Genomic DNA, 57,671 nt, shown 5'->3' with positions numbered 1-57,671 from the left:
GGTCTAATAATTACACTCATCCAAATGCCTTTTCCTTGTGTAGATGTCCATACACGTGCCAACCGTCCTTTTCCTGCAGTCTGTTCTTCACAAACGACGATTGAGCCGTCTGGCGCACCAGATTGCGCCATTTGATGTGCAATTGGCTGTGTTGAAGGGCATGACACTTCATAATGAATCTGGTGTCCGAATCGTTTTGTTGTTAAATGCTGATTTATTTTGGCTGCTTGCAAAGAATCTGGAGACGAGCTCAATACATAGCCTTTTTTCTTAATGGTCTCTATTACATATCCTTCTTCTTCAAGTTCCTTGATATGTTTCCAGATTGCTGTTCGAGACAATCCAAAGTCATCAGCCAATTGCTGACCGGACACAGGCTGTCCGTTTGCAGTTAATAACCGTTTTGTAATTTCATATTTCACTGTTGGATTCATTCATTATCCATTCCTTTATTTTGGTAGCATCATTCACTACTTTTTGGTGAAGCACAGCCATTTCAATCCCTGTCAATGCTTCTTTTAACCAAGGGCCACCTCGCTTGCTGAACCACTCCATCAAGTCTTTCCCTGTAATTACAAGATCGCTTTTTGACTGGATTGGTAAAGAACGCTTGTTTTTAATAATGGTTTCATTTGATATTGGAGAAATTCCAATATGCAATACGTGTACGAGACTTTCTGCATGTACAAGAATCTCTTCATCGAAAAGGTAAAAATCATCAACTGTAAACATTCGCTCAGATCGAATAGTAGTAGCTTTAACGAGCTGTTTGATTAGACCTTTCGATTCATTTGATAATCTAAACATTCTCGTCAGTTCAGAAACTGATGGCTCGTCCTGCAATAAACATAGGAATGCCCAGCAAACCAAGGTGTTTTGTGGATTTCCTAGGTCCGACCATTTGCCATGATGGAAAGGGAAATCCCCTGGAAGTTGGTTGGCCAATTTGCTGCTGACCAGATAGGTCATTCCTTTATGTAAATTTGAACTGACCCACATTTTTTCAAGTTCCGCGGTCACTCTCTCTACCGACACATACGAAAGATCGTCAGCGCAAGTCTGGATGGCTTTCAATGATTGAGGATCGATTGAAAAATCAAGTTGTGCGCTAAAACGTATTGCACGGAGCATGCGCAGAGCGTCTTCTTTGAATCGATCAATCGGATTACCGACAGTCCGGATCAATCGGTTTTCTAAATCACGACGACCATTGAATAAATCAATGATTTGAAAGCTTTCAGTCATGGCTAGCGCGTTCATAGTAAAATCTCTGCGTCTCAAATCTTCTTCGAGTGAGTGGACAAACTTTACATCTGTAGGTCTGCGGTGATCTTCATATTCACCATCGCTCCTGAAAGTCGTGACTTCGATTGGAACACCATCTTCAATGACTAAGACGGTTCCATGTGCTAGTCCAACATCAACAGTCCGTTTGAAGATTTCCTTTACTTCTTCAGGTAAGGCACTTGTGGCAATGTCTATATCGTTTGCATTTTCTTGTCGTAAAAAATCGCGGACTGCTCCCCCGACAAATACTGCTTCAAATCCATTTTCTTTCAGCCTCTTAATAATTGACTTACCGGCTTGCCAATTTTCAGTTGTGAACATATGGTCGAACCACTTTCTCGTACAGCTTTTCGTACTGATCCACAATTATTGAAGAATGGAATTTTTGAGAGACTGTCTCGATTGAAGCCATTCTCATTCGATGGTGTAAATCATTATTCGTTAAAATCTTCAAAGCATAGCAAGCAACCGCTTCAACATCGTTTAAAGGGACGATAAATCCATTTTGTCCATGGTCTATGACTTCTGGTATTCCCCCTACATTTGTGCCGATACAAGGCACTCCGCAAGCCATTGCTTCAAGCAAAACCAAGCCGAACGCTTCTTTTTCCGATAGTAATAATTTTAAATCGCTAATGGAGTACAATTCTGAAACATTATCCTGCTTGCCTAAAAAAAGCACATCTTTTTCTAGTCCCAAAGTTTCGACAAGTTTAATAATGTTGTTCATTTCTGGTCCATCCCCGACAAGCAGTAGTTTTGATCGCATTTCTTTACGAATGTAAGCGAAACTAGATACTACATCTTCAACATGTTTCACTTTTCGGAAGTTTGACACATGAATTACTACTTTCTCATCATCTTGTATGTTGAAATATGATTTGACATTAGTTGATTTAGAAGGCAAATATTCACGTTCATCCACAAAATTATAGATGGTTTCAATCGTTTGAGATGGTTGAATTAATTGATAGGTTTCATTCTTTAATGAATCGGATACTGCCGTTACTACATCCGATTTTTCAATTCCATAGCGAATAGCACCAGTAAGGGATGAATCGTATCCCAAAACACTGATATCTGTGCCATGCAAAGTCGTCACGATTCCGACATTCTGTTCAGCCATGTCACGTGCAAGTACAGCACAAACAGCATGTGGAATCGCATAATGCACATGGAGGATGTCCAGGTTTTCTTTTTTAATCACTTCGGCCATTTTACTCGCTAGAGCGATATCGTATGGTGCATATTGAAAAACAGAGTAACTGTTTACTTCCACCTGATGAAAGAAAATATTAGGGACCATGCGATTTAACCGAAAAGGCATACTTGACGTAATGAAATGAATTTCATGGCCACGTTCAGCAAGAAGCTTCCCCAGTTCAGTCGCAATCACACCAGAACCTCCCACTGTCGGATAGCATGTTATACCAATTTTCAATTTCTTCATGAAACTCACACCCTTTCTTAAGAACGTCTTTCCTGTAATAAACGCCAATCTATAAAGCCTTCTTGAAGACCTTTCAATAACACTTCAGCAGTGCCCATATTGGTTGCTAAAGGGATTTGATACACATCACATAATCGAATTAACGCGGTCACATCCGGTTCATGCGGTTGAGCTGTTAAAGGATCACGGAAGAAAATAATCATATCCATTTCATTTTTTGCAACCATGGCACCTATTTGCTGGTCCCCTCCGAGTGGGCCAGATTGAAAACGAATAACAGTTAAACCAGTTTCATCTATAATTCGTTGTCCAGTTGTTCCTGTTGCATATAATTCGTGTTCAGCCAGAATGTCACGATAAGCCGTTACAAACTGGATTAAATCATCTTTTTTTCGATCATGTGCAATTAATGCTATTTTCATGAGATTCTCATCCTATCATTTATAAAATGTTTTCGAGTCCGTACACAAGCTTTTTTAAATCCATCACCTGATTTATAGAAAAAGTCACACCTGACATAAAAGATTGTCGATTTAAAGAATCATGGCGCAATGTGAACAGCTGCCCTTCTCCACCAAACATTACTTGTTGGTGAGCAACCAGTCCAGGCAGTCTTACGCTATGTATTGGGATTCCATCATAAGATGCGCCTCGAGCACCCGGCAAGGTCACTTCTTCTGATGGATGACCTTGTTTATGGGATGGGCGTACTTCAGCAATCATTTGAGCTGTTTTATATGCGGTACCTGATGGGGCATCAAGTTTTTGATCATGATGCATCTCGATAATTTCAACATCCGGAAAATACGCGGCAGCCATAGCTGCAAATTTCATCATCAATACTGCTCCGATTGCAAAGTTTGGTGCAACAATACAACCAAGTTCGTTATCTTTGGCAATTTTTGTGCAGAGCTCCAATTGTTCTTCGCTAAATCCAGTTGTGCCGATTACTGGCCTCACAGCATTTTGCAAACACATCATCGTGTGTTCAAAAACTTGATGTGGGGTCGTCAAGTCGACGAATACATCCGGTTTAATTGAAGAAATCAAACTTTCGAGATCTAGAAACACTGGTACATCATAGCTTGCAGGGAATTCTGGTGACTCACTCAAAAGATCTCCAATTTCCTTGTGATCAAGAACTGCTACTAATTCCATGTTCTCATTATTCATGACTGTATGTACAGCTTCTTGTCCCATTTTGCCACGTGGTCCACCTATTGCCACTCGAATCATGACTGTTCCTCCTTTAACGTCCAACGATGTTTATCTCTTGAATTGAATTTATCCATCACGCGATCATGTGCCTGTTGAATATCTATTTTCTCAGCATTTGCAAAACAGATGAGAACAAATAGTAAATCACCTAATTCTTCTTCCATGCTCTTTTTTGCTTCTGTTGATTTTTTCTTCTTTATTCCATGGACATGTTGAACTTCTCTTGCCAATTCCCCAAGTTCTTCAGTCATTCTTGCAAGCATTTCAAATGGCGGAAAATAGCCTTCTTTATATTGTCCAATATAATCGTCAACTTCTTTTTGCAAAGTTTGAATCGTTTTCTCAGATGTCATTCTTTTCACACTCCTATCCTTATCCTAATAATAAGGAATGATGTTGTCAAAATACTGAAAATGAATGATAATAACTTAGGATTCTTTTTCAGAAAATGGGGTGTTTCAATGCTTAAAGGCATTAAATTTAAAAATATATTTTTCATTATGTTGGGTGCAGCAATTTTCAGTTTTGGTTTTGTTCATTTTAACATTCAAAACCAACTTGGTGAGGGAGGATTTAGCGGGATCACCTTAATTTTATTTTTCGTATTCAAACTTGATCCTGCTTTAATGAATTTAATTCTCAATATCCCAATGTTTATTCTCGGATGGCGTCTTTTGGGACAAAAAGTATTTGTCTATACAATCATAGGAACGGTTTCCGTTTCGATATTTTTAAAAATATTCCAGATTTATGAAATTAACATTCATATACAAGATGATTTATTTTTAGCCGCCCTTTTTGCAGGCGTATTTGTCGGAGTGGGGCTTGGAATCATTTTCAGATATGGTGGTACTACTGGTGGCGTGGATATCATTGCAAGGCTTGCGCACAAATATGTGGGCTGGAGCATGGGTAAAACAATGTTCATGTTTGATGCAGCGGTCATTCTTCTATCTTGGTTAACTTTCTTGGATTCGCGTTCCATGATGTATACATTAGTAGCAGTCTTTATAGGTGCAAGGGTAATCGATTTCGTTCAGGAAGGTGCCTATGCTGCCCGTGGTGCATTTATTATTTCGGAATTCCAACATGAAATTGCTGACCGAATCGCCAGTGATATGGACCGTGGTGTTACCGTTTTAAGAGGTTTTGGGCACTTTACTAAAACGGACCGTGAAGTATTGTACTGTGTAGTAGGAAAAAATGAAATTGTTCGCTTAAAAAATATCATCACATCTATTGACCCTCATGCATTTGTTTCCATGACAGAAGTTCATGACGTTATGGGAGAAGGATTTACACTGGATGAACAAAAACGTCCTCTGGATTAAATAAACAAACCTAACAAATAAATATCAGAACGAAAAAACTCACGTAGCATGTCATTCATGCACGTGAGTTTTTTTCTATTCGTCTCGGCTCATGCCAGTATAAATTAATACTAAACGCAGTAATTCAAGAACACCTACTGCAGCTGCAGCAACATACGTCATGGCAGCGGCATTTAATACTTTACGAGCGTGTGTTTCTTCTTCGTTACGAATAATTCCATGAGAAACAATTTGTGTCATAGCACGGCTAGAAGCATTAAATTCGACTGGTAATGTAACAATTTGGAATAATACGCCAACTGCTAATAAAACGATACCTAGTAATAAAAAGTTGGACATACTTGCAAAAATTCCAATCATTACGAAAATCCATGATGCGTTTGATGAAATGTTTGCAACCGGTACTAACATATGACGGAACTTTAAAAATGAATATGCTTCTTTGTGTTGAATTGCATGACCAACCTCGTGTGCTGCAATTGCAGTTCCTGCGACTGAAGCTTCATGATAGTTGTGTGAAGATAATGCAACAATTTTCGTTAATGGATTATAATGATCGCTCAAGTATCCGTGACTTTCCACCACTTTCACATCTTGTAAACCATTTTGATCTAAAATTAAACGTGCTACCTGAGCACCTGACATCCCAGAAGTTGAACGTACTTTTGAGTATTTTTTATACGTTCGTTTTACTTTAAATTGCGCGTACAATGGTAACAACAATAATACGGCAAAATACACTAAAAAACCCAAATGGATCATCCCCCTATTTTCTATCTACCACTTATTTTATCTGCCCAGATATAATTGAGCAACTAATTAGATTGCTCAATTGGTGACGATTTGATGACCTTAATCGCTATTAAGATACAAGCAATCGACAACCAGAATGTAAAGTACCCTATTGTTTGGTAATGTTCGCTTAAGCTGCGATAAATCGGCATTTGCCCAAAAACATAGTCAATCACATCATTATGTAATGTCCAGATAGCAGCAATTAGTATATGTATCCATTTAAATTTATAAAAAGGAATGTATAAAACTGCTTGAACTGCCATTGCAAAATGACTTGCAATAAGCATCCAACCGACGATACCGATCGGGCTGCCTTCAAACTGAGTCCAAATGTTCATCACAACTGCCCACAGCCCATATTTCACTAATGTAATTAGAGCAAGCGCTTCTATTAGTTTAAAATGACGGTTTATCAGCCATCCAATAAGAGCAATTGAGAAGAATAAACTGGCAGTGGGACTGTCTGGTACGAAAATCAAGAAAATCGGATCCGTTATTGCAAGTTGCCACCCATACCAATAATACCCATAAGCAGTTCCTAATATATTGACGATGAGCAACAACCACATGAATGATTTATGAAATAAAACGAATTTTATTTGAGTTAGTAAAGTATGCACTTCCTACCACTCCTTTATGTACAAAAAAAGAGTCAGTTCCCTGACTCTCTTTTCAAAAATCTATTATGGTGTTAACTCATCAATGAATGTAGCTAACTCTTTTAATTCTTCATCAGTACCTTTAAACGTTCCAGCTGGCATAGTACCTTTACCATTTTTCGCGATTTCTATAATTTCTTCAGCTGTTTTATCAGTAGTTGCTAAAGATGGACCAATACCACCTTCGAATGCATTACCGTGACAGCCGATACAAGATGCTTCCGAGTAAATTTTATACCCTTCTGCTTCTGTGTCGAATTGTGCTTCCTCACGAATTTCACCTTGAGCTTTTGCTGCTTCCCAGTCATGGTTCACAACAGATTCCCAAGTCAGGTAGAACATTGATGCCAATGCAAGTAACATAAACGCCGTTGGCAAAGGACGTTTAAATGGACGACGCTCAGGACCTTTGTCCAAAAATGGTGCAAGTAAAAGTGCTCCAAACGCAAGCCCTGGAATAATGATTGCTCCGATAACATTGAAAGGACCAGAAGCAAATTCATATTTTAACAATTGATATAAGAACAAGAAATACCAGTCCGGTAACGGTATGTAACCTGTATCTGTTGGATCCGCTTGTCGTTCAAGTGGTGATGGATGTGCAACAGTCAAGATTAAATAACCAATTAAGAAAACAGAACCAACCAACCATTCTTTCAATAAAAAGTTTGGCCAGAACGCTTCAGTTTTACCCGGATACTCGGAATAGTCTTTTGGAATATTCGGTTTGCGATTAGCAGGTACACGAGAATCCCCGACAAATTTCATCCCTTTTCCGCGATGCATATTGTCCCCTCCTTTTAGAAATCATCAAAGACGCTGTATCTTACAACGGTCCTGAAATACCTTGTTTACGAATCATGATAAAGTGTGCTGCAAGCAACCCAAGCAAAGCAGCTGGTAAGAAGAATACATGAATCGCAAAGAATCGTGTTAACGTTTGTGCACCGAGGATGTGTTCATCACCGGCTAACAAGGTTTTAATTGCGCCTCCGATAAATGGCACGGATGCAGCAATTTCAATACCTACTTTCGTTGCAAACAACGCTTTCATGTCCCAAGGAAGTAGATAACCCGTGAATCCTAAACCTAACATGACGCCTAAAATCAACACGCCTACTACCCAGTTTAATTCACGAGGTTTTTTATAAGAACCTGTAAAGAATACGCGTAATGTATGAAGGAAAATCATCACGATTACAAGTGAAGCTCCCCAGTGATGCATACCACGCACAATTTCACCGAATGCTACTTCATTTTGCAAGTAGTAAACAGATTTCCATGCATTTTCAATATCCGGTGTATAGTACATTGTTAAAAACATACCAGACAGAATTTGAATTACCGTGATGAAGAACGTTAAGCCCCCAAAACAATAAACGAATGCTGAAAAATGATGTGCAGGGTTAACGTGCTCTGGAACTTCATGATCTGCAATATCACGCCAAATAGGAGTAATATCCAGACGTTCATCCACCCAATCATAAATCTTATTTAGCACTGACGTCGTACCCCCTTACTTAACTAATGTATTTGGTCGTGTTTTACCGATTTGTAAAAGACCATCTTTTTCACGTACTTCAAACTCGTCCAACGGACCTAGAGGTGGTGTACCTTTAATGTTTTTACCGTTCTTTTCATAACGACCAGCGTGACATGGACAGAAGAATTGATCCGGGTGATCCGGGCTACCTGCCCAATTAACCGTACAACCTAAATGTTTACATACTGGTGATAGCGCGATAATTTTGTCGCCATTTTTGTAAACCCATGCAGTGCTTGTTACTTCAGATGTATACCATGCATCTACTTGTTCAAATGCAAAGTCGACACGTTCCGGCACATCAGTGATATCTGCCACTTTTTTATCAGTTGGTATAAAGTCTCCACCACCAGCTTTTTGCAATACAGGATCGATTGCAAAACGAACCATCGGCATTAACATACCTGCAGCCATAAACCCACCAACACCAGTTAATGTGTAGTTTAGGAATTGACGTCTTGATACACGATTGTTACTCATCCTTTTCCCCCCTCTAACTTTAAAGGTCAGTCCAACGGACATACTTATACAAAAAATAGTAAAACTAGGACAGTTCTATGATAGCTCAATAAAAAACGGAGGTCAATATTCCAATAGATGCGAACATGTACTTTGTGAACATTTCTTGAAGCTTATTGTCCGTTTTTTGCCCAACGGTTTGCAAATACCGGAATTATTTGTCTTAATTGATCATCCAGTACGGATTGACGCAATTTCTGGTCCATATTTTCAAGGGGAATGGATGGGGTATAGATTACGTTCAATTCAGGTGCTTCATTTGCCCATGCCATGTCACTTGAAACAAAAAACAAATGCTTAAAGCCTACATCGTTTAACGTTTCCGTCCATTCTTCTGCTAATTGCTTATAATTGGACCGTTTCGTATAAGTAATTGGTGGCATTAGGACCACCCGCCCTTTAAATTGATTTTCGATAAATGCGGTAAGTGCCATCAAAAACTCAGCACTCGAAGCATTTTGTTTCAATTGACTGGCTTGTCCATCAATCAGTAATAATGGAATCACGGCCGTGTCAACAAACTCTTTTTGTTCTATAAAAACACTCACATCTTTTGAATTCCAGTACATATCTTCATTTCCTCTCAACAAAAAACTTCATCGTGTACACGATGAAGTTAAGAATTGGATGATTCTTTCATCCCTTGTAGCAATTTAGACAATTCAAAAAAGCGTTCTTTATCATTGGCGTCCAAAGCTTCATCAATTTGTTTCAATATATGCTCTTCTCTAAATGAATTCATACTGACTTTCAGTACTTCTTCAGCAATAAGGCGATCTTTGTCGTTAATATGCAAATATTTCGGCATAAATGGGTTTTCTTCCAGTACCGCCAAATACTCTGAACTTGGTGGGACATTTGGGAAATTCAACTGAATAAACATATCTTCATTTGGATTTAAACGCAAGTCGTGAAATGATTTCTCTGCATCTGCAGTCATCAAATTTCCTTTGTAAAAGCGAAACGGCACGCCATTGGATTCTGTAACAGACATAACCATCGCTCTTGGGCAGTAATGTGCTTCTTCTACAAAATGAACTTTTTGGAGTAAATCATCATGACTTAATAAATAATTGAGGATCCATACGCATTCACGACGTTTCATTTGATATCGTTTCAAAAACCAACGCACAAATTCTTTCTTTTCCATCACAGAAACAGATGCGGTCATACTACTCCTCCTTTCACGACAAAGATTCAATCAGGTCTTGCCATCTTTCTTCATGAGGTTGTAAAAGAACTAATTGTCTACCTATTTCTAGAGCTTCTTCACGTTTTCCTTCTTCGAGTAGAAAATAAACGTATTTTTCCATGAACAACGGGTCTTCCTTATGATCAGTATATGCCAAAGAATAAAAATCGTATGCACGTTCAAAATTTTCTTCTTTCGCATAAGCTTCAGCTGCAAACGGGTATAAAGCGGACCAGTCGTCCTGATTTTGTGAGATGATTTCAATCAGTTCAATAACGTCCTGATCGCGTTCTTCAGCATGCAAATATGACACAAGAGTCAATGTAGCTTCCATATATTCTGGGTCCAGTGCGATTGCCTGACGCAGATGTTGTTCAGCCTCCACCACTTTCCCAAGCTTCAATGCCATTTTACCGGCGAATAAGTACAATTCCTTATCATATTCATCACGACTCAATCCTTCAAGAATAGCCTGATAGGCTTGCTCATGGTCTTCTAGCATGCTGTATGCTTGTGACAGTAATAAGTGCGCTGAGAAATAGTCGGGATCCAATGTTTTTACTTCATTCAGTTTACGCACCGATAAATCATACTGTCCTGCCTGGAATGCGGCATATGCATAACCGAATAGTAAATCTGGTGTTACATGATCAACTAAGGATTCTTCGTAAAAAGGAATGGCATCCTCATATGCTGCTCCTGCACTATATACTTCAGCCAGTCGTTCAGATAAACGAATTCCGGCGATTTCATCCGTTTCGTTTTTCAGATTTTCATATAAGCGTGCAGCTTCAAGATATTTTCCTGTTTCCAGAAGAAGTTCCGCTTTTGCAAAAATCAGCAAAGTTTCTCCAGGCAAAATTGCGAGTGCTTGATTGATTTTTTGCTCTGCAGATTCGTAAAAGCCCTGCATTTGATAATAATCAGCTAAACTGAGTAATGCTTGAGGATATTCTTCTTCATGTTCTTCGATGCTTGTCAGTAATAATAAAGCTTCGTCTTCCTCGTCAATTTCCATTAGTACCTGTGCTCTGTCAATCTTGAGCTGTGCTTCCTCAGGAAACAAGAACTGAAGATGTTCTAGTACTTGTTCACCTTCTTTTAAATATCCAGCTTGCACAAGCATGTTAGCAATTTCATATTGCGCGTCCGGTTCGCTTGAAAGCTGTAAAGTTTCAATCAAAGATTGAACGGCCTGTAAATCTCCAGCTTCAATCGCTTCAATAAATTGTTGACTTATTTCCATTTCCATCACCCGTTCTCTTTCTATTCATACCATATGCTACATCAGGACTACCCCATTCACAAGAAAAAACTCCCCGCTTAACGGAGAGTTTCATAAGTAGACACATTTCGCAAATGATCGAAGAAGTTAGGATAAGATACGGAAATGCACGAAGCCTGTTCAATTTCAATGGGACCTGTCGAAATAACCGAAGCAATCGCACCCATCATGCCGATGCGGTGGTCTCCATACGAGTTTAAGACCCCTCCATTAAGTGTTACAGGTCCGTTGATAATCATCCCATCATCCGTTGCTTGAATATCTGCACCTAACTTTTTCAACTCTTCAACTACGGCTGTTATACGGTCGGTTTCTTTTACTTTAAGTTCCTCAGCATCTTTGATTACTGTCGTACCATGTGCTTGCGTTGCCAGTAAAGCAATGATTGGAATTTCGTCAATTAACCTAGGTATCATTTCGCCGCCGATTTCAATGCCGTGAAGCTCAGATGTTTTAATCGAAACACTGCCAATAGGTTCTTTGTCATCTGTATCAATTTCAACTTCAATTTCAAGATTGGCTCCCATATTTTTCAGAACATCAATAATACCGGTACGTGTTGGATTTAATCCGACATTTTCCAGACGAATGCTACTGTCCTTAGCAATGGCTCCTGCCACTAAAAAGAAGGCAGCTGAGGAAATATCTCCTGGCACTTCAACATGCGTTGCAGAAAGCTTTTGGCCTCCCTGAAGTTGAATGACACCATCCTGACAGTTTACGGTAGCTCCAAATTGGCGCAACATACGCTCAGTATGATCTCGTGACACTTCTTTTTCACGGACTTTTGTCACACCATTTGCTTGAAGACCAGCAAGCAAAATAGCGGACTTAACTTGTGCGCTTGCAACGGGCATCGTGTAGTCGATGGCTTTCAGATCGGTTCCCTGAACAGCAAGTGGGGTGAACTGTCCTCCACTTCTCCCTGAGATTTTTGCACCCATTTGTCTTAAAGGTTCGATTACTCGTTTCATCGGTCTCTTCGCAATGGATTCATCGCCAACGAGGACGCTGTGGATGTTGGATCCGGCTAATATGCCAAGCATTAAACGAGTAGTCGTTCCTGAATTACCTGTATCCAAGATTTCAGTAGGTTCTTTCCAGCTTTCCATCCCGTCACTCTTGATGGTGACTTCATGACCATCCACGACAATATCGACACCTAATTTTTGAAAACAGGAAATCGTACTTAAACAATCATCCCCAAGTAAAAAACCATTGACCGTTGTTTTACCTTTAGCCATAGCACCAAACATAATGGAACGGTGAGAAATCGATTTATCACCAGGTACTTTTATAGTTCCGTGGAGGGCTACTTGGTTTGCTTGTAGTTTTATGGAATCCTTCAATACATTCACATCCTAATAATCGTATTGGATTTTCAGTTTATCTAAAATCGTGTTTAGAGTGACTAGTACGCTTTCTTATACTTAAGATATATACGTTTCATAAATTGTTTCTTCGGCTATACATTTAGCTGCTTTGCTGCGGTCTTCGAGCGTCTGGAAACTAATGACGAGAATCCCAAACACATCTTCTCTTGTCTCAACAATCCGCAAGTTTGTAATACTGATTAAACGATTTGCGAGAATACCTGTGATTTCTGAAATGACACCCGGATAATCAGGTACATCGACATATAAATCAAATACTGAATACATCGCACCTTGTGAAGTGATCGGCAATTCATCTCTGACATATTTGGCTCTCGAAAAGTAATGTTCAATATTAGATGGTTCGGCCTGCATTAACAACGTTTTTACCGTGTCCATTTCTTTTTGCCATTTTGTTAATTGATCGACCAATTCGATTCGGTTCTGAAGAGTGATGTCTCTCCACATAACCGGATTGGAAGACGCAATTCTTGTGATATCCCGAAATCCACCTGCTGCGAGTTGGCGCGTGAATGGATATTCTTCATTCTCACTAGATAATTGGTGAACTAAAGATGCCGCAACCAAATGGGGAAAGTGGCTAACTACCGCTGTCATATGATCATGTTCCAACGCAGTCACTCGTAGAAGTTTTCCTTTTGTCGGGAGTAATAACTTTTCCAGGATATGAATTTTCTCTTCTTCTTCGTGCTCGAGTGGAGTAACCATATAGTAGGCATTTTCAAATAAATGTGCCTTTGCAGCCTCAATACCACTTTTGTGTGAGCCAGCCATAGGATGCCCGCCAATAAAAGTGAGTCCTAGTTTTTTAAGTGATTTTGCTTTTTCCATTATGATTTTCTTAGTACTACCAGTATCAGAAAGAATAACATCTTTTTTGAGTTGCCAATGTTGGGCTTCGTTCATTAATTGAAGTGTTGCATTGACCGGTGTTGCAAAGACAATGATATCTGCCATTTTGGCAGAATCTTTAAGGCTAAGGGCCATGTCATGGATAACGCCTAATTTTTTAGCTTTTCGAACGGTGTGGGAGTCTGTATCAAAACCCATCACTTTCACTTCAGGATTTTTTTGGATTGCCAAAGCCAATGATCCACCTATTAAGCCTAGACCCACTATTAAAACATGCGTTGTCATGCAAGTACCTCTAATTCTGTTAATACATCAGTCAACGACTGCAGGAAAACCTCATTTTGCTGTTTCGTGCCAATTGTAATACGGATATATCCCGGCGTTCCAAGTGCATTCCCGCTACGTATAATAAAACCTTTTTTCAGGAGCCCTTCAAATACTGTATCTGAGTCAGCTTTAACTTGGAGAAGTACAAAGTTTCCTTGAGATGGATAAATATGAAGTTTGTGTTTTGTAGCATACTCCTTAAATTGTTTTTTTCCGGATTCATTTTCGATCACACATTTTCCGATGAATGATGAATCATGTAAAGCAGTCAATGCTGCACCTTGGCTTATGACCGTATTGTTGAATGGTTCTCTTACCGGATCTAGACGGGCAATCAATTCTTTTTGCGCTACTGCATAACCCACACGGAAACCTGCGAGCCCATACGCTTTTGAAAAAGTTCGTAAGACAATGACATTGCCGTATTTTTTTAGAAGTTCAAGTGAGTTTTTATATGTAGGGTCAGTTATGTATTCGAAATAAGCTTCGTCTAAGACGATGAGTACATCTTCTGAAATTTTTTGAACAAATTGTTCTAGCTCTTGCTGATTAATGAGCATGCCCGTCGGATTATTTGGTGAACACAGCCAAACCACCGCTGTATTTCCATCAATTTGACGTGTCATTTCTTCCAAATCATGCTCTCCGTCTTTCAGTTGAACTTCGCGGACCTCTGCACCTTCAATGACTGCATTATGTCGATATTGCGGGAAGGTAGGGATGGCCATTACGGTGTTGACTCCAGGTTGAAGTAAAGCACGTGAAATCATCATAATAATTTCGTCCGAGCCATTTCCAAATAACAATTGCTGTTCTTCCACACCTAACGCTTCAGCCAAGGCCTGGCGTAAACTACTTGCGTATCCATCTGGATATATGGCATGATTTGTCGCTTGGTTTTCCAGGAACTCATTAACTTTCGGAGAAGTTCCAAAAGGGTTTTCGTTGGAAGCAAGCTTTACAATATGATCTAAGCCATACATCTTTTTCACTTCATCGATGGAACGTCCTGGTTGATATGGTTTCATCCCTGTTAATTGGTTTTTCCACTTCATCGTCAATCGCCTCTACCTTCTTACTTAATGTTTGTTAGTAAATCGGGTCGTAATTTAACTGCATCGTTCAAGTATACATGAAGTATATCGCGTTGTGATTTTTCGGTATTGACATGCATTAATACCCGTATGCACAATGGCATGGCACCAGGCACATCCATTTCATGTGTACACATAACAGGTACGTATGTCCAATCTGGAATGCTGCGCACGGCTTTAGCTGGAAATGCAGAAGCTATATCAGTAGTCGTTGAAACGATAACTGAAGCAACATCCTCAGGTTTTACGTCGTTTTCTTTAGCCATAGCCAACACCAGTTTTTCTGTCTCCGCCAAAACTTGAGCTGCCGAATCTTCTGTTACAGTTGTCGCTCCTCTTATACCTCGTATCATGTTTGCACCTCCTTACTCCATTGTCTTAATTGCTCATGCGCCTTCACTACTTCTTCAAGGGGAACAATTTTCATACAAGGTTTGCCAATCTTCTCAAGTAATACAAAGTGAAGGTCTCCAAAAGATGCCTTCTTATCCCGTTTCATATAAGGAATAAGCTGATCGATTTCCTGCGTTAACACGGGTTGAAATGAATAGCCCAATTTTTGCAGTGCATGGAATAGTTTTTTGGCAGTACCTTCTGGTAGAGACAGTAAACTTTCACTCAACTGAAGCGAAATCACCAGTCCGATTACGACAGATTCCCCATGCGTGATATTACCGTAACCAACTGAAGCTTCGATTGCGTGTCCATATGTGTGACCTAAATTCAGATATTTCCGTACCGATTGTTCAAACTCATCCGCCTTCACAATGTCAGCCTTTACTTGAATGCCTTTGACTAGAAAAGATAACTTTTGCTCTTCCGACATATTTTCAAGAGATTGATACGATAACAACTCTTCCAACCATCTCTCATCAGATATAAGTGCATGTTTGATAACTTCAGCCATACCTGATAAAACTTGTTGATGAGGTAAAGTTGTTAATGTTGAAGTATCAAAAATGACTGCTTCAGGCTGATAAAACGACCCAATCATATTTTTCCCTTGCGGATGATTGATTGCCGTTTTTCCTCCGACTGCACTATCATGAGCTAAAATAGTCGTGGGACATTGAATAAATGGAATACCGCGCATAAATGTAGAAGCTACGAATCCGATGACATCACCGCATGCTCCACCTCCAAAAGCAAACAGAATGGATTTTCGGGTACATCCTTTTTCTAACAAGAACGACTGACATGCCAAAAAGGTCTCGAAAGTTTTACTGGATTCTCCAGACGGTAATTGACATACATGAACTGCTGTATCCAAAAAAGATTGGAGAGGCTTCAGCAATTTGTCCAAATGCAGTTCAGCGACTGCTTCGTCGACAAAAATCACTGCATGATCTGCTTGTCGAATTTGCTGTTCATACAAAGCTAAAGCATTTTCATAAATGGTTGAACCCACATGAACCTTGTAAGACTTGCTTTCCGTCTCGATTGAAATAGTATTCATGATTTAGAACTCCTTTGTATAGGCGCGGTGCTGATTGATTGAATTAAGTAGTTGTGGCATTTGATCACTATGGAATTGCTCTAAAATCGCATTGGCAATTTCCCATGCGACTACATGTTCCGCCACAACTGAAGCAGCTGGTACTGCACAACTGTCTGAACGCTCAATACTTGCTTTAAACGGTTCTTTAGTGGAAATATCGACACTTTGTAAAGGTTTATATAGTGTTGGTATAGGCTTCATTACACCACGAACAACGATTGGCATTCCGGTAGACATACCGCCTTCCAATCCTCCCAAGCGATTTGTTGATCTTGTATAACCCTGTTCTTGATCCCATACAATTTCATCATGCACTTGACTGCCAGGTTTACGTGCCATTTCAAATCCTAATCCAACTTCTACACCTTTGAACGCATTGATGCTCATGACTGCCATAGCAAGTTTTGCATCGAGTTTTCGGTCATAGTGTACATAACTTCCAATTCCCGCTGGCATTCCTTCCACAATGACTTCAACAACACCACCAATGGAGTCACCGTTTTCTTTCGCTTCATCAATTGCTTTTACCATCAAAGCTGATGCCTGCGGGTCTAAGCAATAAACCGGATCCTCTTCAATGATTTCACGAATTTGCTTAACAGTCAGCCCTTCCCAAGTGGATGGATCTGCTTTAACCCCACCGATTTCGGTTACGTGTGAAACGATGCTGATTCCCATTTCCGCTAATAACTGCTTAGCCACTGCGCCAACTGCCACACGTACTGTTGTCTCCCTTGCAGAAGATCGTTCCAATACGTTTCTTAAATCGGTATGACCATATTTCATGCCGCCTACTAAATCCGCATGCCCTGGACGGGGACGCGTAATTTGACGTTTGATATCTTCAGGGTTCAAACCTTCTTCCAACGGTTCGATTCCCATGACATGTGTCCAATGCTTCCAATCGTCGTTCGTAACTACCAACGCGACTGGGGAGCCTAATGTCTTACCGTGTCTAACACCTGACGTGATATCAACTGTATCCGTTTCAATTTGCATACGTCTGCCTCTACCATGTCCACCCTGTCTTCTTTTCAGGTCTTTATTAATCATTTCTGCTGTAATGGTTAATTGTGCAGGTAATCCTTCTATAATGGCGGTCAATTGTGGACCGTGAGATTCTCCAGCTGTTAAATAACGCATAACACTTTCCCCCTTCAACTCGCTAAAGTATTTTAAGTAACACTATAACACAAACCTTTTTCATTTTCACCGTTATTTGTCCGATTAAAAAAAGTCCGAAATTTCATTCGGACGATTTACTTCAATTCTTTGTTATAAACTATAAAATTTTTCTCCGTTCATTTGTGCCGGTCTCTTCCTTTACGCTGATGCGGAAATGGATCCTTCTTTAGAGAATCAAGATTGTATACAACCCATTATATCGCAAAGATACATTAGCTTAAATTAAAAAAAGCAGTCAAATGAAAAATCATTTGACTGCTTAGTTAATTAGTTAATCCAGTTGTTAGCGTCTTTTGAATAAGAAACAAGCTCTTCTTCTTTGAAGAATAAACCGATTTCACGAACAGCGCTATCTGCAGAGTCAGAACCGTGAATGATGTTTTTGCCAACTGTTACAGCAAAATCGCCACGGATAGTTCCTGGAGCAGATTCTTTAGGGTTAGTAGCACCTACTAATAAACGAGAAGTAGCAATTACATTTTCGCCTTCCCATACCATTGCGAAAACTGGTCCAGAAGTAATGAAGTCTACTAATTCACCGAAGAACGGACGCTCTTTGTGCTCGCCGTAATGTTCGCCAGCTAGTTCAGGTGTAATTTGCATTAATTTTGCTCCAACTAATTGGAAGCCTTTGTTTTCGAAACGACCAACGATTTCACCGATTAGGTTACGTTGTACGCCATCAGGTTTTACCATTAAGAAAGTTCTTTCCATCATTAACACTCCTTCAATTATAACTTAGAGTTTAACCCTAAATAGTTATGGATACTTTATCCACCGTAAAAAATATTACCATTGTCTCTTCGTTTGTTCAACCTATTAAAATTTACGTTTGCCCATATATAGTGCAATATCACGTAATGATTTTTTTGCTAGAGACGTTGGAAGTGCATCGATTTCTTTTAATGCTTTCTGTAAATAACGATTGCTGATTGCTTTCGACTTCTCAATCGCGTCCGATTCCCTGATTCGTTTAACCAGTGCCAGTCGCTCGTCTTCAGTCATATTTCCTGTTAGAGCATACTCAAGATCGGCCCTGAATTCTGGCGAATCTTTTAAAAACAAGATCGGTAAGGTGATATTACCTTGAATCAAATCAGATCCGGCAGGCTTGCCCAATTCTTTATCGGTGGAAGTAATATCCAAAATATCATCGATAATCTGAAATGACATTCCTACATAATAGCCAAACCGTTTTAAGTGATTGGCGGTTTTTTCATCGGCGCCTGAGACCACTGCACCAAGTTGACAACTTGACGCAATCAATAATGCAGTTTTTCTTTTAATCCGTCTAAAATAATCTTGTAGTCGTTGATCCAATTTGAACTTGTCTTCAATTTGAATGATTTCTCCTACACATATTTCAACCATCGTATATGAAAGAATTTGATGCGCTTTTGGATTTTGGATGTTCGTTATGTATTCAAGCGCACGGGCAAAAATAAAATCGCCGGTATACATGGCGACTCGATTATTCCACTGTGCTTTTACCGTTAGCTGTCCCCGTCTCATTTCTGAATCATCTATTACATCATCATGTACTAATGATGCCATATGAATCAGCTCCAATGGTACGGCGACATGCTTGATTTGTTGAATTTGATAATTACCAAATTTAGCTGCCAGCAAAACAAAAACGGGCCGAATTCGCTTTCCGCCCGCATGTAATAAATGAAGAGAAGCTTCATTGAGTAAGTCTGAAGACGAATTCACCGCTATTTCCAATTCTTTTTCGATGAGATCTAAATCTGAACGCATATCAGAATAGAGCATCTTCAACTTCATCTTTTCCACAACACTAACCTTCTCCCGCTAATTAAACTTTTTTGATGCCAATATGTCTTGCAGCTGCTCCGCCGCTATATGGCTTGTACTCCACTTGTTGGAAACCAGCTTGTTCAAGCATTTTTGCAAGAGCCTTCATACCTGGGAAATCTTTCGCAGATTCCTGTAACCAGGAATACTCTTTGTAACTTTTTGCAAAGAACTTTCCGAAGACCGGCATTACATACTTGAAGTAAAAACGAAACAGTTGCTTATATATAGGCAACTCAGATTGCGATGTTTCAAGACAGACAAACATCCCGCCTGGTTTGAGGACACGATGCATTTCTTTTAGGACCTGCAAATAGTCCGGTACATTCCGCAAGCCAAAACCAATCGTTACATAATCAAAGGTATTATCAGGATAAGGTAAGTCCATCGCATTGCCATGTACGAGCTCAATCTGAGGAAACGCTTTTACTTTTTCAATTCCGACATTCAACATATTCTGACTGAAATCCAGACCGATTGCTTTTCCGTTCGAACCTACAGCTTGTCCCATTGAAATCGTCCAATCGGCAGTTCCGCAACAGACATCCAAAGTGGTGCTTCCTGGTTGAACCTTCATACGTGACATCGTGTCTTCCCGCCATTTTTTATGTTGTTGAAAACTAATGACTGAATTCATTTTGTCGTAGTTCCCTGAAATTTTTTCAAAAACTTCATGAACACGCTGTTCTTTTGTTTTGGTCATGCCTATGTCACCTTTCTCTCATGACTGACACTTGTTCATTCAATCGTAGTTTGTACAAATCTACCAAAAACTGTCGGACAGCATGACTTAGTAGATGTGATTGTGAAATGTCTTCCATCATTTTAATTTTTTGATTTGCCAGTTCACGGTTCAACAAGACAAGCCATGGGTGTGAAAAACCATATTCGCTTTCGCTTTCTGTTAAAGATTCTTGAAAGCGAGAGCTCTTTCCTAGTTTGACTAGTTCTAGTTCATTTTCGAGTCGGTGGATTAATAATCCACGGCGTACAAACGAATGATAGCCAATATACTCAAAATGTTCATGAAACTGCTCAATGGATAAGCTTTCGATGGTCTGAATTGTTTCCATCCATTTTTCGAACGACTGCTTGACATTGTCATAGACAGAAGCTTTTTTCTCACTGATATCGATGATGCCATTTGATAATGAGCGTATTAAATCAATATTGGACAGCTTGGCTAACATTTGGTAGTAAAGACCGCTATAGTAATCTCCCGCAAGCACGGTTAACTGCTGACTTTTAGAAGAAGCATTCAATTCTTTAATCTGATCATGTGCCGCTAATGCACTATAAATGACTGCAACTGAAATAGCTGACTGTTCATGCTCGTCATTCCAATGCTCCCCATTTAAATATGGTAAAAGCAAAAAAAATAATCGGTCTTCGCGAAGATCCGGTTCGCCCGCATGAATACGAAGAGTCCGATGACGGACAGACATCAATATTTTCGACCTAAATTGTTCGATTGTTTGTTGTATGAATTGTTCGTTCATCGTACGTGCTCCATTTCGCTATATTGCCGGTGTCGTATTTTGTCATTATAGCACAGCAACGTCAGTCATTCACGTAGACTGAACCTATTTTTTCGTTTCACTGTGAATCGTGCCATGAGTTGTTTGAATCTCTGCTTTTCCACGGATTTTCATTGCTGAGGTATGTTCAGTAAATTGCGCAATCATAACTTCTCCACGATCCAGTTTTTCAGAGTGGTGAAATTTTGTATCAGTACCTCTAGTAAGACCAATTACGTGAACACCATCTTCTTCTGCGCGGATTACAATGTATTCTGTCTGTGCCATTCAGCATCCTCCTCCATGAACCTTATTGTCTATTTATCATAGCATATCCTAACATTCCAAGTTTACTTGCTTAATTCATTTGAATAAAAGATAAAATTTCATTGCGTTTAACATGATCTTCCTCGTAGATTCCACGAGCCACTGCAGTAACTGTTTTAGCGCCAGGTTTTTTAATTCCTCGCATCGTCATGCACATATGCTCAGCCTCAATTACAACATAGACACCATAAGGATTCAGCATCTCCATTATTGAATCTGCAATTGTAGACGTAATACGTTCCTGCAATTGCGGGCGTCTTGCCGTTGTCTCCACTGCTCTCGCAAGTTTGCTTAGACCTGTTACTACACCGTCTCTTGGAATATAGGCAATGTGTGCTTTTCCGTAAAATGGAACTAAGTGATGTTCGCACATCGAATGAAACGGAATGTCTTTAACAAGAACCAGCTCTTCATGATCTTCGTGGAAAACGGTTTTAAAGTATTCTTTAGGATCCTCCTGTAGACCAGAGAACATTTCAGCATACATTTTCGCCACACGTTTTGGTGTTTCCAACAAACCTTCACGTTGTGGGTCTTCGCCTACTGCTTCCAAAATCATTTTTACAGCTTCTTCTATTTTTTGTAAATTTACATTTGACAAGATGGACGCCTCCTATAATAAACACAACTTAATCAGCACAGTTATGTGTCTTCAGTTATGTATTCGACATAAATCGAGCTCTAATTCTTATTTTTAAGTTAGGCTCTGTTAAAGTTGTTGTTGTTTTCCCTTTGCGTTCTTAGCTACTGGAGTTGAATACTACATAGTTGTAGGAAACAAGCTCTTGAGGCATCCCTTGCGCAATAACAAGGCTGTCTTAGCAATGGCCCTAAGATAAACAAGGTGTATGAGATTTTTTTCAATTAATTCTACTGAATCGTAGCACACCATCAAATGTTACGCAAAAACGCTTCGTTCGTCTATATCGTTTTTTAAAAAGTGAATAGAATGCCGGAATCGACTTGTGGATTTTTACACGGTTTGATTATTGTTCGACGACAAATGTTGAGAACAAAAAAGAACGACTTCTGTGAGAATTCACAAAAGCCGTTCTTTATGTACATTCAGACGGGTATTATTTTACCGCGTCCTTAAGCGCTTTACCTGGTTTGAAAGCAGGTACTTTGCTTGCAGCAATTTCGATTTCTTTACCTGTTTGTGGGTTGCGACCCTTACGAGCAGCACGTTCACGAACCTCAAAGTTACCGAAACCAATTAGCTGGATTTTTTCACCCTTTGCAAGAGCATCTTGAATTGTATCAAATAACGCATCAACTGCTTTAGAAGCATCTTTTTTCGAAAGATCTGCAGCTTCAGCTACAGAGTTCACTAGTTCTGTTTTATTCACACCATTCACCTCCTCTCAAAGGGGATGGAATCTCAATCATGTAAAAAGAGTATCATAACCAAAAAGCCTACGCAACAATATTTCCACCACAATTTCCAACTTCATGCAGAAAAACCCCCAACAAAAAAAAGAACGGGACTTTTCGCATAGTTAAATGCGAGATCCCGTTCAGTTTTATAATATAAATGTGACCATTCCACGATCGCCTTCATTAACCATTCGTTCAATCGTTTCACGCATACGTCTCTTCGCATGGGTCGGAACAGCTTCTGTTTTGAACTTCATACTTTCCTTGAGCATTTCATGTAGCGGGGTACCAAATAAAGACGTTTGCCATAAGGCTTCACGGTTGTGAAGATACGCTTCTTTTAAATCTTTCAGTAGCTGTTGGCTATGGAATTCAGAGCCAATCAACGGTGAGAATTCGGCGTCCATATCTACACGAATAATGTGAAGTGAAGGTGCTTTGGCTTTCATACGAACACCAAAGAAATTATTTTCTTTAATTAACTCAGGAGCTGAAGGCGTGAAATCTTCCACAGTCGGTAAAGTGACACCATAACCACTTTCTTTTGCCATTTCAATGGCTTCATGGAATCTTAAATATGATTTTTTTGCATAAGATGCTTCTTTAACATATAAAAGCCAGTCTTTTTTCGTGACGATCGGCTCTTCCAAAAAATCCTGATAGACTGATTGGAACGCATCATCTGTCAAATCAATTTGAATGGATGCTTTTCCTTTACCTGCATTCACTTCAATGACTTCAGCATTTGCAACATATGGTTCCTCAGCTAAAAATGTAGCCAAATCTTTTACATCACGGATTTTAGCTACTTGTTGTGACCAAGAATCCAATGAATTCTGAATCGATTCTTTTAATGGATGATCATTCTCTAATACATCCATCCATTCCGGTTTCAATAGTTCAAATGTAGTAACCGGGAATTCGTAAAGCGCTTCTTTCAAAACAAACTGGATTTCATGAACAGTCATTTGATCTACAGCAGTCGCAATGACAGGCACGTTGTACTTGTCACATAATTCCTGACGTAATGCAAGTGTTTGATCATGGGCCGGGAATCGAGTATTCAGTACTACCACAAATGGCTTTCCAATTTCTTTTAACTGCCCGATTATCTCTTCTTCCACACCTTCGACAGCTGTTCTCGGAATATCATTTACCGAACCGTCTGTCGTCATTACAATCCCGATTGTAGAATGGTCGCGGATTACTTTATCCGTACCAATTCTTGCTGCTTCTTGGAACGGGATTGGTTCGTGATGCCAAGGAGTGTGAACGTACTTAGGACCGTTCTCATCTTCATGGCCTTTTGCACCCTCAATAATATATCCTACACAATCCGCCAGGCGAATATGGAATCGGAATGCGTCGTCACCCACTTGAATGCTAGTACCATGAGCTGGCACAAATTTCGGTTCAGCTGTCATAATTACTGCACCAGGAGAGCTTTGAGGTAGTTCATCTTGGGCGCGGAGTCGGTCCACTTCATCCGTCATATTCGGAATTACTAAACTTTCCATTACCCTTTTTACAAAAGTTGATTTTCCAACTCGTACCGGTCCAACAACACCAATGTATACATCTCCATTTGTCCGTTCGGCTATTTGTTGATAAAGCTCTTCAGCCATATCGTTGCCCCCTTTCCTACGCACTTTATCGTATGCACAAAAAAAACGTTTCATGCATATGCACGAAACGTTTGTCTTTATTTCTTTATTAAAAATTCGGGTTCGTTGTTTTCATTTACAGTATACGGTAATGAATAAGCTGGTACTACAGGGAATTTATCTTCCAAAAGATAACGTATATCTTCTCCAGGTTTCACTTCCGGTTTATCTTCCTGAAGTATACGGTTCAATTCTATTGAGTAATCGATATAAATGGACCCATCACCTGTTGCAATTAAAGGAAGATTTACGTTGGAATATGGACTTGGCACGGTTTGTTCATCCTCGTATCCCATGATTTTATAATCCAATTTATAAACATTTTCTGAGATTTGTTCTGCAATTGGCCCATAGCCATTCACACCAAGTTTAATGTTCAATTCTCTGATTTTTTCAGCAGCACGCAAGTCTACCAATTTGACGGTAGGATTATCTTCTGCATCCATAATTACATATTGAAATAAACCACCGTTTTCAAATGCATTTGACGGAAGTTCACTTAAATAAGCAGGAACAATTTTCTTGAAATCAATCGGATATTTAATATATTGATCGACATCTTGATCCCTTGTCTTGATTGGTAATAATCCACCTGTTGCTTCTTGAAATTGCTCTACAGCAGCCTGTACCGATGCCAATTGTTCTTCATTCGGTCTTTGATTCTCTACGCGTTCTGATTCGGGATACATGCATCCAGATAACAGAAGTACAGTGAACATGAATAAACTTAAAAGAGATATTTTCTTCATATCTTACCCCCCTGTTGGACCGCTAAATACAATATAGATCATGCATAAGAATCCAATAATTAAAAGTACATATGCAACAAGAGCAAGTACAAATTTAATTACGCGATTATTGATTTTGTGTCGACTGAAATAAATCAATCCCATAGAAAGCATCATAAAGCCCATCGAAGCAAATGAAACCCACATTTTGTCTAGTGATGACATAAACTCAACCACCCTTCACTGTCTCTCAACAAATAAGTATAACATGAAAAAACAAGAGGTACAGACAAGCTACCCCTTGCTTTGTGACGATTTATAGATATTCAAACAAATCTTCCATTTCATGTTTTTTCACACGGTCCATCAACTGATCTACAGCTGATTTTGGATCCACATGTTCAAATAAAACGGCATAAAGGGCACTAGTAATCGGCATGGGTACTTCATGTAATTGAGACAGTTGGTAGGCTGCTTTCGTGGTGCGCACACCTTCAACAACCATCCCCATCTGATCCAATACTTCATTCAGTTTCATCCCTTTGCCTAACATGCTCCCCGCTCTCCAATTTCGGGAATGGACGCTTGTACAGGTTACAATCAAGTCCCCAATCCCAGTCAAGCCTGAGAAGGTTAAAGGATTGGCACCCATCTTGGTTCCTAGACGAGCTATTTCGGCAAGCCCTCGCGTAATTAGCGCAGCCTTTGCATTGTCACCGTATCCTAGGCCATCTGTGATCCCTGCTGCGAGTGCAATAATATTTTTCAATGCACCGCCCATTTCCACTCCAACGACATCGGAATTGGTATATACACGAAAGTATCCATGCATAAATAAATCTTGGACCTTTTCAGCATAGAAAATATTTTCACATGCCGCAGTCACTGTAGTCGGGTGCTTCAAAACAACCTCTTCTGCATGACTCGGTCCAGATAAAACCACAATTTCTTCAATCAAGTGAGCTGGTAATTCTTCACGCATAACTTCAGAAATACGTTTTAAAGAATCTGGCTCGATACCCTTCGATACATGCACAAAAAGAATGGGTTCTTGAATCCACTCTTTTATATTGCTACATACTTCGCGAATTCCTTTTGTAGGAACAGCCATGACCACTATTTTTCCGTGAATGGCCGCTTCCTGTAAGGATGAAGTAGCTTTTAATGATTTTGGTAAGACGGTACCTGGAAGATACTTTTCATTTGAATGTTGCTCATTAATTTCATTCGCCTGGTCTTCGCGATGCGACCAAAGCAAACAATCATGACCGTTTTCTGCAAGAACAATACTTAACGCTGTCCCCCAGCTTCCGGCACCTAAAACGACTACTTTTTCCATGTTAGCAACTCTCCTACTGAAACAAATTACGTTCTAGCGCGTGTAATAAGGCGAATTGGTGTCCCTTCAAAATCGAAAGATTCACGGATTCGATTTTCAAGGAATCGTTCATATGAGAAATGCATGATTTCTGGTTCGTTAACAAACACGACAAATGTCGGTGGCTTGATCGCAACTTGTGTAGCGTAATAAATACGCAGACGACGGCCTTTGTCTGTCGGTGCAGGATTACGTGCAACAGAATCCTCAATTACTTCGTTCAAGACACTAGAAGTAACACGCATCGCATGGTTTTCACTAACACGGTTGATAATTGGTAAAATTGAATGAACACGCTGATTAGTTTTTGCGGATACGAAAATGATTGGTGCATAATCGAGGAATAAGAAATGTTCACGAATCATTTTTGTTGTTTTGTTCATCGTTTTCTCATCTTTTTCAACAGCATCCCATTTATTTACGACGATAATAACTGCTTTACCCGCTTCGTGTGCATAGCCGGCAATTTTTTTATCTTGTTCCTGGATACCTTCTTCTGCGTTTAATACAACTAAAACAACGTCGGAACGTTCAATTGCACGAAGAGCACGAAGCACACTGTATTTCTCAGTCGTTTCGTAAACTTTCCCTTTTTTACGCATACCAGCTGTATCGATGATGACATATGGCTGGTCATCATATTCATATTGAGTATCGATTGCGTCACGTGTAGTACCCGCAATTTCACTTACGATTACTCGTTCATCCCCAAGGAAGCTGTTCACCAAAGAGGACTTTCCTACATTCGGACGACCGATAAGTGAGAATTTAATGACATTCTCTGGATATTCTTCTTCATCCAGTTCAGGGAAGTTTTTTGCCACTTCATCGAGCAGATCCCCTAATCCAAGTCCATGAGAACCCGAGATTGGGAATGGTTCACCGAATCCAAGTGAATAGAAATCATAAATCATTGAACGCATGTCTGGATTATCTATTTTATTGATTGCCAGCACGACTGGTTTTTTTGTTTTATACAAAATTTTCGCCACTTGTTCATCAGCAGCAGTAACACCCTCACGACCATTCGTAAGGAAGATGATGACATCTGCTTCCTGGATCGCGATTTCTGCTTGCTGACGGATCTGTTCCAAAAATGGCTCGTCCCCAATTTCGATACCGCCTGTATCGATTATATTAAATTCATGAGTCAGCCAATCTGCCGAGCTGTATAAACGATCGCGTGTGATTCCTGGGATATCCTCTACGATTGATATACGTTCTCCTACAATCCTGTTAAAGATTGTGGATTTTCCGACATTCGGCCGGCCTACGATAGCTACTACCGGTTTAGACATATATTATTCATCCTTCCAACTTCTTCTCTAAAGTATTATACATTAGAAGCACCAAGCTTGCACCCCCATGGTGAAAGCTCCTGTTTTTCTATTACTTATATACGAACAATTTCCAACAATTCTCCTACGGAACTCTCTATATGAAAGCCGCATTATATATCTTTAACAAAATAAAAGAGATACAGACATTTATGAATGTCTGTATCTCTTTTATTAATTGCGGTTGGCATATGTATGCAGATCGATGCCTCGAAGCGTCAGATAATGAAATAACTCACCTGAAATAATCAATGGAGAGCGTTGTAATTCCTGAATAGAGTTGGCTCCTAGAGATACCATTAACATCATTAAATCTTCATTTATCTGCATGATTTCTTGAATTGTCGCTTCTTCACCATCTTCTACCAGCTTCTTTAATAACACTCCGGCAAGGCCGACTGCAGAAGCGCCAAGCGCCAAGCACTTCACAACGTCCAGTGCATGTTGTATACCACCTGAAGCGATGACTGGTGTCGTGGACATTACTGAAGTAGTTTCAATTAACGCAGCTGCTGTGGGAATGCCCCAATCGTTGAAATAGGATAATTTCCTTTGCCGACGCTCATTTTCAATTGCCGCAAAGTTCGTTCCTCCGAATCCACCAATATCAATTGCTGCTACATTAATTCCCTCGAGTTTAATGGCAGTTTCCCTTGATATACCAAAACCAGTTTCTTTTACGATTACTGGGACGTTCAATTCATTTACAATTGTTTCAATTCTGGATAATGCTCCTGAAAACTCTCGATCCCCTTCAGGCATCGTTAATTCCTGGATGACATTCAAATGAATTTGAATGGCATTTGCTTCAAGCATATCTACTGCTCGTTTCGCTTGATCGACAGTGGCTTCACTACCTAAGTTCGCAAATATAACACCGTTCGGATTCTCTTTCCTTACGGTCGAATACGTAGCGATTTCTTCAGGATTTTTTAGCGCAGCCATTTGAGACCCTACAGCCATAGGAATATCCATTTCTCGGGAAATACGGGCTAGTTGGCTGTTAAGTTCTGTCGTCTTAGCTCCTCCACCACCGGTCATTGCATTAATGAAAAAAGGCGAACCAAATACGAGTTCGCCTAAATGAGTCTGCAATGACACGCTTTCCCAATTGCTATCGGGAAGCGCTTGATGAACAAAACGAATATCGTCTAACCATGTCTGTCTTGATTGTCCAGTAGACAAGGCATGTTTTATATGGTCCAATTTTCGTTCGGCTCTAGTCATAAGAATACTCCGTTATTTAAAGTTTTTTAATTTATCACCAATTACGTCACTAATAGAGAAGCCTTTTGCTTCTTCAGGCATTTCATAGTCAGTACCTGAATAGCCATCTTCCTTCTCCACCAAATCTTTGATGCTTAGTGACAATCGTTTGTCTTGTTTGTTAACGTCCAAAACTTTTACTTGTACTTCTTGTCCCTCTTTTAACACTTCGTGTGGAGTGGCAATATGGGAATGTGAAATTTGCGAAATATGAACCAAACCTTCAATTCCTTGGAACACTTCTACAAAAGCACCATAAGAGACGAGACGTTTAACAGTTCCCGTATGAACAGAGCCTCTTGGCGCTTTATCTTCAATTCCTTCCCATGGTCCAGGAAGAGTATCTTTAATTGACAAGGAAATTCGTTCGCTATCACGGTCAACAGAAAGCACTTTCACTTTTACTTCCTGACCCTCTTGAATAACATCTGAAACTTGCTCTACGTGTTCGTGGGATAATTGTGAGATATGCACAAGTCCATCGACTCCGCCTAGGTCAACAAATGCTCCAAAAGCAGCAATACGTTGAACAGTACCAGTTAGCTCATCACCTGGATGAATATGGTCAAGTACGTCTTTTTTATTCGATTGTTTTTGTTCTTCCACCACTGCACGATGGGATAATATTAAACGGTTTTTTTCTTTTTCCATTTCAACAATCTTGAATGTCAGCACTTTGCCTTTGTAATCGTCAAACGATTCAACAAAATGATCTTCGACAAGTGAAGCAGGAACGAATCCGCGTAATCCAAGATCGACAACCAGTCCACCTTTAACCACATCTTTTACTTCTGCTTCGATAATTTCACCGCTTAGAAACTTTTGTTCCAAAGAATCCCAAGCTTCAGCAGCATCAACTTTACGTTTTGATAACACAAAATTATCATCTTCTACTTTTGTAATAACTAGTTGCAATTCATCTCCGATTGAAACGACGTCAGAAGCTTTTTCAATGTGCAAGCTTGACAGTTCACTAATCGGGATAATTCCATCAAACGGTGCACCCTCAATTGTGACAGTTACTGCCTTTTCTTCAACTTGGGCAACCGTACCTTTTACAAAACTTCCTTCACGGAAATCCTGGTTTTCCTGCAAGTTCATTTCCTCAGACATATAGCATCCTCCTTCACAACGTTCCAATCTTTATTTTATGCGAATTCTTTAATAAAAACAAAAATTTGCACTTTTTCTTAACAAAAATTACAAATATTACGCTTTATTTTCATTTAGCAACTGTTGAATGCGTTCCATGATAACAGTTGTAACTTCATCTGCAGATGCTTTCCGCTCACGGTAAGGTTGCATGATAATCGGTTCTCCATAAACGACTTTCACCCGTTTAAATAGCTTGTAAGGACCTACAATGGCACAAGGAACTACATCCGCATCGCCTTTTAAAGCAAAAAAACCTGCTCCAGAAAAGCCTTTCCCGAGCTCACCATTCTTACTTCTGGTACCTTCAGGGAAAATGCCCATCACATCGCCACCTTTTAAAATGGCTAATGCCCGTCTTAGAGCCTCACGATCACTTAACCCTCTTTTAACGGGAAAAGCGTTCAATTTAGGCAACAATGGTTTTAGAACTGGCGCATTAAACAACTCTTCCTTCGCCATGAAATGTACTGGTCGAGGAGCAGTAATACCCACAACTGGAGGATCTAGAGCATCAATATGATTCGCACATATAAGAATCCCGCCTGTTTTTGGGAAATGTTCCAAACCCTTTATATCAAAACGATAAACTGGATTTAAAGCAGTCCACACAAGTGACTTTGCAAATTGATATAAGTTCATTTAGCTCATCCTCTCTTTCGCCATCTGAATGATATGTTGAGCCGCTTCCTTGATTGAAAGTTCAGTTGTGTCCAAATAAATGGCATCTTTCGCCTGGACAAGTGGGGACGCTTGTCTTTCACTATCCATTTTATCGCGTTCTGCAATTTCTTTTTTCAATTGATCTACATATGATTCTATGCCCCGACGTTCATTATCCAACTGTCGTCGTTTTGCACGTTCATCGACTGATGCAGACATGAAGATTTTCAATTCCGCATCAACCAGCACATGAGTCCCAATGTCGCGTCCATCCATCACGACACCCCCACTTTCAGCCATTTTAAGCTGACGTTTAACCATTTCTTCTCGTAAAGTTGCATGTGTTGCAACAGCAGAAACAGAGGATGTCACCATATTTGATCGAATTGCATCTGAAACATCTTCGCCATCAAGAAAGACGAGTTGTCCATCAACAGAAGGCTTTAAATCAATTTTTGTTTCAAGAAGCAATAATGTTAAAGCTTCTTCATTTTCTAAATCTATGTCACGTTCAATTGCTTTATACGTAATAGCACGATACATAGCTCCTGTATCGATGTATGTATATCCAAGTTCTTCTGCTGCCAGTTTTGCAATTGTACTTTTTCCAGCAGCTGCTGGTCCATCAATTGCAATTTGAATATTGTTTTTCATGAAATCCACTCCTAAACTTTCTCACACATATTGTACCACAGAGATTAAAAAAAAAGCCCACCAGAGTGAGCTTTCATGCTTGATTTTTAAAAATATAAGTCGTGTGAAATCTAATTAATCTATCACAAAAGAAATCAAATAAATGATTAATTTAACAACTCTGATTTCAACACTTCATGTGTCTCCGTATCAACTAATATGCGGAATGTGTGACTTCTTGTATCTGTATCTTTTAAGACAATCAGTTCATAGCAAAGTCTTTGTTGGAGTAATTTATTTTCTGTATAGGCCAATCGTTCTTTTTGAATCGTCACCTGTTCTGTGAAATAATCATCCCAATTTACAGGAACTTGTTTTTGATCAGGCAACGTTTCCTTTTGAATATATTCCATCGTATTCACACCTAAGATTTCACCATCATCTTTCGACAATTTCAGTTGGATGGCATCCGCATAAATACGCGCTTTATTCGTGGGATTCAGCCTTGCGAATACAACATGCCAGACGAGATGATTTTCACGTGTTTCCACCATTTCAACATCATCAAATCCAAACGCCTTGACAGCTCTTTCAGCTTTTTCCTTGATTTGTTCTTGCGGGACGCGATCTTTTCCGATTGGACGTTCTATTAGCACAGATAGTAAGTGTCCACCTTTTTGGGTGTAATCAACATACCCTGTCCGGATTCCCTCATTAAATTGAATGTGATAGAAAGGATATGCAGCTCCTTCTTTACTTGAGGAGGCCACTAGTTTTGCATTTTTCAACTGTGGAAACATTTCTTTCATTGTATTTTCGACATCTTTCTTCGTTACTTGTTTATCTTCAATTGACTTTAATTCTTTTTTCTTTAAGTCATCAGATTCGCTGGCTGTTAGTGGAAAGTCACTTTCTGAATATCCTTTAACCGTAGTGGATAAAGCCGTCCATTTTTTTGAAGATTCATCTTTTTTAATATCTTTTTGCCATTTTTTGAAAGATTGTTGATTTGCCAGCAATTCAGTTGATGCATTTTGCCATTCATAAGAGAAGTCATCCAAATTTTTTGCTACATTGTTCGTCACTTTTAACCATTGCTCTTCAGGTACTTTATCCTGGCTTTTTAGTCTTGCATAATCTCCGAGCCGCCCAAGATAATTCATCCATTCCTTTGAAAATTCCCGATCAAGTGGTAGAGATGCAATATCACTTTTAATTTCGGAAGATAGTCTCCAGATATCTTCAAGCGGTTCGGCTTGTGCGGCTTTATCATTGAAAACAGTCGCACTTTGAACAGATTTTTGTAATTCACTCATTTTCTCTGATGCGTCCGTCATACGACTTGTATATTGTGCACGAAGGTTATTTTGCATGTCCATTTCGTTTTGTTTGGAGTTATATAAAAACACACCCATTACAAGCACAGCAAGCGCTAAAATACTTGTTAAAATTTTCATGTCATTCCTCCTCATTCACAGAATATATGTTTTCCAATTTTTTTAATTTGCGGTCTTGACCAGATCCAGTCGCTCGTAGCTGTATCCGGATTGAAATAATAAAGTGCATTTTCAGTAGGATCCCACCCATTCAATGCATCGAGTACTGCTTCTTTCGCACGTGCATTAGGCGTCAGCCATATTTGTCCATCAGCGACTGCGGTAAATGCCAAAGGCTGAAAGATTACTCCGCTCACTGTATTCGGGAATTTTGAATCTTCAACACGATTTAAAATGACGGCTGCAACTGCAACTTGTCCTTCGTACGGTTCACCCCGCGCCTCACCGTAAACTGCGTTGGCCATAAGCTGAAGATCTTGTTCAGAATATTTTGCAGGCAATTGAACCTGTTCTGGTTGTTTTGCACCTTGTGCCGTTCCTTTTTTAACTTGTTGCTCTAAAGGGATTTTTCCATAATGTGTGAATCGATTCCCTTTGTTTATTTGATCTTTTACAAACTTTTCATGATAGGTAGATTCCTTAGCTAGCCTCGATTTGGTTTTTGCTCCTGCTACCCCATCAATCGGCAAGCCAAATTGTTCTTGGAAATTTCGTAATGCCCAGTAAGTACCGTATCCGAATTTACCGTCTATCTTATTTTTGTAGAAACCGAGATATTGCAATCGTGCTTGTAACTCTAATACATCATCTCCGTAAGCACCCAATTCAATCACTTGATCCGAAAAGGCTTCTGATTTTTGGGGTGCGCTAACCGATAATGTCAGCAAACATAAAGTGATAATCCAAATTAACCATTTGTTTTTTCGCATACACATTCTCCTTTTTCTTAGAATGAGGAATCATGCGTTTTTTATACAAAAAAAAACCAATTTATTAAAAATTGGTTTTACAAAATTTCACTTATATCATTTCGCTTATTAAAATGCTGGATTGTCATTAAATGCGCTTTTTTCACTTTTGCTAAACACAGCCACCATAAAAACAACATAAATGGAATCATAAAGTATAGTGAAATCCATTTAATCGATAATATTCCGTTATAAACCATATGCAAGCTAAATGGAGCCAATAAGGCGATAAATAACAGCGGTTTGGAAGATTCACTTAAAGCAAATTTAGCACGTCCGAGGTAATATCCCATGACCACGCCAAAAATCGCATGACTAGATACGGGTAATAGAGCACGTAAAAATGCAGAATCCATTCCAAAAGTAAAAATATAGAGTATGTTTTCTACCGTTGCAAAGCCAAGTGATACACTAGCACCATATAAAATCCCATCATATGGGTCATCAAATTCAACATGTTGATAGATCGCCATGACCAGAATGAGCCACTTGAAAAATTCTTCTAATAAGCTGGTAAATAGAACATTTCGTAAAAACATTGACTGAAATATATGTTCAATCTCAAACACATGTTGTATGAATAGAATGGGAAACGTTAAAATAGCACCATAGATAAATGTATGAAACAATGTTCGAGAAGGCTCTGCTGAAATTTGATTACGCAAATAAAAATAACTGAACAACGCTAGCCCCGGAGCGATTGCCACAGATAATAATAGGATCAAGTTGCGCCCGCCTCCCTTTTATTGGTTTAATTATATCATTTTTATGTCATCTATTGGATGAATGGAGGTAGTAAAAAATGAAAAAAATAGTGGTAATTCATACAGGTGGAACAATTTCCATGCATGTTCACGATGAATCAGGCGCTGTAGTCCCTGGTGATTCAAACCCATTAACGGCGGAAATCGGTAAATTAAAGGAATACGCCGATATACATGAAATTGAAGCATTCAATTATCCATCTCCTCATATGACACCAAACGAAATGCTGAAACTGAAACAAATTATTGATCAGCATTCTACAGAAGATCATGTAGATGGGTTCGTCATTACACATGGGACAGATACATTAGAAGAAACCGCATACTTTTTAGATCTAACAGTTAAAAGCAAAGTGCCGGTCATATTGACGGGTGCCATGCGTTCTTCCAATGAAATCGGAGCAGACGGTGTCTACAATCTATTGTCAGCAGTTAGGGTTGCAATTTCCGATAATGCTGTTGGCAAAGGCGTATTAGTTGTGATGAATGATGAAATTCATACTGCGCAAAATGTAACGAAAACATCAACAAGTAATGTCTCTACTTTTCAAAGTCCTCAATATGGACCGATTGGACTCATTTCAAAAGCGGCTATTCATTTCCATCATTCACCCAATACCCGGGAATCATTTGAAGTAACAGATGTTTCTCCTAAAGTAGCATTACTTAAAATTTATGCAGGTATGGACGCAGAATTGCTGATGCATGTTGCAAAAGCGGGCTATCATGGAGTTGTACTGGAAGGGTTAGGTCAAGGCAACGTACCGCCAGCCATCGTACCTGCTATTCAAAAACTCTTAAATCAGGACATTCCAGTTGTTTTGGTTTCAAGATGCTACAACGGAATTGCCCAACCGGTTTATGGATATGTAGGCGGTGGAAAAATGTTAGAAGATATTGGCGTGTTGTTTGCACACGGCCTAAGTGGTCAGAAAGCACGCATCAAATTATTGATTGCCCTTTCCGACCCTAGATGGTCGCTATGCCTTAATGAAATTTTCGAGTATTAATTTATTCATTCGATTAGAAAAAGCTGCCTTTAATCGGCAGCTTTCAGCCTGTAGAAGAAGTGCCAATGCAAGCAAATGTTGATTTTCGTTACGGCGGACGCGTTTCGCGGGCACGGCTTCAGACTCCTCATCACTAAAAACGTTGCTCCTGCATCGCTTCGCTAGCTTCGTCGCAAAAGAATTGTGCAAACTTCCATTTGCACAATTCTTTTCTTGCGGGGCCTTCAGCTCGTGCTGTTCCCGCCGAAAAGATATTGGCCTGCCAATATCTTTGCGACGAGTAATCGCAGGAGCAGTCTTGTTTTCGCCGCCTCCACTCCAATCAACAGAAAGCGCTTATGTCAGAGTGTCTCTGCAACTATTTAAGTAGGCAGGTGGTTGACTATTTCTGAAGACTCCTGCGGAAAAACGGAACAAGCTAGACCCCGCAGGGTAAGCTGTCAAAGACAGCTTGCCCGAGGAGGCTGGCGTTTCGTCCGCGGAAAGCGAAAGAAATAGCCGACCACCTCCTTTTTTGATCGAATGTAAATAAAGATGAACATGACTTATAGTATGAAATTAATTAACATTTTCTTCGCATCAGTTTGAAAGCTGCCTTTAATCGGCAGCTTTTTTTGATTTTATCGCATCGGCAATTAATTCTCCGTGGAACCGACCATTTTCAATAAATATTTCATTCGCATTGTTGCCGGCTGCCAAGACGCCTGCGATGTATAAATTTTCAATATTGGATTCCATAGTCAATTCATTCAACTTTGGTCGACCTGATGCCTTGTCAATGTAAACACCCATTTGACGAAGGAAGTCATGATCCGGATGATACCCAATCATCGCGAAAACAAAATCATTTTTAAGGGTGATGACTTGATCCTTCATTCGTATTCGCACTTCTTCCTGTCCAATTTCTTCGACATGCGATTCAAAAAGCATTGTAATTTCTCCGTTGCGCACCAAACCATCAAATTCAGGCAGAATCCAAGGTTTCACACTGCTCGAATAGGTACTTCCCCTGTAGACGACAGTTACTCTGGATCCTGCTTTATTTAATTCTAAAGCAGCGTCAATACTTGAATTTTTACCGCCTATAACAACGACATCCGTATCAAAGTAAGGATGTCCTTCTTTAAAGTAATGACTTACTTTCGGTAACTCTTCTCCAGGGATACCAAGCATATTTGGATGGTCATAATAACCAGTGGCGATTACAACATTAGCCGTTTCATATGTAGATTTTGTTGTGTGTACTGTAAAAATGTCCTTAATTTTCTCAACCCGCTCTACGGTTTCAAATCGACGAACATTTAATTTTTTCATTTTCACGACTTCACGGTAATAAACAAGTGCCTGATTTCGCTTTGGTTTACGTCCTTCAATAATGAAAGGCACATCCCCGATCGACAGTTTTTCACTTGTACTAAAAAAAGTTTGATGTGTCGGATACTTGTAGATCGCTTCCACAACGTTCCCTTTTTCAATTATGACGGGTGAAAGCCCGATATTTTGTAAAGATATTGCAGCGGCCAGACCACAAGGACCCCCGCCGACAATAATTGCATCAACTTTCTCCACCATTTCACACTTCCTCTATATTAAAAATCTCCTATCTAATGATAGGAGAACAAACCGAACTATACAACTAATTCGCATACGTTTTTTCTTCAATCCAATGGTCCCACTCGCTCATGCTTTGTCCGAGAATGTTTTGACAAAATTTCTGCTTATCATCATTATTCATGGAATCAATAGCAGAACCTCCAAGTCCCACCACTAAATTACTGAATCCTTTTTCGAGCGATAAGGTCAATTCAAGAGTGCTAGCGAGATTATTCGTCATTGTACAGGACATGAATAAGAAGCGAGGTTTGACCGTTTCAAGCACTACTTCAATATCATGTTCTTTTATACTACTTCCTAAATAAATTACTTCGTAGCCTTTACGTCTCATATACAAAGTAAAGATTAATAATCCTAATTCATGCCATTCTCCTGGTGCACAAACTGCCACTACTTTTGGGAGAATGCCATTATGAGGATATGCATGCATTACCGCACCTATTCTAGACCTTAAAATAGACGTAGAAAAATGCTCATGCGCAGTAGTAATTTTTCCATTTTCCCACATGTCGCCAATTTGCAAGAGAAGTGGAGCCAAAATATCGATTAACACTTTATCCATCGTGTAGATTGTGAAAGCTTCATTCATCAGGTCTTGAACTGTTCGTTCATCAAACTGAAGAAACGCGTGTAAAAGATCCTGTTGCAATTGTGATACTCTGTTTTCAGCATGTTCGTTAAATGGTCTGGTTGATAATTTTTGTTCTTGTTCCAAAAGAGAAATTGCCTGGCTGATTGTAAATCCATCATTTACTTTTTGAGTCAGCCATTTTAATTTCCGGACATGGTTATCCGAATATAACCGATGACCAGCCTCATTTCTCACAGGAGCAATCATTTTATATCGCCGTTCCCATGCTCTAAGCGTTCCTGGCAAAATACCGACCATTGTTGAAACTGCCTTCATGTTATATTTCCCTTGATTATCCAGGTCGTTTTGCATTCTTTCCCCTCCACTAGCCTTATGTGTTTTGCTCTCAGTATAGGAAAGTTAAGAGTTATTGTAAACGTCGTATATGTTCTGCAAGAACATTTAAACCTCTTTATGTTTAATCGTCAAGATGTGGCACTCTGCTGGTGCACCTAATCTGAAAGGTACAAAAGTTGTTCCGAATCCGTTACTGATTAAAGTAAAATCATCTCGGTTCTTTTTCAACTCACCTTTTTCATAATAGCCCCATTTGCCTAATCGGATTTGGCCACCATGTGTATGACCAGCTAGTAATACATCAGGATTATAGTGGTCTTTTACTTGATTAAAGACAAATGGTGTATGAGAAAGAAAGATAATCGGATCATCTTTCGGTACATTTTCAAAGCTTTTCTTGATGTCCGCTCTTCCTGAAGAGACATCCTCAATGCCCACAATCCAAAGATGATGTGCATTCGTTTTTATACGAATTGCTTCATTTTCTAGAATCGTCCCACCGGCATTTTGAATATATTTCCGAATATGTTGTTCACCCACTTCACGGTCATTATTCCCCCATACATAATAAAGGGGCCCGATTTTAGCAAGTTGCTTGATATTCCGTTCAATTTGTTCCAACGGTACGCCACTTTCAGCCAGGTCACCACCAATAATGACCGCTTGTATATCTGTTCCGACTTCCTTAATTAAATCTGTTGTTATTTTCCTTCGATGAATATCAGAAATAAAAAACAAGCGAAAAGGGTTTCGATCCTTATAACTTACCAGGTCAATATTTTGGTGTCGAATATTCGTCTCAAAAGCTTTTTTAAACATGATGACTGGTATACAAAAAGCAACACCTAAAATCGTTACCAAAAAACGCATATATATTCACCTCTGATTCAAAACAAAAAGAGGAGGGTTTCCCCTTCCCCTTACATGTTTCAAAGTTTTTATTTGAATTAATCTTCTTCCATATGCAATACGCGGAATCCAGAACGGTCAAGTTCTTTTAAGAATTTCTGTATGTTATCACGTTTCTCAATTTTTAATACTATACGTCGCAATAACTTGTCTGATTCATCGAATGTCACTAATGAAATTACCGATTCATGAAACTTTTGAATAATGTCTCCAACACGTGCGATACGTCCCTCTGTTTCAACAGACGTAAATGTGATGCGAACACCAGGTCGATCCATACCAAAAGCACTTCTGAATTGGTCCATGATATCGAAGCGAGTAACAAGTCCTAAAAAGCGATTTTCTTCAACTACTGCTATGATTGGAAAGTCATTAAGCTGCAGTAAAGAGTCTTCAAAAACGTCATCAATGGATAAATAGATTTCTTCCCGTGTCACAACATCCATTAAAGACGTGCTAGCAAGAAATTCCTCTTTACTTAGACCACTGAAATAAAATGCACGGTAAACTATATAACGATTCAAAATGCCTTTATATTGGCCATTTTCTAATACTGGCAATGCATCGATTTGATTTTTCTCCAATATGTCCAGTGCCGTTTGCACCGACTCTGATGTTTGAATTGAAATACACTTTTCCTTTGGAATCATTACACTTTTAGCAAACATACTGTCACCTCAATCTTTCTTGAATACTAACCTATTCTACAAAACTCACATGTATCCTCTTTATCATACAAAATTTATGGAAGAATCAATGTTTGACCAGTTGAAATCGAGTTTGATGAAAGTCCATTTGCAGATTTGATTTTTTCGACAGCATCTGGCGAATTATAATAATTCATCGCTATACGGTAAAGTGTTTCGCCAGGTTGAACGACATGCGTCTTTGAAGATGTTGGCTGTTCAGTTTCTGGTTGTTCTTCGACCTCTGAAGTTTCTGTGTCTTGTTCAGTTTGTTCTTCTACTACTTCGGTCGCTGTTCCTTCTTCTTCGGAAGACTCTTCTGGAGACTGTTCTTCAGTTGTAACTTCTGTGTCCTCTGTATTCGTGTTTTCTCCAGCAGACACCTCGGACTCAGTGTCAACAGAATCTTCTTCACTCGCAACGTCTTCTTCATTTTGTTCATATTGAACTTGAGTCTCTTCAAGAACGGTTGTTTCGTTTGCCTTCGGCTCATAAAATGCAAATACATAGATTAGAAAAGAAACGGGAATTAAAATAAAGAATAAGAACAGGATGGGTAACAATAAGTTACGTTTTTCTTTATTCTTCTTAGGAGCCACATTAGTTGAACGTCTAGAAGTACGTGTAATCAGTTTTTCATCACCATTTAATTGTATGGGTTTACGATGTTCTTCAATTTTATTTTGATAATCATCTTTATTCATAGCTGTAAACTCCTATTCTACTTTTCATCTGTATTTATTATGACGAAATTTGGAGAAAAAGTAAAACAAACCTCTAATTGTTTCGTTGAAACAATGCTGAAATTCTTTTTTCCCATGTTTGTATGATTCCTTGATTTTCGTGCTTTTTTGATTGATTAACAACTTCTTCTTTTATTAACCCGCACTTCGAACAACAATTATATGGTCTTTCGTTCAGTTTCTGCCCAAATACTTCAATGATTTGCTGTCGAATGCAAGAAGTATTTGTTAGAATTTCTTTCATTAAATATATCTGATTGATCTTTTGCTGTTTTAATTGGTGCAATATATGAATCGTCTCTTCGGCTGATTTACGTGGTAACCAATAGGTTAAGATACGGACATGTGTTTCTGATAACATGCCCATCTCAACAAGCTGACCAGGAAGTTGTTCATTTTGCTGAAACTCTTTATACATCCTGACATGTGATTCGTCTGGAAAATCGTTCGTAGCCACGAAAATGGAATGATCTTCATCATCACGTGTAAAAAACAGTGTGGCCAGTGAATCAAGACCATCTCTTCCCGCACGACCCACTTCCTGGGCATAATTGGAAATTGAAGATGGAAAATGATCATGAATGATTTGACGGACATCATCTTTATGTACACCCATTCCAAAGGCATTGGTCGCACATACCCATTCAACTTCCCCATTTAAAAACTGCTGTTGAATAAACATCCGATCAACTTGCTCCATCCCTGCATGATAGGAGGCAATGCGTATGCCCATTGAACTTAATTTAAGCGCGTATTCGTCTGCTTTCTTCCGTGACTGAGTATATAAAATACCTGGACCCGTGAACTGATTTATTTGTGCAGCGATATGCTCAAATTTATTCTCCTGAGAAACGACTTCAATCGCTTCATATCTGATGTTCGGTCTGTCTAGTGATTGAATATGGATCGAAGGCGTCGCCAAATTTAATTGATTGGTGATATCATTTATTACTTTTGGTGTAGCAGTTGCTGTTAAAGCTAAAACTGGTGGTCGTCCTTTGAAGGATAACCAATCGCTTAATCGTAGATAATCCGGTCTGAAGTCAAATCCCCATTGTGATATACAATGTGCTTCATCTGCAACAACAAGAGAAATGGGCATAGTCTGGAGTTTTGCTTTCACAGGTTCTTGCATCATCATTTCAGGTGATAAAAAAATGAACTTGTATGTATCCAATTTCTGCAAAAGTAAATTTTTTTCAAGAGGCGTCAAAAATGAATTCATAGCCACGACTCTCTTTTCCCCCATTTTCTTCAACTGATCCACTTGATCTTGCATCAGGGAAAGCAATGGAGAAATAATTATGACACTATACGGCAAAAGATATCCCGGCACTTGATAACAAAGTGATTTACCCATCCCTGTCGGTAAAATTGCAAGAACATCTTCTTTATTTAAAACGCTTTGAATGATTTCTTTCTGACCAGGCCTGAACTTGCTGTAACCAAATTTATTAAATAATACTTTTTCCAGATGTGAAGTCAATTCTCATTCCCTCCAATAGCCAAAAGCAATCTTAATTGAAAGTACGTATAATTAGGAAATAATTCCTTTAACGTCCGTAATTTTTTTGTTTTTTGTTTTTTAATATCGTGCATCAATGACGTTACATCCTCATTTGGAAAAAACAACTGGACAGAAGTTAATGTTCCATTCATCGCCATCTCTACGAAATGATCTTCGATTGTACTTTTTTTAAGCTGACGAATCGAACTGATTTCCTCAAATGAATAGCCTTTCTTGAAAAGATCTGACGTTTTCTTTGCCGATTCAGTTAATGGAGTTGAAGACTTGATGCCCTCTGACATACTCGTTAAAATATTTAAAGACTGCCTGTTCGAAATTTCATCAAGTAGAATATGTAAACTTTCTTGCAGAAGAATTTGTAGGTCAATTTCATCTTCTTGCAATGCATGGGATAATTGTTGCCATGTTACCCCGCTCACCCCATATCCATTTAATCGGTGGGTGAGTAGGACTAAATGGAGTTCGGAAAGTTTGTCCGATTGAAACAGACTGAGCAATTCTTGATAATATTGATTAACGAACTCTTCTGACTTATAAGAGAAGTTTTGTAAGAAATGACGGACCCAAAGTTGTATTTTTTCGTCTTTTTGAATTGGTGTAAATGACCACTTCTTCGCATGTATATGAGATAATGTTTGGGTGATTAAAGACAGACGTTGAAAGAAGATGCGCTCATTGCCTCTATATAACCAACCATTTAACTTTAGTTGCGGCATATCCATCAATTTCACTTTTCCAGAGCTTGTCAGCTTTGGAATAGCCTTCTCGTCAATGACTATCCATTTTAATTGAATCATTTGTTGTACGTGATCATCATAGGTTGTCTTTGTAAGTTTCGGAAAAAGAGAAAAGTAGTTTGTCAGACGATAGATTTTCACATCTTGAATTGTTTGTCCCGAACGTTTACCTCTGATCAAATGAAATGGAGCCGAAATTGTTCGTTCTTCGTTCATTCGATCAACTATATGTAAGATGATTTGTTGGAATAGCACAAGACTTCCTCCAATTTATTAGTATTTAGGTTGAAAATTGAGGAAAACATGATTAGAATAAATACGAAAGCTTTTTCAAGCGAACGGAGAAAAAGGAGAGGTTTTGACATGGCGAAGTATACCATTGTAGATAAAGATACTTGTATCGCTTGTGGCGCATGTGGCGCAGCTGCACCTGATATTTACGATTATGATGATGAAGGCATTGCCTTTGTTATTTTAGATGATAACATGGGAACTACTCAAGTTCCAGATGAACTAGAAGAAGATATGCAAGATGCATTTGAAGGCTGCCCAACGGATTCAATCAAAGTTGCCGAAGAATCATTTGACGGAGACGCATTAAAATACGAATAGAAAAAAGCTGCGAATATGATTCGCAGCTTTTTTTATATTCTTGACTTTAATATCTAGTAATCTTTATCAAAGCCTATTAATAATTATGATTATGAAAATTGAGCTCGTTGTTTATCTAACCATGTTTTCATCGTTTTGAATAATACAATGATGATGGCAGACAACAGCAACCCTTTAATTAAGTTAAATGGTAAAATTCCTAGCACAATTGTATCACGCATTGCTGAGCCAGTAAGTGCTGGCATGTTCAAGAAATAAGTGTACATCGGTAAAAATACCGCATAATTTAACACGCTCATTCCGATTGCCATGGCAAGAATACCTACAAATAGGCCGATTGCCAAACCTTTCGTATTTGAAACTTTACGATAAATTGCATAAACCGGAAGCATGAATAAAATGCTCGTTGCAAAATTGGCCATTTCCCCTACAGGTACGCCTGTTGGACTTCCACTAAAAATCCAATATAAAACATTTTTAAACAGCGCAACTAAAATACCAGCTACAGGTCCCATTGTAATGGCCGCAATTAGCGCTGGCACATCGCTGAAATCGACTTTTAAAAATGGTGGTAAAGCAGGTAAAGGGAAATTAAATAGCATCAAGACAAATGAAATACTACTTAACATCGCTACGGCAATCATGACACGTAATTTGTTGTTCTTCATAAAACTCTCTCCTTTTGTCGATTCACTCCACAAGAAGAAAAGTTCGTTCGTTTTGTCCCATCAAAAATCCCTTAAGCCGTTATCGCTCAAGGGAGTAGAAAGGCGCACTTAAATAGGCGTCTCGTTAAATGACAGAACGAAAAACGACCGCACCTTCACCTTCTCCCATCCAGACTATACTGTCGGCTTTGGAATCACACCAAATCCTGCCTTACGGCTCGCGGGCTCAAGAAAACATTCTTCTATTACCGCCGATCGGGAATTTCACCCTGCCCCGAAGATGAATCATTATTAACTTACATTGTATACTATAAGAAAAAAAGAACCATTTGTAAACTACTTGAGCCTACTACTGGTTCTTTTTTATTTTTAATTTTTTTCAACATTTAATTAAATACGTTTCACAATTTATTCCCAAATAAATTTATTCGCTCCAATGGGACGTGGTATTGGCTTAGAGAAATCGAAGCCCTTCCAATTTAAAGGTACTATATTTTCAAACTGAACTTCTTCACCGAAGCTTCCATTTGTTAATAATATTCCTTCGATTAAGTGAGAAGCTGCTTGCGGGTCCATCTGTTCCAAGTTCAGTTGCTGTGTGAATTTAATATGATTTGTCCCGTCTTCGTCACGAACCTCGTAGTCAATACCCTCCGGAATTACACTCTTAAGATAATCACTTTGCGTGGTTTTCATTTCAGTCATAGCAATTTGGATGTCCGAATGAGTTTTATTTAAATTAGGAACTAAGAATTGATTCCCTTGCTGGTTCGTATACAGATAAAAACTTGAAAATGTGTTGCCGCTCCTCAATTGTTCAGGTTTCTTAGGGCCTACTTGATCAAAATACGCTTGACTACCATCTTCATTTTGGAATACGACTTGGCTATATCCATAAAACGTTTCCATAATCGATTCGTCAAACGTGTTAATGGTAGCACTTGATAAATCGTAATCATGTTCGGCCGGTAATTTATGAATCAATTGATTTTGTTGTTCACTAAATTGTCCTTGATATGGATGGTATTCTGCGAATCCTAGTGCTGGTTCCACTATTTGTGCAGCATATTGGTTGTATAATTCAAGACTTGTTGGCTTTTCATCTCCAAAATCGTTTTTAATCGTACGAGTTGGAATAAGTACTGTTAAAGGTACGACGATTGCATCATTGGATACCATACCAATATGAAATACTGTATGATCTTTCGTATCAGCAGGATAAGCAGATGTAAGCATTGGATCTTGATTTACAAGTACAGCTGAGGTTTTCTCAGTACTGGTTATCCCTTGACTGCTCGCAGGTGCTGACTCTTCCATTTCTGTGTTTTTCATCATAGAAGTGGATTCCTCAGCCCCTTCTTTTACCATGTCAGCCGAGTCTTCTGTGACTCCCATTTCTGACGTGGCCTTTTCCGAATGTTGGGGATTATTAATATAACTAGCAACAAGCACAGTCAATGTTACCATTGCAGCAACTGCCACAGCTGGTGGAATCCACTGTTTACGTTTTTCTTTCTTAACATCAGCCAATCTTGGATCCTGTTGCAGTCGTTTAAATACATCGTCTTTGGAGCGTGTATCATGTATTTGGGGCACTTGGCTAAGTAACTCGTCAATCTTCTGTTCACTCCAATTATTGTTGCTCATCGTGAACTTGCCTCCTATCCGAATGCCCTGACAAGCGATCCCTTAGTTTATGGATTGCACGGTGTTGTGTGGTCTTTACTTTTCCTTCAGTCCAACCGAGAACTTGTGAAGTTTCCATAATGGATAAATCCTGGAAATATCTCATGACGATGACCATTTTCTGATCGCCTGTGCATTCATCTAATGCTTCTAACATTTGTTTCATTTCATCATTCATTTCGACCAATTCATCAGGTAAAGCTTCATTCGATCTTAGCTCTTGTTTTTCCCAATCAAAAAAGTCAAAAGCATGACGCTTGCGTACGGAAGACTTTCGAAAATGATCGATCGCCACGTTTTTTGCAATCGAAAATAACCAAGTCTTTTCGGAACTTTTTCCTTCGAATCTGCTGTATGCTTTTAACACCCTAACGTATACTTCATGCATTAAATCTTCGGCTGTTTGTCTATTTTTAACCATATATAGCAAGAACTGAAAAACGTCCTGATGATATTGGTCATAAAGCCGGTGAAAAACGGAGTCATTCATGAACTCCCCCCGTTCATAAAATTAGTCGTTGCACTAAATAAAAAGTTACATCTTTTTTATTGGTAATGTAAAAGTAAAATTGGTTCCAATATTTTCTTCACTAAGTACAGTAATCGTGCCATCATGGGCTTCCACCATATTTTTTGCTATAGCGAGACCCAAACCAGTTCCACCTTTTCCTCTTGTTCTCGATTTATCTGCCTTATAAAAACGCTCAAAGACAAACGGCAAATCTTCTGCCGGGATTCCTGAACCTGTGTCTTCTACACTAATTTTCACGAATGCATTGTGTTGTTCGACATGGACCGATACTTTTCCTTCATTCGGAGTATGGCGGATTGCATTATCTATCAGATTGGTCAAAACTTGTTCAATTCGATCTTCATCCACTTCTGCAGTTAACAGTCTAGAAACAGCAGAATCGAATTTCAACGTAATATGGGATTCCTTCGCCACTTGTGCAAATTTTTGTGTAATCCTTTCGATTACTGGGACAACGGCAACATTATCTTTATATAGTCGCATCCGCCCTGATTCCATTCTTGCTAAATCCAACAAGTCGGTTACTAGACGTCCCATTCGTTGCGATTCTTCATAAATAATTTTAATCATTTCGTCTCGTTCTTCTTCTGTCGACACAACATCATCCATTATTGCTTCGCTATACCCTTGCAACATCGCAATAGGAGTTCTGAGTTCATGTGATACATTGGCGATGAAGTCAGAGCGCAAACGATCCAAACGGTGCTGTTCTGTCATATCTCGCAATACAGCAACGGCTCCTCTGATGGAATCACCGCTATACAATGGACTGATTGATATGGCAAAGTAACTGCCTTCCATCTCCAGTTCTTCATTGATTTCTTCTTCCAAATGAAGGACATGGTCCAGCATGTGATCCATTTCGATTGGGATTGGTTGACCATTGTTCGTTCCCATACGGAAAAACCATTTTTGTAACATTTTTTCAGCTTGGGGATTACTCAATAAAATTGTATGATCTCGATTAAATGTTATAACCGCATCTGTCATGGACGTTAAAATGCTGGACAGTTGCTCTTTCTCCTGATTAATCACTTCCAGGTGGTGCTTCAATTGTCTTCCCATCTGGTTAAATGCATTTGCCAATTGGCCAATTTCATCATTTTGATGTGCTGGCAGTTTTGTATCAAAGTTTCCTTTGGATAATTCAAAAGCAGCTTCACGCATTTTCCGCAGTGGTGATGTGATACGGGTAGAAAGGAAAAAAGCAAAAAAAGTTGTCAATATAAATGCGATAAACGCTGAAAGAAAGACGATATTCGTCGTTTCTTTTGTGGTCTCGTGTATAACATCCAAACTTTGGTAAATGAATACGGCTCCATGGACTTCATTTTCAACATTTAATGGAGAAGCCAATACGATAAATGACTCCATTTGGTTTTTATTCTGAAGGGAAGGCAGCATCATTTCTTTTAAAATCGGTTGTGACGATTCAAATACTTCCCCGAGAGTTTGATCATTCATGATCTGTGACTTTATTTCTTCGCCATTTTCTCCTTCATGCAAAGCCAGTGACACTTCACGGGGCTCCTTTGCAATCAGAGCATTAGTTTCAGGTCCAAGTATGTCCGAAATGATAGAGAGTGATGTATCCACATTTTCATGATCATCAACGATCGTGGCAATTGTACTCGCTTCCTGTCGTAAGGAAGCTTCAGCCTGCTCGCTATGATAGTTACCTAAAAACTCCAACATCAAAACTGTAATAATAAACAATACAAACGAAACGAGAAGCAATATGGTTACCCATAGCTTCCCGACAACGCTGTTCCATATTCTATTCATTGACTACCTCGAATTTATAACCTACTCCCCAAACCGTCACAATCATTTTGGCCGCTTTTTCAGAAACGCGGTTCAATTTTTCGCGTAACCGTTTTACATGGGTATCAACTGTTCTCAAATCACCAAAGAAATCGTAGTGCCATACTTCTTTCAGCAATTGTTCTCGATCAAAAACTTTATCGGGCGATTTTGCCAAAAAGTATAATAACTCATATTCTTTAGGAGTTAAGTTCACTTCTGTTCCATCTGCAGTAACACGATGTGCATCATGATCAATCGTTAAATGCGGAAATACAACTAAATCTTTTGAAGAAGAAGTTGATGAAATTGGTGAAATTGTCACGGAACGTCTTAAAACAGCTTTCACACGAAGAACGACTTCGCGCGGACTAAATGGTTTTACTATGTAATCGTCAGCTCCTAGTTCAAATCCTTGAACCCGGTTCGCTTCTTCGCCCTTCGCCGTTAATAAAAGAATCGGTGTTGCTTTCTGTTCACGAAGTTCTGACAGCACTTCCATACCGTCTTTTTCCGGCATCATCACATCAAGAAGAATACAGTGATATTCTTTTTCAAGTGCCATTTCCAATGCCATGGCTCCATTTTCAGCTTCGTCCACTTCATATCCTTCACGCTCTAAATACATTTTTAATAATCGACGAATGCGGTCTTCGTCATCTACCACTAATACAGCAATATGTTCCGACATTGTGGTAACCCCTTTCGTCCTATCTCTATCCATTATTGTACAATTACAAGCTCTAAAATGAAAGAAAAGCCCTTCCCCCGGAAGGAAAAGGCTTGTCTACTTATGCGTAAGAATGTAAACCGGCAATAATTAAGTTTACGGCAATTAAGTTAAACATAATAATAATGAATCCGATTACAGCTAACCAAGCAGATTTCTCTCCATGCCATCCTCGCGATAAACGAAGATGCAGGAACGCTGCATAGAATAGCCATGTAATAAGAGCCCACACTTCCTTTGGATCCCATCCCCAGAATCTGGACCATGCTTCCTGTGCCCAAATCATTGCGAATATCAATGCCCCTAATGTAAACACAGGGAAACCAATTGACACAGCACGATAACCGATTTCATCCATTAATTGAGAATTTGCTTTTTGTGCAAATGGTTTCAGAACAGCTGAGATTGGTTTGCGAATGATTAGTCGGATGAGGCCATACAGGACTATCCCAAACAATAAAGACCAAGTAACCGTCGTTAATTTCTTTGCATTAACTATTGGAGGCATTTCAGCCAGTGGTGTCATTGTTCCAGGTGTTAACGCCTTGTATTCATTCATTCCAAATATAGGCGGTGTATTGTACGTAATTTCTTTATCTTTTTGTTCTTTGTCCACATAACTAAATTTTGCTTCATAGTCCATTACACTAAATGTTGTCGTTGATGCAACAAATCCTAGTGTTAATACGAGCGTAAACATGACAGCTTCTAACCAAAAACTTTGCTTGGATCTTTTCGTCACATCTACATTCTTCAACAAGTAAATTAATCCTGCAACCGCACTGATGGCTAAAATAGCTTCACCGAGCGCAGCCGTAATTACATGAACCGTTAACCAGTAGCTTTTCAATGCCGGTATCAATGGATTGATATCGCGTGGGAACATACTTGCAAATCCAATAATGATAATGGCAATTGGTAATGCAAACAGCCCGAGCGAAGGTGTACGGTAAATGAAATAGATTAAAATAAAAGCTGCAACAACCATCATGCCGAATGCAGTTGTAAATTCAAACAAGTTACTGACGGGTGCATGTCCAGCCGCAATCCATCTTGTAATGAAGTAAGCCAAATTTGCTATGAAACCAACGATCGTAACAATAATTCCGATACGTCCCCATCGCTTTTCAGAAACGGATGTTTCCGGCTTTGAGCCTTTTACAGCTCCACCAAAAAATAGTGTTGCAATCAAATAGCAAACAAATGCAACAAACAATAAATTCCCACTTATCGAGACGAGTGTCATGACGATTTCTCACCATCCTTTTTGAGCTCTTGAGATTCAGAATCCTGTTGATCCTTGTACAGAGGCAATTGAGCTGCTTCCGTCACCTGATCCAACTCTTTTTTAATTGCAAACCAGTTTTTATTTGTATGGGCAGCTACAGCAAATTGTCCATCTTTTGTTTTATGAATCCAGATTCTTCGATGATTGAAGTAAGAGCCTTGCGCTACCCCAATCATGAAAATTAGTCCACCTAAAGCCAAAATCCATAATGTTTTGTCTTTGCGAATCGTCAGTCCTGAAACATCACGTGTATCTACATTCTGAAATTCTAGTTTGTAGGCATTTTCTCCAAGAGGTTCCACTGTTTGTTTAATCGCAACAAAACTAGTTTCACCTTTAGGCGTTTCAGGTGTTGTCATTCTCACTAAAAACGCTGGATTATTTGGGACTGGAGACTTAGTTTGTGGTTCACCGTTTTCAAAACCAGAAAAATCAGGATAATAGCCTAACAATTTGACAGAAGAACCATTACCTAAATCATAAGTTGTTTCAGGGTTAACCAAATCTATTGCCAGGTCTCCTAATGACTCTCCAGTTGCTTTGTTTGAAAGAACAAAATGCATTGTTCGTAGTTCATCCAATCGGAAATCCATTTGATATACGGCAAAGCCATCGAATTTCAAAGGCTGATTAACCTGAATGGATTCTTTTTTCACTTCTTCAAGATTGTCAGTCTGACCAGGTAACGCTGCTTCTGGTTTTTTGTATAAAACCACATTCGTCTGATAATTGGATGCAATCGTCCCTACACGTTCAATGGCATCGCCGAATACTTCATCGGCTTGCTCTTTATCATAGGTTTCAAGAATAAAATCTTTACTTTCAAGGTAATAACCATGCGCTTCTGGGATGGCGCGTGTTTCACCTTCGCGGATCCACATCGTTTCGTCCACATAAAATCCTGGCAATGCACGAAGCATAACCCCGAACAGGAAAATAATAAGACCCACATGATTGACATAAGGACCCCATCTAGAAAAACGACCTTTTTCTGCTAACAGTGCACCGTCTTCTCTCTTAACGTCATAACGCAACTCTTTTAATTTGGCTTCACTTTTTGATAAGGTTTCTTCTCCTACACTACTTTCACCAAGAGCAAAAAGACGTTGACGTTTCATAAAGCTTTCATGTCTTTTCGTGCGTTGTTTCTTTAAAGAATTGTATAAGGGAATAAAACGGTCCAAGCTTGCTACAATTAAAGAAATTCCAAGCATTCCAATTAACGTTTGGAACCACCAGGAGCCATATAAATCAGACAAACCCAATTCGTAATAGATTTTTCCGAAAGTCCCATATACTCTTTCGTAATAAGCAGCAATATCCGCTTCTGTTGTCGCAGGTACATAGAGAACTTGCGGTAAGATTGTTCCAATTGCAGCTGCCACTAAAATCATGACAATGATGGTTACGCCAATCTTCACACTTGAGAAGAAGTTCCATATTTTATCGATAATCGATTTGTTGTAGGTTTGCGAACGTCGTGCCGAACCTTCGTAACGCATGTCCGCTAATTTTAAATCTTTTGCTTCTTTCGTGAGGGGCCGACCACAGTTCCCACATAGCACTGTTCCTTCTGGATTTTCATGCCCACAAGCACAAATGATGTTGTTCATATGATTGACTCCTTATTTGGGACTTATCTGCTCCATAAAAAGAGCGATGTCCTGTTCTGTCATCTCTCCGCGTACAATCTTCTCGATTTCACCTTCAGGATTGATTAACAATGTCGTTGGAAGCGGGTCAATGTTATAGGCTTCCATTACACTTTTCGTTTTATCAATAACGATTGGGAAATCCAGACCATATTGGTCAGCAAACCGTTCCACTTCGAAATTGGACTGGGCAATATTTACAGCTAAGATTTGGACACCTTGATCTTTAAATACTTCGTATTGGCGATCCATAGCTGGCATTTCTTTCGCACAAGGCTTACACCATGTACCCCAGAAATTCAAAAAGACACCTTGCCCTTTATAATCTGACAAACGATGCTCTTCCCCATTTAAATCTACTAAAGTGAAATCTGGGGCTTCATCTCCAACGCCTAGTACCTCAACCTTATCTTTCGTGGCATTGTTGTAAATGGTGTAAATGATTGCAACTGCGAGCACAGTTAAAATCAATGTTCGAATCAAAAACCTTTTTTGTTTCGTCTGAGCCATTTTTAGACCTCCTACATGACGAAATAATCATTTTTCATTATAACAAAGAAAAGCGGTTGATTAGACCGCAGATTTGAAGGGTTTGTGAACGTTTACCAGTGTTCTGAAAACGTACTTTGTCATCTGAATAGTTCACAAAATTTCCATTACCTACTAATTATGAACCAATTTTTCCTGTTTCAGCCATAACTCGCAGTAATTTCACTTCATGGGATGTTAACTCACGTGACTCACCTGCATTAAGACCATGCAGAGTAAGAAACGCAAATCGTTCACGTTTTAATTTTTGAACTGGGAAACCAATCGCATCGAACATGCGACGAACTTGACGGTTCTTCCCTTCATGGATCGTGATTTCAATAATTGCTTTACTTTGCTTTGGATCAGCTGATAATAATTTGACTCGGGCTGGAGCAGTTTTTCCATCTTCGAGAACAATTCCTCGCTCTAGTGGACGAAGTTGTTCTTTCACTGGAATGCCTTTTACTCGTGCAACATATGTCTTATCAATTTTGAATTTAGGGTGAGTCAGTGTATAAGACAAGTCGCCATCATTCGTCATAATCAATAGACCGGATGTCTCATAATCTAAACGCCCCACCGGAAACAATCTTTCTGGAATGTGCGGAAATAAATCAGCAACTGTTTTACGGCCCTTGTCATCCGTTACGGCTGATATGATGCCTCTTGGTTTATATAATAAGTAATAAACCTTCTGTTCTTTTTCCAATTTCACTCCATCTACTTCAACCGTATCTGATGCAGATACTTTTGTTCCAAGTTCTTTAACAACTTGTCCATTCACTTTTACTTTTCCTTCTAAAATCAGTTGCTCAGATTTCCTTCTTGATGCAACCCCAGCATGTGCTAACATTTTTTGTAATCTTTCCATACCTTCACCTCATCGTCGATTCCTATACTCTTTAAAAATTATGTCACACTTTCACTCAAAACAAAAGAAGACCGCTTATTTAATAAGCAGTCTTCATCATTCATTCCGCTCAATATGTACTTTTTTTGTAAGTATGGTTTGCCCGTTTATTTGTACTTCCCATCTTGCCACTTTTTGAGACGTTTTAGCTCGATTCAAAACGACGAGATGTGAAACTTGTTCATCATTCTTTTTAAGGATGTAAGCTGGCTGATCTGTTTTCATTACTAATCCACCAGGTAAATCATATGAGCCTTTTTCAATGACTTGAACTCTATCATATTGTGTAAAGACATTCTGTGCAAGTTGCTTATGCATTTGCCAATCGTTTGATTGGTTCAATGTGACAACGATAATTTCCTCATCGCCATCTTTAAAATACGTAGCAAGCGTTCTTCCTGCCGTTTTAGTGAAACCTGTCTTACCAGAGATCGCTGTGTTTTCCAAGCGAACGAGTTTATGCTTGTTTTCCCAGTACTTTCCGTCACTCTTGAAATGAGAGGCAGTCAATATGGGCTGCAATGCTTTGTTCTCCATTGCAATTTTTAACATTAGGGCCGTGTCATAAGCAGTTGACAAGTGTTGCTCATGATGTAATCCTGATGGGTTTTCAAAATGTGTGTCTTTTAATCCCATAAGTTTGGCTTTTTCATTCATCAATTTGACGAAACCTTCAACAGATCCGCCTGCATGTTCCGCAAGTGCTACTGCTGCATCGTTTCCAGATCTCAACATCAATCCATAAAGCAACACTTCCACCGTTGTTTCTTCTCCATTTTTCAAATAGATAGATGAGCCTTCCTGTGAAGTTGCATTAGGAGAAATCTCTGCTTTTTCTTTTATGTCCACTTCATCTGCTACGACAACCGCTGTCCACATTTTCGTCAAACTAGCGATTGGCAATTGTTGGTCTTCGCCGCTTCCCATTAGTAATCGTCCCGTTTTAGCATCAATCACTGCATAAGACGATCCCTGAGCTTCAGAAAATCGAGGATACAACAGAATTACACCTACAAGTAAAATCACCAGCACAATGAACCCTTTAATTCGCAATCAGCAGCACCTTTCGTTTTTTATTCTTGTTGTTCGCCAAAGGCTTCCTGAAACTTTGTCATGAATAAATCTGTTTGGTCATCATCTTCCTCACCTTGCGTTTCCGGCAACGGAGGCAACTCATTCATATCATTTAAACCAAATACATTTAAAAACTCTTTCGTAGTGCCATAAAGGATAGCGCGTCCAGTACCTTCCGCGCGTCCGACCTCCTGAATTAGACCTTTGAGGCTTAAAGTGTGTAAGGGTCTTTCACTTTTCACACCTCGTAAGTCTTCAATTTCGATCCTTGTTATCGGCTGTTTATAGGCAACAATCGCCAACACTTCCAAGGATGCTTGTGAAAGAGGTTGATTTGTAGGATTTTCAACAAGACGTTGAATCGTTTCAGCGTTTTGTCTTTTGGAAATCAGCTGATATGTACCTGCTAATTCTTTCAATTCAATTCCACGGGTTTTGGATTTTATGTATTCATCCTGTAATTTTTCTAATGCTTCTTTTACCTCTATGGTTGTTGCACCTGTTAAATTTTCAATTTGCTTGCTCGTTAACCCTTCGTCTCCTGTGACAAAAAGTAAACTTTCAATTTTACTCATCAATAGGCTCAAAAGATTCTTCCTCCCATCGATCGTTTATTAGATTAACTGTCAGATCATCAAAATTCTGACGTTGCTCGACAACTACCATTTGTCTTTTCATCAATTCAAGTAGGGATAAAAATGTGACCACCAGCGTAGGTTTGTCTTCAGACGGGAAAAGCTCTGAAAACGAACAACTTCCACCTCTGGATTTTAATGTTGTGAAAACACTTTTCATTTGATTTTTAATGGATAGTTCCTGTTTGGCAATTTTAGTTGCCAGTGGTGCTTTCAATCGTTTCCTTCTCAGCATTTTTTGAAATGCTCCCAACATGTCATAGACATTCAAGGGATCTTCAAATGCTGTTAATTGTTGAGTTGGCTGATAGTCGGTCAAGTCACTTGGAGCTCTAGTGAATACTTGTGCTCGTTGCTCTTCTAATTGCTGCAGATTCTCCGCGGCTTCTTTAAACTTGCGATATTCAATTAGACGATTCACCAATTCTTCCCTTGGATCATTCATATCAATAACGAGTTCATCATCGTCCAATTCGCCTTCGTGGATCGGAAGCAGCATTTTGCTCTTGATTGCAAGTAAAGAAGCGGCCATTACTAAATATTCACTTGCTTCATTTAATTCAAGCACCTGCATGGCACGAATATGTTCCATGTACTGTAAAGTTAAATCAGCCATTGGAATATCATATATATCAATTTCCAAACGATGGATTAAGTGCAATAATAAATCGAGAGGACCTTCAAAAGCGTCCAATTTTACTTCATAAGACATGTTAAGATCACCCGATCAAATAGATTCAAATTTTAGTATAGAGGAAGTGTGAGAAGAATGCATCCGTTGTTTCACCCACTTTATGTGCAGTTCGTCATATATTTTAATGAGCACAAGGATTATTTTGAATGCCACGAAGCATTGGAAGAGTATTGGAAAGAAATTGCACCGAAAGATAAAACACATCCACTTACTGCTTGGATTTTGCTCTCTACAGGAATGTATCACTGGAGAAGAAGTAACTTTAATGGCGCGAAAAGATCGCTAGTCAAATCATCCGAACGCTTCCATTTAAATGGTTCCAATGTTTTTAATGAAGGCATTAACTATTCTGAGCTCATGAACAATTTACAGAGATCAATTGAAAGTTTAGAAGAGAAAAAAGGTTTTCAGCCTTTTAACATACAGGTCGATTCTCCTGATTTATTATCTGCTATTCATAATCAGCCTGCATTAAACGCACTTGCGGGTGATCAACTTATACACAAGCATATGCTCCGAGATCGCACAGAAATACTTAATGCACGTGAAGAAAAAAGAAGGAACAGACATTAAACGTCTGTTCCTTCTTGCTGGATAGAGCACTTATCTAAGAATGGTTTTGTCGATTCAGCAGCCTTTATCTCGTTACATGGAAGGAAATTTTGCACTTTAGACACCATTTCTTTTCCGATTCCTTCACCTCTAAATGAAGGAGTAACTGTAATATGCTGAACCAAACATTCCGTATCTGTCGTTTCTATTCCAATCAAGCCTACAAAATCTTCATCCTTTTTCCACATAAACAAATGCCAGTTTGGATTGTTTTCATAAGTATGAATGGTTTCTTGTAATTTCTTTAAATCTTTTTCTTGTGGCATAAAGGATAGGAGACCCATCGCTATCTTTTCACAATTTTTTTTAAATCGCACTAACATAATAAATCCCTCATTTTTGATTCCGCTTCAGCACCAATGACTATCCTACATCATTTGCGATAAAACTTCAACTTGCAATCCATTATTTAACAGTTTATTGGTTCGGTGCAATAAATATCCAATATAGGACTCCCCAGATAATTCCCACTAAAAGAATAAACAGATAGAGTTTGTTATTAGTTCTTTTCATGAATGTGCACCAACCGTTTCGCCCTGTAAAGAACAATCCAACCTGACAAGATCTTCATAGGTCTCTCTCTTAATGACCACGCGATGACTGCCCTCTTCCACGAACACCACAGCCGGTCTCGGCAGTCTGTTATAATTGCTTGCCATTGAGTATCCATAAGCCCCTGTGCAAAATACTGCGAGTATATCTCCCGCTTCGACCGAAGGCAAAGAAATGTCTTCGATTAATTTATCGCCTGACTCACAGCATTTACCGGCCACCGTATAAGTAGTAGTGGCATCAGCTGTCATTCTATTCGCAACAGCGGCATCGTATTTTGCTTGATAAAGAGCAGGACGGATATTATCCGACATCCCTCCATCGACAGCAAGGTAATTTCGAACTCCAGGCACTTCTTTTTGAGATCCAATCGAATATAGAGTCGTCCCTGCGTCACCTACTAGTGAACGGCCTGGTTCAATCCAAATTTCAGGCATTGGATAATCTGCTTCACCAATTTCAGAACGAATTGACCTGATCATATCTTCTACATAAATTGCAGGTTGAAGGGGTTTATCCTCTTCTGTATAGCGGATGCCAAAACCGCCCCCCAAATTTAACACCGGGCAAATAAAGTCAAAATCTGTTTTCCAGGAAAGCATTTTCCCGATAAGTTTTTTTGCTGCTAAAGAAAAAGCCACCGTATCAAAAATCTGCGAACCAATATGGCAATGCATTCCTAGTAAATGAATAGATTCTTCATCTTTAACTGCATGGAACGCTTTATCTGCCTGACCATTATTTAAATCAAAACCAAATTTCGAATCCGCTTGACCAGTTGTAATGTAGTCATGCGTATGAGCTTCGATACCGGGGGTCACACGGAGCAAAATGTTAACTTGCTTATTATGGTTTTCTGTCAATCTCTTTAACTGTTCTATTTCATAAAAGTTATCAACGACAATACAGCCAATACCAGCGTTTAATGCAAAGAGTAATTCATCATTGCTTTTGTTATTTCCATGAAAATGAATATGTTCCA

General features: G+C 39.2%; 64 protein-coding genes and 1 riboswitch (2 of these 65 running past the window's edge). Of the genes, 4 read left to right on the top strand and 60 right to left on the bottom strand.

Going from position 1 to position 57,671, the window contains the following annotated elements; genetic code table 11:
• The 6 genes in view from ACQKEV_RS07565 to ACQKEV_RS07540 are tightly spaced (at most 19 nt apart) and all read right to left on the bottom strand, a layout consistent with a single transcriptional unit that may run on beyond the window.
• Nucleotides 1–434: the 5' portion of a biotin--[acetyl-CoA-carboxylase] ligase gene (locus tag ACQKEV_RS07565; protein WP_427447840.1), read on the bottom strand. It extends 550 nt beyond the left edge of the window; only the first 434 of its 984 coding nucleotides appear in the window; it begins with the start codon at nt 432–434; the stop codon falls past the left edge of the window.
• Nucleotides 412–1,608 carry a CCA tRNA nucleotidyltransferase gene (locus ACQKEV_RS07560; RefSeq protein WP_427447842.1) on the bottom strand — a complete coding sequence of 399 codons (1,197 nt, stop codon included), beginning with the start codon at nt 1,606–1,608 and terminating at the stop codon, nt 412–414. Before ACQKEV_RS07560 ends, ACQKEV_RS07565 begins: the two co-directional genes overlap by 23 nt.
• Nucleotides 1,595–2,737: an N-acetyl-alpha-D-glucosaminyl L-malate synthase BshA gene (bshA, locus tag ACQKEV_RS07555; protein ID WP_427447843.1), complete on the bottom strand. Its 1,143-nt coding sequence runs from the start codon at nt 2,735–2,737 to the stop codon at nt 1,595–1,597. The genes ACQKEV_RS07560 and bshA overlap by 14 nt, the downstream gene beginning before the upstream one ends.
• Nucleotides 2,738–2,754: 17 nt before the next feature.
• Nucleotides 2,755–3,159, bottom strand: a complete 405-nt coding sequence (mgsA, locus tag ACQKEV_RS07550) for a methylglyoxal synthase (RefSeq protein ID WP_269924907.1) — start codon at nt 3,157–3,159, stop codon at nt 2,755–2,757.
• 19 nt (nt 3,160–3,178) lie between these two features.
• Nucleotides 3,179–3,973 carry a 4-hydroxy-tetrahydrodipicolinate reductase gene (gene dapB / locus ACQKEV_RS07545; RefSeq protein WP_427447845.1) on the bottom strand — a complete coding sequence of 265 codons (795 nt, stop codon included), beginning with the start codon at nt 3,971–3,973 and terminating at the stop codon, nt 3,179–3,181.
• Nucleotides 3,970–4,308: a nucleotide pyrophosphohydrolase gene (locus ACQKEV_RS07540; RefSeq protein WP_427447846.1), complete on the bottom strand. Its 339-nt coding sequence runs from the start codon at nt 4,306–4,308 to the stop codon at nt 3,970–3,972. Before ACQKEV_RS07540 ends, dapB begins: the two co-directional genes overlap by 4 nt.
• 108 nt (nt 4,309–4,416) lie before the next feature.
• Here ACQKEV_RS07540 and ACQKEV_RS07535 point away from each other — a divergent pair, with 108 nt between their 5' ends.
• Nucleotides 4,417–5,286 (top strand): YitT family protein, encoded by an 870-nt coding sequence (locus ACQKEV_RS07535; protein ID WP_427447848.1) that lies wholly within the window; start codon nt 4,417–4,419, stop codon nt 5,284–5,286.
• Between the two features lie 75 nt (nt 5,287–5,361).
• Here ACQKEV_RS07535 and ACQKEV_RS07530 read toward each other — a convergent pair whose 3' ends face one another.
• The 33 genes from ACQKEV_RS07530 to prsW form a co-directional block, all read right to left on the bottom strand.
• Entirely contained in the window at nt 5,362–6,048 is a 687-nt protein-coding gene (locus tag ACQKEV_RS07530) for a zinc metallopeptidase (RefSeq protein WP_427447850.1), read from the bottom strand.
• Between the two features lie 53 nt (nt 6,049–6,101).
• Nucleotides 6,102–6,701, bottom strand: coding sequence for a DUF1405 domain-containing protein (locus ACQKEV_RS07525; RefSeq protein ID WP_427447852.1), 600 nt, complete (start codon nt 6,699–6,701; stop codon nt 6,102–6,104).
• A 63-nt stretch (nt 6,702–6,764) separates the two neighbouring features.
• A complete protein-coding gene (locus tag ACQKEV_RS07520) occupies nt 6,765–7,526 on the bottom strand; it encodes a c-type cytochrome (RefSeq protein WP_427447853.1) in 762 nt (253 codons plus the stop codon).
• A gap of 40 nt (nt 7,527–7,566) precedes the next feature.
• Nucleotides 7,567–8,241 (bottom strand): menaquinol-cytochrome c reductase cytochrome b subunit, encoded by a 675-nt coding sequence (gene qcrB / locus ACQKEV_RS07515; protein WP_427447854.1) that lies wholly within the window; start codon nt 8,239–8,241, stop codon nt 7,567–7,569.
• Between the two features lie 15 nt (nt 8,242–8,256).
• On the bottom strand, nt 8,257–8,763 hold the full coding sequence (locus tag ACQKEV_RS07510) for a ubiquinol-cytochrome c reductase iron-sulfur subunit (RefSeq protein WP_427447855.1): 507 nt from the start codon (nt 8,761–8,763) through the stop codon (nt 8,257–8,259).
• A 152-nt stretch (nt 8,764–8,915) separates the two neighbouring features.
• Complete coding sequence (locus ACQKEV_RS07505) at nt 8,916–9,371, bottom strand: DUF2487 family protein (protein ID WP_427447856.1); 456 nt, start codon at nt 9,369–9,371, stop codon at nt 8,916–8,918.
• 47 nt (nt 9,372–9,418) lie between these two features.
• A complete protein-coding gene (locus tag ACQKEV_RS07500) occupies nt 9,419–9,973 on the bottom strand; it encodes a ReoY family proteolytic degradation factor (RefSeq protein ID WP_427447858.1) in 555 nt (184 codons plus the stop codon).
• Nucleotides 9,974–9,986: 13 nt separating this feature from the next.
• Complete coding sequence (locus tag ACQKEV_RS07495; RefSeq protein ID WP_427447860.1) at nt 9,987–11,246, bottom strand: tetratricopeptide repeat protein; 1,260 nt, start codon at nt 11,244–11,246, stop codon at nt 9,987–9,989.
• A gap of 71 nt (nt 11,247–11,317) precedes the next feature.
• Nucleotides 11,318–12,628: a 3-phosphoshikimate 1-carboxyvinyltransferase gene (gene aroA, locus ACQKEV_RS07490; RefSeq protein ID WP_427447861.1), complete on the bottom strand. Its 1,311-nt coding sequence runs from the start codon at nt 12,626–12,628 to the stop codon at nt 11,318–11,320.
• An 81-nt stretch (nt 12,629–12,709) separates the two neighbouring features.
• Nucleotides 12,710–13,810: a prephenate dehydrogenase gene (locus ACQKEV_RS07485; protein WP_427447862.1), complete on the bottom strand. Its 1,101-nt coding sequence runs from the start codon at nt 13,808–13,810 to the stop codon at nt 12,710–12,712.
• Nucleotides 13,807–14,907: a histidinol-phosphate transaminase gene (gene hisC, locus ACQKEV_RS07480; RefSeq protein WP_427447864.1), complete on the bottom strand. Its 1,101-nt coding sequence runs from the start codon at nt 14,905–14,907 to the stop codon at nt 13,807–13,809. The genes ACQKEV_RS07485 and hisC overlap by 4 nt, the downstream gene beginning before the upstream one ends.
• A gap of 20 nt (nt 14,908–14,927) precedes the next feature.
• Complete coding sequence (gene aroH, locus ACQKEV_RS07475; RefSeq protein WP_427447865.1) at nt 14,928–15,299, bottom strand: chorismate mutase; 372 nt, start codon at nt 15,297–15,299, stop codon at nt 14,928–14,930.
• The gene (gene aroB / locus ACQKEV_RS07470; RefSeq protein WP_427447867.1) at nt 15,296–16,402 is read right to left on the bottom strand and encodes a 3-dehydroquinate synthase; all 1,107 of its coding nucleotides are present in this window, start codon (nt 16,400–16,402) and stop codon (nt 15,296–15,298) included. The genes aroH and aroB overlap by 4 nt, the downstream gene beginning before the upstream one ends.
• Before the next feature lie 3 nt (nt 16,403–16,405).
• The gene (gene aroC, locus ACQKEV_RS07465) at nt 16,406–17,587 is read right to left on the bottom strand and encodes a chorismate synthase (RefSeq protein ID WP_427447869.1); all 1,182 of its coding nucleotides are present in this window, start codon (nt 17,585–17,587) and stop codon (nt 16,406–16,408) included.
• Between the two features lie 309 nt (nt 17,588–17,896).
• Nucleotides 17,897–18,343, bottom strand: coding sequence for a nucleoside-diphosphate kinase (gene ndk, locus ACQKEV_RS07460; RefSeq protein WP_427447871.1), 447 nt, complete (start codon nt 18,341–18,343; stop codon nt 17,897–17,899).
• A gap of 105 nt (nt 18,344–18,448) precedes the next feature.
• Nucleotides 18,449–19,423 carry a heptaprenyl diphosphate synthase component II gene (gene hepT, locus ACQKEV_RS07455; protein WP_427447872.1) on the bottom strand — a complete coding sequence of 325 codons (975 nt, stop codon included), beginning with the start codon at nt 19,421–19,423 and terminating at the stop codon, nt 18,449–18,451.
• A 22-nt stretch (nt 19,424–19,445) separates the two neighbouring features.
• Nucleotides 19,446–20,147: a demethylmenaquinone methyltransferase gene (locus tag ACQKEV_RS07450; protein WP_427447874.1), complete on the bottom strand. Its 702-nt coding sequence runs from the start codon at nt 20,145–20,147 to the stop codon at nt 19,446–19,448.
• 7 nt (nt 20,148–20,154) lie between these two features.
• Nucleotides 20,155–20,943 (bottom strand): heptaprenyl diphosphate synthase component 1, encoded by a 789-nt coding sequence (locus tag ACQKEV_RS07445; RefSeq protein WP_427447876.1) that lies wholly within the window; start codon nt 20,941–20,943, stop codon nt 20,155–20,157.
• 84 nt (nt 20,944–21,027) lie between these two features.
• Entirely contained in the window at nt 21,028–21,249 is a 222-nt protein-coding gene (gene mtrB, locus ACQKEV_RS07440; RefSeq protein ID WP_269924888.1) for a trp RNA-binding attenuation protein MtrB, read from the bottom strand.
• 70 nt (nt 21,250–21,319) lie between these two features.
• On the bottom strand, nt 21,320–21,889 hold the full coding sequence (gene folE / locus ACQKEV_RS07435; RefSeq protein WP_427447878.1) for a GTP cyclohydrolase I FolE: 570 nt from the start codon (nt 21,887–21,889) through the stop codon (nt 21,320–21,322).
• Between the two features lie 475 nt (nt 21,890–22,364).
• The gene (locus ACQKEV_RS07430; RefSeq protein WP_016427421.1) at nt 22,365–22,637 is read right to left on the bottom strand and encodes an HU family DNA-binding protein; all 273 of its coding nucleotides are present in this window, start codon (nt 22,635–22,637) and stop codon (nt 22,365–22,367) included.
• Between the two features lie 174 nt (nt 22,638–22,811).
• Entirely contained in the window at nt 22,812–24,290 is a 1,479-nt protein-coding gene (spoIVA, locus tag ACQKEV_RS07425; protein ID WP_427447879.1) for a stage IV sporulation protein A, read from the bottom strand.
• Between the two features lie 77 nt (nt 24,291–24,367).
• Nucleotides 24,368–25,078 (bottom strand): hypothetical protein, encoded by a 711-nt coding sequence (locus ACQKEV_RS07420; RefSeq protein ID WP_427447881.1) that lies wholly within the window; start codon nt 25,076–25,078, stop codon nt 24,368–24,370.
• 3 nt (nt 25,079–25,081) lie between these two features.
• A complete protein-coding gene (locus tag ACQKEV_RS07415) occupies nt 25,082–25,282 on the bottom strand; it encodes a DUF2768 domain-containing protein (RefSeq protein WP_427447882.1) in 201 nt (66 codons plus the stop codon).
• 91 nt (nt 25,283–25,373) lie between these two features.
• Complete coding sequence (locus ACQKEV_RS07410; protein ID WP_427447884.1) at nt 25,374–26,396, bottom strand: NAD(P)H-dependent glycerol-3-phosphate dehydrogenase; 1,023 nt, start codon at nt 26,394–26,396, stop codon at nt 25,374–25,376.
• Nucleotides 26,397–26,422: 26 nt separating this feature from the next.
• A complete protein-coding gene (gene der / locus ACQKEV_RS07405) occupies nt 26,423–27,733 on the bottom strand; it encodes a ribosome biogenesis GTPase Der (protein ID WP_427447886.1) in 1,311 nt (436 codons plus the stop codon).
• Nucleotides 27,734–27,946: 213 nt separating this feature from the next.
• Nucleotides 27,947–28,999, bottom strand: a complete 1,053-nt coding sequence (gene fni, locus ACQKEV_RS07400; RefSeq protein WP_427447888.1) for a type 2 isopentenyl-diphosphate Delta-isomerase — start codon at nt 28,997–28,999, stop codon at nt 27,947–27,949.
• A 12-nt stretch (nt 29,000–29,011) separates the two neighbouring features.
• Nucleotides 29,012–30,151, bottom strand: a complete 1,140-nt coding sequence (rpsA, locus tag ACQKEV_RS07395) for a 30S ribosomal protein S1 (protein WP_427447890.1) — start codon at nt 30,149–30,151, stop codon at nt 29,012–29,014.
• 96 nt (nt 30,152–30,247) lie between these two features.
• On the bottom strand, nt 30,248–30,832 hold the full coding sequence (locus ACQKEV_RS07390; protein WP_427447892.1) for a lysophospholipid acyltransferase family protein: 585 nt from the start codon (nt 30,830–30,832) through the stop codon (nt 30,248–30,250).
• Nucleotides 30,833–31,507, bottom strand: coding sequence for a (d)CMP kinase (gene cmk, locus ACQKEV_RS07385; protein ID WP_427447894.1), 675 nt, complete (start codon nt 31,505–31,507; stop codon nt 30,833–30,835). It lies immediately after the preceding gene.
• 146 nt (nt 31,508–31,653) lie between these two features.
• Nucleotides 31,654–32,943, bottom strand: coding sequence for a PepSY1/2 domain-containing protein (locus ACQKEV_RS07380; protein ID WP_427447895.1), 1,290 nt, complete (start codon nt 32,941–32,943; stop codon nt 31,654–31,656).
• Nucleotides 32,944–32,954: 11 nt separating this feature from the next.
• A complete protein-coding gene (gene sleB, locus ACQKEV_RS07375; protein WP_427447897.1) occupies nt 32,955–33,752 on the bottom strand; it encodes a spore cortex-lytic enzyme in 798 nt (265 codons plus the stop codon).
• Nucleotides 33,753–33,829: 77 nt separating this feature from the next.
• Nucleotides 33,830–34,516: a glutamic-type intramembrane protease PrsW gene (gene prsW / locus ACQKEV_RS07370; protein ID WP_427447898.1), complete on the bottom strand. Its 687-nt coding sequence runs from the start codon at nt 34,514–34,516 to the stop codon at nt 33,830–33,832.
• Nucleotides 34,517–34,593: 77 nt separating this feature from the next.
• Between prsW and ACQKEV_RS07365 the strand changes: the two genes are divergently transcribed.
• The gene (locus tag ACQKEV_RS07365) at nt 34,594–35,565 is read left to right on the top strand and encodes an asparaginase (RefSeq protein WP_427447899.1); all 972 of its coding nucleotides are present in this window, start codon (nt 34,594–34,596) and stop codon (nt 35,563–35,565) included.
• A 597-nt stretch (nt 35,566–36,162) separates the two neighbouring features.
• Here the strand turns inward: ACQKEV_RS07365 and ACQKEV_RS07360 are convergent.
• The 7 genes from ACQKEV_RS07360 to ACQKEV_RS07330 all read right to left on the bottom strand — a co-directional run bounded on the left by ACQKEV_RS07360 (nt 36,163) and on the right by ACQKEV_RS07330 (nt 42,965).
• On the bottom strand, nt 36,163–37,134 hold the full coding sequence (locus ACQKEV_RS07360; RefSeq protein WP_427447974.1) for a YpdA family putative bacillithiol disulfide reductase: 972 nt from the start codon (nt 37,132–37,134) through the stop codon (nt 36,163–36,165).
• 67 nt (nt 37,135–37,201) lie between these two features.
• A complete protein-coding gene (locus tag ACQKEV_RS07355; protein ID WP_427447900.1) occupies nt 37,202–38,122 on the bottom strand; it encodes a MerR family transcriptional regulator in 921 nt (306 codons plus the stop codon).
• A gap of 90 nt (nt 38,123–38,212) precedes the next feature.
• On the bottom strand, nt 38,213–38,977 hold the full coding sequence (locus ACQKEV_RS07350) for a metallophosphoesterase (protein WP_427447902.1): 765 nt from the start codon (nt 38,975–38,977) through the stop codon (nt 38,213–38,215).
• 77 nt (nt 38,978–39,054) lie between these two features.
• Nucleotides 39,055–39,684 (bottom strand): CBS domain-containing protein, encoded by a 630-nt coding sequence (locus ACQKEV_RS07345; RefSeq protein ID WP_427447904.1) that lies wholly within the window; start codon nt 39,682–39,684, stop codon nt 39,055–39,057.
• A gap of 74 nt (nt 39,685–39,758) precedes the next feature.
• Complete coding sequence (locus ACQKEV_RS07340; RefSeq protein WP_427447905.1) at nt 39,759–40,406, bottom strand: LysM peptidoglycan-binding domain-containing protein; 648 nt, start codon at nt 40,404–40,406, stop codon at nt 39,759–39,761.
• 73 nt (nt 40,407–40,479) lie between these two features.
• Nucleotides 40,480–41,931 carry a RecQ family ATP-dependent DNA helicase gene (locus ACQKEV_RS07335; protein WP_427447907.1) on the bottom strand — a complete coding sequence of 484 codons (1,452 nt, stop codon included), beginning with the start codon at nt 41,929–41,931 and terminating at the stop codon, nt 40,480–40,482.
• Nucleotides 41,928–42,965, bottom strand: coding sequence for a helix-turn-helix domain-containing protein (locus ACQKEV_RS07330; RefSeq protein WP_427447908.1), 1,038 nt, complete (start codon nt 42,963–42,965; stop codon nt 41,928–41,930). The genes ACQKEV_RS07335 and ACQKEV_RS07330 overlap by 4 nt, the downstream gene beginning before the upstream one ends.
• 108 nt (nt 42,966–43,073) lie before the next feature.
• On the opposite strand from ACQKEV_RS07330, the gene ACQKEV_RS07325 reads away from it, so the two are divergent.
• Nucleotides 43,074–43,322: a ferredoxin gene (locus ACQKEV_RS07325; protein WP_016427441.1), complete on the top strand. Its 249-nt coding sequence runs from the start codon at nt 43,074–43,076 to the stop codon at nt 43,320–43,322.
• Between the two features lie 89 nt (nt 43,323–43,411).
• Here the strand turns inward: ACQKEV_RS07325 and ACQKEV_RS07320 are convergent, their stop codons facing one another.
• The 12 genes from ACQKEV_RS07320 to ACQKEV_RS07265 all read right to left on the bottom strand — a co-directional run bounded on the left by ACQKEV_RS07320 (nt 43,412) and on the right by ACQKEV_RS07265 (nt 55,543).
• Nucleotides 43,412–43,990: an ECF transporter S component gene (locus ACQKEV_RS07320; protein WP_427447910.1), complete on the bottom strand. Its 579-nt coding sequence runs from the start codon at nt 43,988–43,990 to the stop codon at nt 43,412–43,414.
• Between the two features lie 153 nt (nt 43,991–44,143).
• A riboswitch (FMN riboswitch) is annotated at nt 44,144–44,276 on the bottom strand.
• A gap of 122 nt (nt 44,277–44,398) precedes the next feature.
• Entirely contained in the window at nt 44,399–45,637 is a 1,239-nt protein-coding gene (locus ACQKEV_RS07315; protein ID WP_427447912.1) for a hypothetical protein, read from the bottom strand.
• Entirely contained in the window at nt 45,624–46,166 is a 543-nt protein-coding gene (sigX, locus tag ACQKEV_RS07310) for an RNA polymerase sigma factor SigX (protein ID WP_427447914.1), read from the bottom strand. The genes ACQKEV_RS07315 and sigX overlap by 14 nt, the downstream gene beginning before the upstream one ends.
• 45 nt (nt 46,167–46,211) lie before the next feature.
• Complete coding sequence (locus tag ACQKEV_RS07305) at nt 46,212–47,993, bottom strand: ATP-binding protein (RefSeq protein ID WP_427447916.1); 1,782 nt, start codon at nt 47,991–47,993, stop codon at nt 46,212–46,214.
• On the bottom strand, nt 47,986–48,702 hold the full coding sequence (locus tag ACQKEV_RS07300; protein WP_427447918.1) for a response regulator transcription factor: 717 nt from the start codon (nt 48,700–48,702) through the stop codon (nt 47,986–47,988). Before ACQKEV_RS07300 ends, ACQKEV_RS07305 begins: the two co-directional genes overlap by 8 nt.
• Before the next feature lie 100 nt (nt 48,703–48,802).
• Nucleotides 48,803–49,987 carry a c-type cytochrome biogenesis protein CcsB gene (ccsB, locus tag ACQKEV_RS07295; protein ID WP_427447920.1) on the bottom strand — a complete coding sequence of 395 codons (1,185 nt, stop codon included), beginning with the start codon at nt 49,985–49,987 and terminating at the stop codon, nt 48,803–48,805.
• Nucleotides 49,984–51,642, bottom strand: coding sequence for a cytochrome c biogenesis protein ResB (gene resB / locus ACQKEV_RS07290; RefSeq protein WP_427447922.1), 1,659 nt, complete (start codon nt 51,640–51,642; stop codon nt 49,984–49,986). Before resB ends, ccsB begins: the two co-directional genes overlap by 4 nt.
• Before the next feature lie 12 nt (nt 51,643–51,654).
• Complete coding sequence (resA, locus tag ACQKEV_RS07285; protein ID WP_427447924.1) at nt 51,655–52,191, bottom strand: thiol-disulfide oxidoreductase ResA; 537 nt, start codon at nt 52,189–52,191, stop codon at nt 51,655–51,657.
• Between the two features lie 157 nt (nt 52,192–52,348).
• On the bottom strand, nt 52,349–53,083 hold the full coding sequence (locus ACQKEV_RS07280) for a pseudouridine synthase (RefSeq protein WP_016427450.1): 735 nt from the start codon (nt 53,081–53,083) through the stop codon (nt 52,349–52,351).
• 96 nt (nt 53,084–53,179) lie between these two features.
• Nucleotides 53,180–54,175: a D-alanyl-D-alanine carboxypeptidase family protein gene (locus ACQKEV_RS07275; protein ID WP_427447926.1), complete on the bottom strand. Its 996-nt coding sequence runs from the start codon at nt 54,173–54,175 to the stop codon at nt 53,180–53,182.
• 20 nt (nt 54,176–54,195) lie between these two features.
• Nucleotides 54,196–54,783: an SMC-Scp complex subunit ScpB gene (scpB, locus tag ACQKEV_RS07270; RefSeq protein WP_427447927.1), complete on the bottom strand. Its 588-nt coding sequence runs from the start codon at nt 54,781–54,783 to the stop codon at nt 54,196–54,198.
• Nucleotides 54,764–55,543, bottom strand: a complete 780-nt coding sequence (locus tag ACQKEV_RS07265) for a segregation/condensation protein A (RefSeq protein ID WP_427447928.1) — start codon at nt 55,541–55,543, stop codon at nt 54,764–54,766. Before ACQKEV_RS07265 ends, scpB begins: the two co-directional genes overlap by 20 nt.
• Nucleotides 55,544–55,600: 57 nt before the next feature.
• On the opposite strand from ACQKEV_RS07265, the gene ACQKEV_RS07260 reads away from it, so the two are divergent.
• Complete coding sequence (locus ACQKEV_RS07260) at nt 55,601–56,098, top strand: DUF309 domain-containing protein (RefSeq protein ID WP_427447930.1); 498 nt, start codon at nt 55,601–55,603, stop codon at nt 56,096–56,098.
• Here ACQKEV_RS07260 and ACQKEV_RS07255 read toward each other — a convergent pair.
• Nucleotides 56,095–56,460 (bottom strand): GNAT family N-acetyltransferase, encoded by a 366-nt coding sequence (locus tag ACQKEV_RS07255; RefSeq protein ID WP_427447932.1) that lies wholly within the window; start codon nt 56,458–56,460, stop codon nt 56,095–56,097. The two genes, ACQKEV_RS07260 and ACQKEV_RS07255, sit on opposite strands and share 4 nt — an antisense overlap.
• A gap of 186 nt (nt 56,461–56,646) precedes the next feature.
• Nucleotides 56,647–57,671: the 3' portion of a diaminopimelate decarboxylase gene (gene lysA / locus ACQKEV_RS07250; RefSeq protein ID WP_427447933.1), read on the bottom strand. It continues 304 nt past the right edge of the window; only the last 1,025 of its 1,329 coding nucleotides appear in the window; its start codon lies off the right edge, out of view — the gene reads right to left on this strand; the stop codon is at nt 56,647–56,649.

The organism is Paenisporosarcina sp. NPDC076907 (assembly GCF_050269735.1).
In the GTDB taxonomy this organism is placed as follows: Bacteria; Bacillota; Bacilli; order Bacillales_A; family Planococcaceae; genus Paenisporosarcina.
The sequence above is the reverse complement of the archived record's forward strand: the minus strand, read 5'-3'. Positions and strand labels throughout refer to the sequence as shown.

Bases quoted from the DNA above. Each gene is read 5' to 3' on its own strand.
- ACQKEV_RS07485 (WP_427447862.1), bottom strand. From the start codon at position 13,810: ATGACAACGCATGTTTTAATAGTGGGTCTAGGCTTAATAGGTGGATCA.
- ACQKEV_RS07280 (WP_016427450.1), bottom strand. From the start codon at position 53,083: ATGGAAAGATTACAAAAAATGTTAGCACATGCTGGGGTTGCATCAAGA.
- ACQKEV_RS07350 (WP_427447902.1), bottom strand. From the start codon at position 38,977: ATGCGTTTTTTGGTAACGATTTTAGGTGTTGCTTTTTGTATACCAGTC.
- ACQKEV_RS07380 (WP_427447895.1), bottom strand. From the start codon at position 32,943: ATGAAAATTTTAACAAGTATTTTAGCGCTTGCTGTGCTTGTAATGGGT.
- ACQKEV_RS07260 (WP_427447930.1), top strand. From the start codon at position 55,601: ATGCATCCGTTGTTTCACCCACTTTATGTGCAGTTCGTCATATATTTT.
- ACQKEV_RS07415 (WP_427447882.1), bottom strand. From the start codon at position 25,282: ATGTCATCACTAGACAAAATGTGGGTTTCATTTGCTTCGATGGGCTTT.
- ACQKEV_RS07410 (WP_427447884.1), bottom strand. From the start codon at position 26,396: ATGGAAAAAGTAGTCGTTTTAGGTGCCGGAAGCTGGGGGACAGCGTTA.
- ACQKEV_RS07495 (WP_427447860.1), bottom strand. From the start codon at position 11,246: ATGGAAATGGAAATAAGTCAACAATTTATTGAAGCGATTGAAGCTGGA.
- ACQKEV_RS07505 (WP_427447856.1), bottom strand. From the start codon at position 9,371: ATGTACTGGAATTCAAAAGATGTGAGTGTTTTTATAGAACAAAAAGAG.
- ACQKEV_RS07530 (WP_427447850.1), bottom strand. From the start codon at position 6,048: ATGATCCATTTGGGTTTTTTAGTGTATTTTGCCGTATTATTGTTGTTA.
- ACQKEV_RS07320 (WP_427447910.1), bottom strand. From the start codon at position 43,990: ATGAAGAACAACAAATTACGTGTCATGATTGCCGTAGCGATGTTAAGT.
- ccsB (WP_427447920.1), bottom strand. From the start codon at position 49,987: ATGACACTCGTCTCGATAAGTGGGAATTTATTGTTTGTTGCATTTGTT.
- ACQKEV_RS07450 (WP_427447874.1), bottom strand. From the start codon at position 20,147: ATGACCAAAACAAAAGAACAGCGTGTTCATGAAGTTTTTGAAAAAATT.
- ACQKEV_RS07365 (WP_427447899.1), top strand. From the start codon at position 34,594: ATGAAAAAAATAGTGGTAATTCATACAGGTGGAACAATTTCCATGCAT.
- ACQKEV_RS07500 (WP_427447858.1), bottom strand. From the start codon at position 9,973: ATGACCGCATCTGTTTCTGTGATGGAAAAGAAAGAATTTGTGCGTTGG.
- dapB (WP_427447845.1), bottom strand. From the start codon at position 3,973: ATGATTCGAGTGGCAATAGGTGGACCACGTGGCAAAATGGGACAAGAA.
- fni (WP_427447888.1), bottom strand. From the start codon at position 28,999: ATGACTAGAGCCGAACGAAAATTGGACCATATAAAACATGCCTTGTCT.
- spoIVA (WP_427447879.1), bottom strand. From the start codon at position 24,290: ATGGCTGAAGAGCTTTATCAACAAATAGCCGAACGGACAAATGGAGAT.
- ACQKEV_RS07445 (WP_427447876.1), bottom strand. From the start codon at position 20,943: ATGAACGAACAATTCATACAACAAACAATCGAACAATTTAGGTCGAAA.
- ACQKEV_RS07510 (WP_427447855.1), bottom strand. From the start codon at position 8,763: ATGAGTAACAATCGTGTATCAAGACGTCAATTCCTAAACTACACATTA.
- ACQKEV_RS07265 (WP_427447928.1), bottom strand. From the start codon at position 55,543: ATGTCTTATGAAGTAAAATTGGACGCTTTTGAAGGTCCTCTCGATTTA.
- ACQKEV_RS07355 (WP_427447900.1), bottom strand. From the start codon at position 38,122: ATGCAAAACGACCTGGATAATCAAGGGAAATATAACATGAAGGCAGTT.
- aroB (WP_427447867.1), bottom strand. From the start codon at position 16,402: ATGAATACTATTTCAATCGAGACGGAAAGCAAGTCTTACAAGGTTCAT.
- ACQKEV_RS07520 (WP_427447853.1), bottom strand. From the start codon at position 7,526: ATGCATCGCGGAAAAGGGATGAAATTTGTCGGGGATTCTCGTGTACCT.
- ndk (WP_427447871.1), bottom strand. From the start codon at position 18,343: ATGGAAAGAACTTTCTTAATGGTAAAACCTGATGGCGTACAACGTAAC.
- ACQKEV_RS07315 (WP_427447912.1), bottom strand. From the start codon at position 45,637: ATGAGCAACAATAATTGGAGTGAACAGAAGATTGACGAGTTACTTAGC.
- ACQKEV_RS07325 (WP_016427441.1), top strand. From the start codon at position 43,074: ATGGCGAAGTATACCATTGTAGATAAAGATACTTGTATCGCTTGTGGC.
- ACQKEV_RS07560 (WP_427447842.1), bottom strand. From the start codon at position 1,608: ATGTTCACAACTGAAAATTGGCAAGCCGGTAAGTCAATTATTAAGAGG.
- ACQKEV_RS07340 (WP_427447905.1), bottom strand. From the start codon at position 40,406: ATGAATAAAGATGATTATCAAAATAAAATTGAAGAACATCGTAAACCC.
- ACQKEV_RS07345 (WP_427447904.1), bottom strand. From the start codon at position 39,684: ATGTTTGCTAAAAGTGTAATGATTCCAAAGGAAAAGTGTATTTCAATT.
- aroH (WP_427447865.1), bottom strand. From the start codon at position 15,299: ATGATACGAGGTATAAGAGGAGCGACAACTGTAACAGAAGATTCGGCA.
- ACQKEV_RS07390 (WP_427447892.1), bottom strand. From the start codon at position 30,832: ATGAACTTATATCAATTTGCAAAGTCACTTGTGTGGACTGCTTTAAAT.
- mtrB (WP_269924888.1), bottom strand. From the start codon at position 21,249: ATGGCACAGACAGAATACATTGTAATCCGCGCAGAAGAAGATGGTGTT.
- hisC (WP_427447864.1), bottom strand. From the start codon at position 14,907: ATGAAGTGGAAAAACCAATTAACAGGGATGAAACCATATCAACCAGGA.
- ACQKEV_RS07300 (WP_427447918.1), bottom strand. From the start codon at position 48,702: ATGTCGGAACATATTGCTGTATTAGTGGTAGATGACGAAGACCGCATT.
- rpsA (WP_427447890.1), bottom strand. From the start codon at position 30,151: ATGTCTGAGGAAATGAACTTGCAGGAAAACCAGGATTTCCGTGAAGGA.
- bshA (WP_427447843.1), bottom strand. From the start codon at position 2,737: ATGAAGAAATTGAAAATTGGTATAACATGCTATCCGACAGTGGGAGGT.
- ACQKEV_RS07305 (WP_427447916.1), bottom strand. From the start codon at position 47,993: ATGAATAGAATATGGAACAGCGTTGTCGGGAAGCTATGGGTAACCATA.
- ACQKEV_RS07535 (WP_427447848.1), top strand. From the start codon at position 4,417: ATGCTTAAAGGCATTAAATTTAAAAATATATTTTTCATTATGTTGGGT.
- mgsA (WP_269924907.1), bottom strand. From the start codon at position 3,159: ATGAAAATAGCATTAATTGCACATGATCGAAAAAAAGATGATTTAATC.
- resB (WP_427447922.1), bottom strand. From the start codon at position 51,642: ATGAACAACATCATTTGTGCTTGTGGGCATGAAAATCCAGAAGGAACA.
- resA (WP_427447924.1), bottom strand. From the start codon at position 52,191: ATGGCTCAGACGAAACAAAAAAGGTTTTTGATTCGAACATTGATTTTA.
- aroC (WP_427447869.1), bottom strand. From the start codon at position 17,587: ATGCGTTATTTAACAGCTGGAGAATCTCACGGTCCACAATTGACCGCC.
- ACQKEV_RS07255 (WP_427447932.1), bottom strand. From the start codon at position 56,460: ATGTTAGTGCGATTTAAAAAAAATTGTGAAAAGATAGCGATGGGTCTC.
- cmk (WP_427447894.1), bottom strand. From the start codon at position 31,507: ATGAAAAACAATATTCAAATTGCAATTGATGGACCAGCAGCTGCTGGA.
- sigX (WP_427447914.1), bottom strand. From the start codon at position 46,166: ATGAATGACTCCGTTTTTCACCGGCTTTATGACCAATATCATCAGGAC.
- ACQKEV_RS07420 (WP_427447881.1), bottom strand. From the start codon at position 25,078: ATGAAGAAAATATCTCTTTTAAGTTTATTCATGTTCACTGTACTTCTG.
- ACQKEV_RS07540 (WP_427447846.1), bottom strand. From the start codon at position 4,308: ATGACATCTGAGAAAACGATTCAAACTTTGCAAAAAGAAGTTGACGAT.
- der (WP_427447886.1), bottom strand. From the start codon at position 27,733: ATGTCTAAACCGGTAGTAGCTATCGTAGGCCGGCCGAATGTCGGAAAA.
- sleB (WP_427447897.1), bottom strand. From the start codon at position 33,752: ATGCGAAAAAACAAATGGTTAATTTGGATTATCACTTTATGTTTGCTG.